49 protein-coding genes and 1 tRNA gene (2 of these 50 only partly in view) are annotated in these 56,190 nt (G+C 74.1%); 30 read left to right on the top strand and 20 right to left on the bottom strand.

Features of this window, described 5'->3' with window-relative positions; all coding sequences use genetic code 11:
• The 6 genes from HWY08_RS01230 to HWY08_RS01205 form a co-directional block, all read left to right on the top strand.
• A protein-coding gene (locus HWY08_RS01230; RefSeq protein ID WP_176062300.1) for an alpha/beta hydrolase crosses the window boundary here: on the top strand, positions 1–817 show its 3' portion. It extends 50 nt beyond the left edge of the window; only the last 817 of its 867 coding nucleotides appear in the window; the start codon falls outside the window, past its left edge; the stop codon is at positions 815–817.
• Positions 818–924: 107 nt separating this feature from the next.
• Positions 925–1,287 (top strand): bactofilin family protein, encoded by a 363-nt coding sequence (locus HWY08_RS01225; protein WP_176062299.1) that lies wholly within the window; start codon positions 925–927, stop codon positions 1,285–1,287.
• A 3-nt stretch (positions 1,288–1,290) separates the two neighbouring features.
• Complete coding sequence (locus HWY08_RS01220) at positions 1,291–1,863, top strand: bactofilin family protein (protein ID WP_176062298.1); 573 nt, start codon at positions 1,291–1,293, stop codon at positions 1,861–1,863.
• Positions 1,864–1,878: 15 nt separating this feature from the next.
• Positions 1,879–2,613 carry a ParB N-terminal domain-containing protein gene (locus HWY08_RS01215; RefSeq protein WP_176062297.1) on the top strand — a complete coding sequence of 245 codons (735 nt, stop codon included), beginning with the start codon at positions 1,879–1,881 and terminating at the stop codon, positions 2,611–2,613.
• The gene (gene pyrE, locus HWY08_RS01210; RefSeq protein WP_176062296.1) at positions 2,610–3,170 is read left to right on the top strand and encodes an orotate phosphoribosyltransferase; all 561 of its coding nucleotides are present in this window, start codon (positions 2,610–2,612) and stop codon (positions 3,168–3,170) included. The genes HWY08_RS01215 and pyrE overlap by 4 nt, the downstream gene beginning before the upstream one ends.
• Complete coding sequence (locus HWY08_RS01205) at positions 3,167–3,778, top strand: hypothetical protein (protein WP_176062295.1); 612 nt, start codon at positions 3,167–3,169, stop codon at positions 3,776–3,778. The genes pyrE and HWY08_RS01205 overlap by 4 nt, the downstream gene beginning before the upstream one ends.
• Positions 3,779–3,790: 12 nt before the next feature.
• Here the strand turns inward: HWY08_RS01205 and nadB are convergent, their stop codons facing one another.
• Entirely contained in the window at positions 3,791–5,395 is a 1,605-nt protein-coding gene (gene nadB, locus HWY08_RS01200) for an L-aspartate oxidase (protein ID WP_176062294.1), read from the bottom strand.
• A gap of 81 nt (positions 5,396–5,476) precedes the next feature.
• On the opposite strand from nadB, the gene HWY08_RS01195 reads away from it, so the two are divergent.
• The 3 genes from HWY08_RS01195 to pgsA are packed head-to-tail and all read left to right on the top strand — an operon-like array spanning position 5,477 to position 7,951.
• On the top strand, positions 5,477–6,109 hold the full coding sequence (locus HWY08_RS01195; RefSeq protein WP_176062293.1) for a lytic transglycosylase domain-containing protein: 633 nt from the start codon (positions 5,477–5,479) through the stop codon (positions 6,107–6,109).
• 1 nt (position 6,110) lies between these two features.
• Entirely contained in the window at positions 6,111–7,295 is a 1,185-nt protein-coding gene (locus tag HWY08_RS01190; protein ID WP_176062292.1) for a tetratricopeptide repeat protein, read from the top strand.
• Positions 7,296–7,309: 14 nt separating this feature from the next.
• A complete protein-coding gene (gene pgsA / locus HWY08_RS01185; RefSeq protein ID WP_176062291.1) occupies positions 7,310–7,951 on the top strand; it encodes a CDP-diacylglycerol--glycerol-3-phosphate 3-phosphatidyltransferase in 642 nt (213 codons plus the stop codon).
• Between the two features lie 14 nt (positions 7,952–7,965).
• Here pgsA and HWY08_RS01180 read toward each other — a convergent pair whose 3' ends face one another.
• The gene (locus tag HWY08_RS01180) at positions 7,966–9,825 is read right to left on the bottom strand and encodes a glycosyltransferase family 9 protein (protein WP_176062290.1); all 1,860 of its coding nucleotides are present in this window, start codon (positions 9,823–9,825) and stop codon (positions 7,966–7,968) included.
• Positions 9,826–9,953: 128 nt separating this feature from the next.
• On the opposite strand from HWY08_RS01180, the gene HWY08_RS01175 reads away from it, so the two are divergent.
• Positions 9,954–10,028 (top strand) — tRNA-Gly (locus HWY08_RS01175).
• Positions 10,029–10,414: 386 nt separating this feature from the next.
• Here the strand turns inward: HWY08_RS01175 and HWY08_RS01170 are convergent.
• Positions 10,415–10,630, bottom strand: coding sequence for a hypothetical protein (locus HWY08_RS01170; RefSeq protein WP_176062289.1), 216 nt, complete (start codon positions 10,628–10,630; stop codon positions 10,415–10,417).
• Positions 10,631–10,897: 267 nt separating this feature from the next.
• On the opposite strand from HWY08_RS01170, the gene HWY08_RS01165 reads away from it, so the two are divergent.
• From HWY08_RS01165 to HWY08_RS01155, 3 genes are read left to right on the top strand one after another with little or no spacing between them, the layout of a single operon-like run.
• Positions 10,898–12,031 carry an ABC transporter substrate-binding protein gene (locus HWY08_RS01165; RefSeq protein ID WP_176062288.1) on the top strand — a complete coding sequence of 378 codons (1,134 nt, stop codon included), beginning with the start codon at positions 10,898–10,900 and terminating at the stop codon, positions 12,029–12,031.
• A 38-nt stretch (positions 12,032–12,069) separates the two neighbouring features.
• Positions 12,070–12,462: a hypothetical protein gene (locus HWY08_RS01160; RefSeq protein WP_176062287.1), complete on the top strand. Its 393-nt coding sequence runs from the start codon at positions 12,070–12,072 to the stop codon at positions 12,460–12,462.
• Entirely contained in the window at positions 12,411–14,237 is a 1,827-nt protein-coding gene (locus tag HWY08_RS01155) for a methyl-accepting chemotaxis protein (protein WP_235969390.1), read from the top strand. Before HWY08_RS01160 ends, HWY08_RS01155 begins: the two co-directional genes overlap by 52 nt.
• Positions 14,238–14,323: 86 nt before the next feature.
• Here the strand turns inward: HWY08_RS01155 and HWY08_RS01150 are convergent, their stop codons facing one another.
• Positions 14,324–16,051, bottom strand: a complete 1,728-nt coding sequence (locus tag HWY08_RS01150; RefSeq protein WP_176062286.1) for a hybrid sensor histidine kinase/response regulator — start codon at positions 16,049–16,051, stop codon at positions 14,324–14,326.
• Positions 16,052–16,289: 238 nt separating this feature from the next.
• Between HWY08_RS01150 and HWY08_RS01145 the strand changes: the two genes are divergently transcribed.
• The 3 genes from HWY08_RS01145 to HWY08_RS01135 all read left to right on the top strand — a co-directional run bounded on the left by HWY08_RS01145 (position 16,290) and on the right by HWY08_RS01135 (position 22,307).
• A complete protein-coding gene (locus HWY08_RS01145) occupies positions 16,290–17,306 on the top strand; it encodes a chemotaxis protein CheB (protein WP_176062285.1) in 1,017 nt (338 codons plus the stop codon).
• 241 nt (positions 17,307–17,547) lie between these two features.
• A complete protein-coding gene (locus HWY08_RS01140; protein WP_176062284.1) occupies positions 17,548–20,568 on the top strand; it encodes a chemotaxis protein CheB in 3,021 nt (1,006 codons plus the stop codon).
• Entirely contained in the window at positions 20,565–22,307 is a 1,743-nt protein-coding gene (locus tag HWY08_RS01135; protein ID WP_176062283.1) for a hybrid sensor histidine kinase/response regulator, read from the top strand. Before HWY08_RS01140 ends, HWY08_RS01135 begins: the two co-directional genes overlap by 4 nt.
• A 46-nt stretch (positions 22,308–22,353) precedes the next feature.
• Here HWY08_RS01135 and HWY08_RS01130 read toward each other — a convergent pair whose 3' ends face one another.
• The 4 genes from HWY08_RS01130 to HWY08_RS01115 all read right to left on the bottom strand — a co-directional run bounded on the left by HWY08_RS01130 (position 22,354) and on the right by HWY08_RS01115 (position 27,363).
• On the bottom strand, positions 22,354–23,031 hold the full coding sequence (locus HWY08_RS01130; protein WP_176062282.1) for a trimeric intracellular cation channel family protein: 678 nt from the start codon (positions 23,029–23,031) through the stop codon (positions 22,354–22,356).
• Positions 23,028–24,290 carry an amidohydrolase gene (locus tag HWY08_RS01125; RefSeq protein WP_176062281.1) on the bottom strand — a complete coding sequence of 421 codons (1,263 nt, stop codon included), beginning with the start codon at positions 24,288–24,290 and terminating at the stop codon, positions 23,028–23,030. The genes HWY08_RS01130 and HWY08_RS01125 overlap by 4 nt, the downstream gene beginning before the upstream one ends.
• 47 nt (positions 24,291–24,337) lie before the next feature.
• Positions 24,338–24,544: a hypothetical protein gene (locus tag HWY08_RS01120; protein WP_176062280.1), complete on the bottom strand. Its 207-nt coding sequence runs from the start codon at positions 24,542–24,544 to the stop codon at positions 24,338–24,340.
• Between the two features lie 119 nt (positions 24,545–24,663).
• Entirely contained in the window at positions 24,664–27,363 is a 2,700-nt protein-coding gene (locus tag HWY08_RS01115; RefSeq protein ID WP_176062279.1) for a beta-glucosidase H, read from the bottom strand.
• 400 nt (positions 27,364–27,763) lie between these two features.
• Between HWY08_RS01115 and HWY08_RS01110 the strand changes: the two genes are divergently transcribed.
• Positions 27,764–28,384, top strand: coding sequence for a hypothetical protein (locus HWY08_RS01110; protein WP_176062278.1), 621 nt, complete (start codon positions 27,764–27,766; stop codon positions 28,382–28,384).
• Between the two features lie 13 nt (positions 28,385–28,397).
• Here HWY08_RS01110 and HWY08_RS01105 read toward each other — a convergent pair whose 3' ends face one another.
• From HWY08_RS01105 to HWY08_RS01085, 5 genes are read right to left on the bottom strand one after another with little or no spacing between them, the layout of a single operon-like run.
• A complete protein-coding gene (locus HWY08_RS01105) occupies positions 28,398–29,384 on the bottom strand; it encodes a glycoside hydrolase family 16 protein (protein WP_176062277.1) in 987 nt (328 codons plus the stop codon).
• 10 nt (positions 29,385–29,394) lie between these two features.
• Complete coding sequence (locus HWY08_RS01100; RefSeq protein ID WP_176062276.1) at positions 29,395–31,392, bottom strand: DUF3131 domain-containing protein; 1,998 nt, start codon at positions 31,390–31,392, stop codon at positions 29,395–29,397.
• Positions 31,393–32,742, bottom strand: coding sequence for a DUF3131 domain-containing protein (locus HWY08_RS01095; protein ID WP_176062275.1), 1,350 nt, complete (start codon positions 32,740–32,742; stop codon positions 31,393–31,395).
• Complete coding sequence (locus tag HWY08_RS01090) at positions 32,739–34,550, bottom strand: glycosyltransferase family 2 protein (protein WP_176062274.1); 1,812 nt, start codon at positions 34,548–34,550, stop codon at positions 32,739–32,741. Before HWY08_RS01090 ends, HWY08_RS01095 begins: the two co-directional genes overlap by 4 nt.
• Before the next feature lie 20 nt (positions 34,551–34,570).
• A complete protein-coding gene (locus HWY08_RS01085) occupies positions 34,571–34,948 on the bottom strand; it encodes an STAS domain-containing protein (RefSeq protein ID WP_176062273.1) in 378 nt (125 codons plus the stop codon).
• A 157-nt stretch (positions 34,949–35,105) separates the two neighbouring features.
• Between HWY08_RS01085 and HWY08_RS01080 the strand changes: the two genes are divergently transcribed.
• On the top strand, positions 35,106–36,275 hold the full coding sequence (locus tag HWY08_RS01080) for an NAD(P)/FAD-dependent oxidoreductase (protein WP_176062272.1): 1,170 nt from the start codon (positions 35,106–35,108) through the stop codon (positions 36,273–36,275).
• A gap of 48 nt (positions 36,276–36,323) precedes the next feature.
• On the opposite strand, the gene HWY08_RS01075 is transcribed toward HWY08_RS01080, so the two are convergent.
• A complete protein-coding gene (locus HWY08_RS01075; RefSeq protein WP_176062271.1) occupies positions 36,324–36,629 on the bottom strand; it encodes a hypothetical protein in 306 nt (101 codons plus the stop codon).
• Between the two features lie 355 nt (positions 36,630–36,984).
• Between HWY08_RS01075 and kdpF the strand changes: the two genes are divergently transcribed.
• The 6 genes from kdpF to HWY08_RS01045 all read left to right on the top strand — a co-directional run bounded on the left by kdpF (position 36,985) and on the right by HWY08_RS01045 (position 44,622).
• Positions 36,985–37,074 (top strand): K(+)-transporting ATPase subunit F, encoded by a 90-nt coding sequence (kdpF, locus tag HWY08_RS01070; RefSeq protein WP_176062270.1) that lies wholly within the window; start codon positions 36,985–36,987, stop codon positions 37,072–37,074.
• A gap of 8 nt (positions 37,075–37,082) precedes the next feature.
• On the top strand, positions 37,083–38,804 hold the full coding sequence (gene kdpA, locus HWY08_RS01065) for a potassium-transporting ATPase subunit KdpA (RefSeq protein WP_176062269.1): 1,722 nt from the start codon (positions 37,083–37,085) through the stop codon (positions 38,802–38,804).
• A 2-nt stretch (positions 38,805–38,806) separates the two neighbouring features.
• A complete protein-coding gene (gene kdpB, locus HWY08_RS01060) occupies positions 38,807–40,858 on the top strand; it encodes a potassium-transporting ATPase subunit KdpB (protein ID WP_176062268.1) in 2,052 nt (683 codons plus the stop codon).
• Positions 40,859–40,952: 94 nt separating this feature from the next.
• Positions 40,953–41,570, top strand: a complete 618-nt coding sequence (gene kdpC, locus HWY08_RS01055) for a potassium-transporting ATPase subunit KdpC (protein WP_371869290.1) — start codon at positions 40,953–40,955, stop codon at positions 41,568–41,570.
• Between the two features lie 32 nt (positions 41,571–41,602).
• Positions 41,603–42,766: a universal stress protein gene (locus HWY08_RS01050; RefSeq protein WP_176062266.1), complete on the top strand. Its 1,164-nt coding sequence runs from the start codon at positions 41,603–41,605 to the stop codon at positions 42,764–42,766.
• Positions 42,763–44,622, top strand: a complete 1,860-nt coding sequence (locus HWY08_RS01045) for a HAMP domain-containing sensor histidine kinase (RefSeq protein WP_176062265.1) — start codon at positions 42,763–42,765, stop codon at positions 44,620–44,622. Before HWY08_RS01050 ends, HWY08_RS01045 begins: the two co-directional genes overlap by 4 nt.
• A gap of 93 nt (positions 44,623–44,715) precedes the next feature.
• Here HWY08_RS01045 and HWY08_RS01040 read toward each other — a convergent pair whose 3' ends face one another.
• The 4 genes from HWY08_RS01040 to HWY08_RS01025 all read right to left on the bottom strand — a co-directional run bounded on the left by HWY08_RS01040 (position 44,716) and on the right by HWY08_RS01025 (position 49,520).
• A complete protein-coding gene (locus HWY08_RS01040; RefSeq protein ID WP_176062264.1) occupies positions 44,716–46,065 on the bottom strand; it encodes a sigma-54-dependent transcriptional regulator in 1,350 nt (449 codons plus the stop codon).
• Positions 46,066–46,148: 83 nt separating this feature from the next.
• Positions 46,149–46,553, bottom strand: a complete 405-nt coding sequence (locus HWY08_RS01035) for a response regulator (RefSeq protein WP_235969389.1) — start codon at positions 46,551–46,553, stop codon at positions 46,149–46,151.
• A gap of 136 nt (positions 46,554–46,689) precedes the next feature.
• On the bottom strand, positions 46,690–49,134 hold the full coding sequence (locus HWY08_RS01030) for a protein kinase domain-containing protein (RefSeq protein ID WP_176062263.1): 2,445 nt from the start codon (positions 49,132–49,134) through the stop codon (positions 46,690–46,692).
• 86 nt (positions 49,135–49,220) lie between these two features.
• Positions 49,221–49,520 carry an arginase family protein gene (locus tag HWY08_RS01025; protein ID WP_235969388.1) on the bottom strand — a complete coding sequence of 100 codons (300 nt, stop codon included), beginning with the start codon at positions 49,518–49,520 and terminating at the stop codon, positions 49,221–49,223.
• A gap of 13 nt (positions 49,521–49,533) precedes the next feature.
• Between HWY08_RS01025 and HWY08_RS01020 the strand changes: the two genes are divergently transcribed.
• On the top strand, positions 49,534–51,078 hold the full coding sequence (locus HWY08_RS01020; protein ID WP_176062261.1) for a CHAD domain-containing protein: 1,545 nt from the start codon (positions 49,534–49,536) through the stop codon (positions 51,076–51,078).
• 2 nt (positions 51,079–51,080) lie between these two features.
• On the opposite strand, the gene HWY08_RS01015 is transcribed toward HWY08_RS01020, so the two are convergent.
• Positions 51,081–51,245, bottom strand: a complete 165-nt coding sequence (locus tag HWY08_RS01015) for a hypothetical protein (protein WP_176062260.1) — start codon at positions 51,243–51,245, stop codon at positions 51,081–51,083.
• Positions 51,246–51,579: 334 nt separating this feature from the next.
• Here HWY08_RS01015 and HWY08_RS01010 point away from each other — a divergent pair, with 334 nt between their 5' ends.
• From HWY08_RS01010 to HWY08_RS00990, 5 genes are all read left to right on the top strand, one after another.
• Complete coding sequence (locus HWY08_RS01010) at positions 51,580–52,023, top strand: universal stress protein (RefSeq protein ID WP_176062259.1); 444 nt, start codon at positions 51,580–51,582, stop codon at positions 52,021–52,023.
• Positions 52,024–52,135: 112 nt separating this feature from the next.
• Positions 52,136–53,605, top strand: a complete 1,470-nt coding sequence (locus tag HWY08_RS01005) for an MFS transporter (RefSeq protein WP_176062258.1) — start codon at positions 52,136–52,138, stop codon at positions 53,603–53,605.
• A gap of 184 nt (positions 53,606–53,789) precedes the next feature.
• Positions 53,790–54,302 carry a hypothetical protein gene (locus tag HWY08_RS01000; protein ID WP_176062257.1) on the top strand — a complete coding sequence of 171 codons (513 nt, stop codon included), beginning with the start codon at positions 53,790–53,792 and terminating at the stop codon, positions 54,300–54,302.
• Positions 54,303–54,327: 25 nt separating this feature from the next.
• On the top strand, positions 54,328–54,957 hold the full coding sequence (gene can, locus HWY08_RS00995; protein WP_176062256.1) for a carbonate dehydratase: 630 nt from the start codon (positions 54,328–54,330) through the stop codon (positions 54,955–54,957).
• Between the two features lie 62 nt (positions 54,958–55,019).
• Entirely contained in the window at positions 55,020–55,526 is a 507-nt protein-coding gene (locus HWY08_RS00990; RefSeq protein WP_176062255.1) for a c-type cytochrome, read from the top strand.
• A 9-nt stretch (positions 55,527–55,535) separates the two neighbouring features.
• Here the strand turns inward: HWY08_RS00990 and aceA are convergent, their stop codons facing one another.
• On the bottom strand, positions 55,536–56,190 hold the end of the coding sequence (aceA, locus tag HWY08_RS00985; RefSeq protein WP_176062254.1) for an isocitrate lyase ICL2. Its footprint extends 1,592 nt past the window's final position; the window shows 655 of its 2,247 coding nt (coding positions 1,593–2,247); its start codon lies off the right edge, out of view; the stop codon is at positions 55,536–55,538.

The raw sequence follows: 56,190 nt of genomic DNA, 5'->3' as shown, positions 1-56,190 counted from the left end.
CTTCCTCCACGCCCGCGACAACCTGCGCCTCTACTGGCAGCGCTACACGCCGCCCTCGCCGCGCGCGACGGTGGCGGTCGCGCCCGGTGGCGGCGATCACGCCGGCCGCTATCCGGGGCTCACGGCGGCGCTGGCGCGGGCCGGCTTCGAGGTGGCGCTGCTCGACTTCCGCGGGCACGGCCAGTCCGACGGCCGCCGCTGGCACGTGGACGCCTTCTCGGACTACGTGGGCGACCTCGACGTCTTCATGGCGCACGTGCGGGCCGGGGCGGCCGGACGGAAGGTGTTCCTGGTCGGCCACAGCCAGGGCGGGCTCGTCGCGACGCTCTGGGCGCTGGCGGGCCGGCGCGAGGTCGCGGGGGTGGTGCTCTCCTCGCCCTACTTCAAGCTCGCGCTCGACCCGCCGCGACTCAAGGTGATGGGGGCGCGGCTCGCCGGCGCCCTGGTCCCGTGGCTGCCGGTCGCCACCGGGCTGCGCATGGAGGACCTGACGAGCGACGAGGACATGCGGCGCTGGACCGAGGCCGACCCGCTCTACGGGCGCGCGACCACCCCGCGCTGGTTCGCCGAGTCGCAGCGGGCGCAGCGCTCCGTCCTGCCCCGCGCGCCCACCTTCGCGCACCCGCTGCTCGTCCTGGTGGGCGAGGCCGACCGGGTGGCGGACGCGGGCGCGGCGCGCGCGTTCTTCGACGCGGCCGGCTCGGCGGACAAGGCGTTTCAGCGCTACCCCGGGTTCCGGCACGAGCTCTTCAACGAGCGGGAGGCCGGGCGCCCGATCGGCGACGCCGTCGCCTGGCTCCGGCAGCGGGCCGGCTGAATCCGGGCCGCGCGGCGCGTTGGACGTTGACGCCTCGCCAGGGGCGCCTCTATTCTCGCGTCCCGCGGCGCGGGGACACCTCGCGCCCCTCGGAGGATCTCTCCCGCATGGCTACAGGTATCGAGAAGGCGCCCGCCTCCCGCGCAGGCGCGCACACGCTCATCGGCTCGTCGATCGTGATCGACGGCGAGATCTCGGGCGGCGAGGACCTCGTCGTCCTCGGGACGGTGAAGGGCCGCATCTCACTCAAGGAGAACCTGGTGGTCGAGGGCTCCGGCGTGATCGAGGCCGACATCGAGTCCGCCGCCATCGAGGTGGCCGGGCAGGTGACCGGCAACATCGTCGCGAGCGAGAAGGTCGAGCTCAAGGCCGATTCCAAGGTGGTGGGCGACATCCGCTCGCCCCGCATCCTCATCGCCGACGGCGCCGTGTTCCGCGGCAGCGTCGACATGGACGTGAAGGGGAAGTGACCCGTGGCCATCTCCGACGGCAGCACCATCATCGGTGAGTCGATCGTCATCAACGGCAACCTCAACGGCGACGAGGACCTCACGGTCCGCGGCCGCGTCGAGGGCACCATCACGCTGACGCGCCACCTCCTGGTGGAGGCGAGCGGCGTGGTGAAGGCCGAGGTGCAGGTGAAGAGCTGCGTCGTCTCCGGCGCGCTCGTGGGCAACCTCACCGCCACCGAGAGCATCGAGATCACGAAGGAGGGGCGGATGGTCGGCGACATCGCCGCGCCCCGCGTCGTGATCCACGACGGCGCCGGCTTCCGCGGCCGCATCGACACGGGCGAGGTGGACGTGGAGGAGGCCGCGGAGCGCCCGGGCCTCGCCCGCGCCGCCTCGCGCCCCGCGCTGCGCTCGCCCCCGCCGCGCCACGCCATCGCCCCGCGCCCCGAGCGCGTCGAGCGGCAGGAGCGGAGCGAGGAGGGCGAGGGCGCCTCGCTCGCCGAGCGCGCCGCCGCGGCCGTGAAGCCCCCCGCGCCGCCGGTGCCGGTGGCGATGGGCGCCGTGAAGCGGAAGGTCATCGTCCGCCGCAAGTAGCGGCTGGCCGCCACCGTGCCGCTCGAGCTCGAGCAGCGCGCGGCGCCCGCCCACGCCACCGGCGCGGTCGAGTTCGTCGCGCTGGAGGACATCGCGCCCGACGACGCCTTCCGGCTCCGGCCGGAGGGCGACGTCTCGGACCTCGCCACGAGCGTGGGCCGGCTGGGGCAGCTCGCCCCGGTCGAGCTGCGGCCGTGGCCCGGCGCGGCGACGGACGGGCCGCGCTTCCAGGTGGTGGCGGGGTTCCGCCGCCTCGCCGCGGTCCGCATGCTCGCGCGCGAGCGGGTGCTGGCGCGCCTGCACCGCGAGCTCTCCGACGACGACGCCTGGGGGCTCGCGCTGTCCGACGCGCTCCTGCGCGAGCCGCTCGCCGCCGGCGAGCTCGACGCGCTCCGCGAGCGGCTCCAGGCGAGCGGGGTCGCCCCCTGGGCGGAGGAGCTCGTGGAGGACGCGCTGGCGAAGGCGCCGGTGGCGCCGGAGGAGCGCGAGCGGTTCCTCGCCTTCCTGGCCGCGTCGCCGGCCCCTCTCCCCGGTCCTCTCCCCGCCAGGGCCCCCGAGAACGCGGCGGACGTCGTCGAGGTCACCCCCGAGGAGCTGGTGGCCGACCTGGGGGCGCGGCTCGCGGCGCTCAACCAGGATCTCGCCACGGCGCTCGAAGCCTGGGAGGATCTCCCCGCGGAGGGGAAGCGGCTCCTCGTGGAGCAGGCGCGCTGGCTGGCGGCCGCCCTCCCTTACATGGAGACGAAATGAGCCTGACGGCGGATCGCGCGCGGTTGCTCCAGCTCCTGCGCGAGCTCTCCTTCGAGCGGCGCCAGGTGACGCTCGCCTCGGGGAAGCAGAGCGACTTCTACATCGACTGCAAGCGCACCGCCCTCACCGCCGAGGGGCACGCGCTCATCGGCCGCTGCCTCTTCGACCGCGTCCGCAAGCTGCGCCCGCTGGTGCGCGGGGTGGGGGGCCTCACCCTCGGGGCCGACCCGCTCGCCTCGGCCATCGCGCTCACCTCGTTCCTCGAGCACGAGCCGGTCGACGCCTTCATCGTGCGCAAGGAGCCGAAGGGCCACGGCACCGGGCAGTGGATCGAGGGGCGCAAGACCATCCCCGACGGGAGCCGGGTGGCGGTGCTGGAGGACGTGGTGACCACCGGCGGGAGCGCGCTCAAGGCCATCGAGCGCTGCCGCGCCGAGCAGCTGGTGGTGGTGGGCTGCTTCGCGCTCGTCGACCGCGGCGAGGGCGGGCGGGAGGCCATCGAGGCGCAGGGCGTCGCGCTGGACGCGCTCTTCGCGCGGGAGGACTTCCTCGCATGAGGCCGCCACTCGCGCTCCTCGCCGCCGCGGCGCTGCTCGCCTGCGTGCGGCTGCCGCTCACCGAGCCCCAGCCCAACCCGACCGCCCGGGAGGGCGCCTGGGGGGCCGAGCGCGCCCGGTTCACGCGCTCCGGCAAGATCTACGACGGGCTCGCCACGAACGCCTTCGTGAGCGCGGTCTACGAGCCCGCCGAGGTGCGGGAGGCGCGGGTGGACCGGCTCGCCACCTGGCGCGCGCTCACCGCCCCCGAGCGCGAGGCGCTGCTCGCGAGCGAGCGCGCCGACGCCGCCCGGTACGAGGAGTTCCTGGTCTCGCTCTTCACCACCGACCGGGCCGACAACGACCTCGACACCCGGCGGAGCATCTGGCACGTGGCGCTGGTCGTCCCCGGCGGCGGCGAGGTGCTCCCGGAGAAGATCGAGCTCCAGCGCATCGACGCGAACGTCCGCGAGCTCTACCCCAACGTCGGCGACTTCGACGCCGTCTACCGCGTGCGCTTCCCCAAGCAGCCCGAGCCGCTGGTGGGCCGGCCCTTCACGCTCCGGCTGGCGGGCGCCCGCGGGCGGGTCGACCTCGACTACGGGGCGCCGCCGCAGGCCACGCGCTGAGCCGGGCCGCCGTCAGTCCAGGTCGCCCCGGGTCAGCACCGTGTCGTGCAGCTGCTGCGCGTCGGCCTTGGGGAAGTCGATGAGGTAGTGCAGGCCGCGCGACTCCTTGCGGCGGCGGGCGCACTCCACGATGAGCAGGGCCACGTCGGCGAGGTTCCGCAGCTCGACCAGGTCGGGCGTCAGCTTGTACTGCCAGTAGTAGTCGCGGATCTCGGTGCGCAGGAGCTGCAGCCGGGTGCGGGCGCGGTCGAGCCGCTTCATGCTGCGGACGATCCCGACGTAGTTCCACATCAGGCGCCGCACCTCGTCCCAGTTGTGCGTCACCACCACGCCCTCGTCCGGATCGAGCGCGTGGCCCGGGTTCCAGTCCGGCACCGCCGGCGCCGGCCCGCGCAGGCCGCCGATGAGCTCCTTGGCGTGCAGCGCCGCGCGGCGGCCGAAGACGAGCCCCTCGAGCAGCGAGTTGGACGCCAGCCGGTTCGCGCCGTGCAGCCCGGTGCAGGAGACCTCGCCCACGGCCAGGAGCTGCGGCACGGTGGTGGCGCCGGCGAGGTCGGTCACCACCCCGCCGCACTGGTAGTGCGCCGCCGGGACCACCGGCAGGGGCTGCACCGCCATGTCGATTCCGAACTCCTTGCAGGTCGCGTAGATGTTGGGGAAGTGCTCGATGAGGAACGCCTTCGGCAGGTGCGTCATGTCGAGGTAGGCGCAGTCGTCGCCGCGGCGCTTGATCTCGGCGTCGATGGAGCGGGCCACGATGTCGCGCGGCGCCAGCTCCTTGCGCGCGTCGTAGCGCGACATGAACGCCTCGCCGGCCCGGTTGCGGAGGATGCCGCCCTCGCCGCGCAGCGCCTCGGAGATGAGGAAGCTCTTCGCCGCCGGGTGGAAGAGGCAAGTGGGGTGGAACTGGAAGAACTCCATGTTGGCCACCGCGGCGCCGGCGCGGAACGCCATGGCCACCCCGTCGCCGGTCGCGACGTCGGGGTTCGAGGTGTAGAGGTACACCTTGCCCGCGCCGCCGGTGGCGAGCACGGTCACCCCCGCGGTGAGGGTCGCGATCTCGCCCGTGTCGCGGTCGAGCACGTAGGCCCCGAGCGCCCGGTTCGGCCCGCCCAGCCCCAGGCGGCCGGAGGAGAGCAGGTCCACCGCCACCGCGTCCTCGACGATGCGGATGCCGCGCGCGTCGCAGGCGGCGAGGAGCGCGCGCTCGACCTCCCGGCCGGTGGTGTCCTTGGCGTGCGCCACGCGCCGCCGGGAGTGCCCGCCCTCCCGGGTGAGGTGCAGGCGCTCCCCCTCCCGGTCGAGCTCGATCCCGAGCGACTGCAGCCAGCGGATGCGGTCGGGGCCCTCGCGCACCGTCACCTCGACCGCGTCCTGGTGGCAGAGGCCGGCGCCGGCCACCAGGGTGTCCTGGATGTGCTGGGAGAAGTCGTCGTCCGGGCCCAGCACCGAGGCGATGCCGCCCTGCGCGTACTGGGTGGAGCCCTCCGAGCGCTGGCGCTTGGCGAGGACCAGCACCGAGCCGGCCGAGGCGGCCTCGAGCGCGAAGGAGAGGCCGGCCACGCCCCCTCCGAGGACCAGGAAGTCGACGTGCTCTCGCCGTGGAAGAGGGCTCATGTCGGTACCTCTACCACCGACGCCGCGGCCGGGAAGGAAGTTGTGGGGACGCGAGGGTCCCTGTTACCGTTCTCCTCTGGAATGGCCCGTCTGCTCGCCGGCTTGGCGCTCGCCGCCGCACTCCTCGCGCGCCCGGCGGCTGCGGACGAGTTCTACTCGTTCGTCGACGCCGACGGGGTCATCCACGTCACCAACGTCCCGCAGGACGCGCGCTACCATCGCCTGCGCGAGAAGCCCGCCGCGCCGGGCGGCGTGCACCGCATCTCGATCCAGGGCCGCCCCGTCCGCGCGCGCACCGCGCCCGCGCCGCTCCGCCGCGCCTCGCCCTGGGAGGAGCACATCCAGGCCGCCGCGGAGAAGTACGGGCTCGCGCCGCCGCTGCTCAAGGCGGTCATGGCGGCCGAGTCGAACTTCAACCCCACCGCGGTCTCGGAGAAGGGCGCCACCGGCCTCATGCAGCTCATGCCCGCCACCGCGCGCGACATGTACGTGGACGACCTGTACGACCCGCGCCAGAACATCGACGGGGGGGCGCGCTACCTGCGCCACCTGCAGGATCGGTTCGGCAACGACCTCGAGAAGGTGCTGGCCGCCTACAACGCCGGCCCGGAGGCGGTGCGCCGCTCCGGCGGCGCGGTGCCGCCCATCCCGGAGACGCAGGCCTACGTGAAGAAGGTGCTGGCGCTGTACCAGGCCTACCTGGGGGGCCGCTAGCTTGGCGCGCGCCACGGGCGAGGTCGAGGGCGTGGACGACGAGGTCGTCTTCCGCGTGAACCGCGGCGCGGAGCAGCTGGCCCGCGGCGAGCTCGAGCCGGCGCGCGAGTCGCTCTCCCGCGCCCGCGAGCTGCGCCCGAAGGATCCTCAGGTCTTGGGCTTGCTCGGGCAGGCGCTCTACAAGCTCGCCCGCTACCCGGAGGCGGTGGAGGTCTACGCGCGGCTCGTGGACGAGAGCCCGGTGGAGGCCGCGGCCCGGGTGAACCTGGGGCTCGCGAGCCTCAAGGCCAAGCGGCACGCCGACGCCGTGCGCCAGCTCGAGATCGCGCTCGACCTGAACCCCGAGCACCGCAAGGCCATGGGCTACCTCGGGCTCGCCTGGCTGGAGCAGGGCGACTTCGGCCAGGCGCGGGCCTGGTTCGAGCGGGCCGGCAGCGAGCAGATGGTGGCGAAGTGCGACGAGCTCCTGGCGCTCGCCACCGCCGCGCCCGAGCCGGCCGCCGCCGCGCACGCGGCCGACGACGCGCTCCCGCCCCCGAGCCCCGTCCCGGCGGCGCCGCCCGCGCTGCGCGACCTCGCCGCCGCGCGGCGCGCCCCCGAGCCCGGCGCGGACGTCTTCGCGGTCCGCGACGGGCTGCTCGCCGTCTCGACCGCGCGCGAGGTGCTGGTCCGGGGGCAGGGGCTGCTCGCCGTCCGCGGCGCGGCCCGCCTCGCGCCCGAGCTGAAGCGCTTCCGCGGCCGCGCCACCGACCGGCCGTTCGGGGAGGGCGCCCTCCAGATGCTGCGCGCCACGGGGGAGGGCTCGCTCCTGCTCCGGCCCGGCGCGGCGCTCCTGACCGTGCTCCGGCTGGCCGACGACGCCGCCTACCTCCGCGAGGAGACGCTCTTCGCCTTCGAGGCGGGCCTCGGGTTCGAGAACGGGCGGGTGGCCGGCACCTCGGTGCCCGACCTGGACCTCGTGCACCTGCGCGGCTCGGGCGACCTCCTCGTCGCCTCGCGCGGCCCGCTGCGCGGCCTCGAGGTGCGGACCGGGGCGCCGGTGCGGATCCCGCCGGCGGCGCTGGTCGGCTTCGCCGGCGCGCTCACGCCGCGCCTCGTCGCGCTCCACGAGGACGCCGGCGCGCCCCGGGTGGTGGAGCTCATCGGGCAGGGGCGCGTGCTCGTGGACGAAGGGGCGGCGGCCTAGCGCCGCCGAGGCTCGTGGCACGATCGCTGCGCAAGGAGCTCTGGAGCTCCCCCAACCTCATCACGCTGGTCCGCATCGCGGCCATCCCGGTCTTCCTCGTCTTCACGTACTACGAGTCGCGCGCGAACTCGTTCATCGCCGCGCTCGTCTACTCGGCCACCGCCGCCACCGACTTCCTCGACGGCTGGCTGGCGCGCCGCAAGAACCTCGTCACCGTCATCGGGAAGTTCCTCGACCCGCTCGCCGACAAGCTCATCGCCATGGCGGCGCTGGTGATGCTGGTGCACCTCGGCCGGGTGACGGCCTGGGTGGTCATCGTGGTGATGGCGCGCGAGTTCGCCGTCACCGGCCTGCGCACCATCGCCATGAGCGAGGGGATCGTCATCGCGGCCGGGCAGGAGGGGAAGTACAAGACGGCGCTCCAGCTCGTGGCGATCGTCTTCCTGCTGCTGCACTACCCGTACCCCATCGACTTCGTGGTGGCGACCGGGGTGGTGGACGCGAACCGCGTCGGGACGACGCTGCTCTACCTGAGCGTCTTCTTCTCGGTGTGGTCGGCCTGGAAGTACTTCGCCGGCTTCATCGACGCGGTGTACCGGAAGGACGCGCAGGCCGCGCGCGACGAGGATGAGGCGCGGCGGCGCGCGGCGCGCTGACCGCCGCGCTCCCTTCAGCCCCGCAGGGCGGGGGCTCGTCCCCCGCCGGCGCCCAGCAGGAGGTCGCACGCGTCCAGCACCGCCCGCGCGTCGTCCTCCCCCCGCGGCTCGGCCGCCTCGAACCCCGGCAGCTCGTGCCGCCACCTCCGCGCGTCGCCCGAGAGGAACACCCCCACCACGGCCGGCGTGCCCACCGCCACCGCCAGGTGCATCGGCCCGCTGTTGTTCGAGACGCAGAGCCGCGCCTCGCGCAGGAGCGCCGCCAGCTCCCGCAGCCCGGTCGCGGGCGCGAGCCGCGCGCCGCCGCCCTCGGCCACCGCGCGCGCGATGGGCTCCTCGCCCGGCCCCCACACCACCAGCACCGCGAGGCCGCGCTCGGCGAGGCCGCGCGCCACCGCCGCGTGCGCCGCCGGCGGCCAGCGCCGGTCGGCCATGCGCGCGCCCGGGTTGAGCACCGCGAACGGCCCCGCCACGCCGGCCTGGGCGAGGAGCGCGCGGGCCAGCTCCGGCTCGCGCCCGAGCTCCGTCTCCGGGGCGAGGCCGCGCGGGAGGAGGCCGAGGGGCCGCAGCAGCTCGAGCTTCGCCCGCACCTCGTTCTCGTTGGCCGGGTCGTGCGGGACGGGGTGCGAGAGGAAGCGCCCGCTCTCGCCCCGCAGGTGGCCCACCACCGGCGCGCTCCCGGCCGCGACGCGCGCGAGGAGCGAGGCGGTGAGCGAGAAGCCGGACCAGTGGCCCGCCTCCACCACCAGGTCGTAGCGCTCGCGCCGGAGCGCGCGGAGGAGCGCCAGGAGGCGCCACGGGCGCCGGAAGGCGAGCCGCTTCTCGAAGGGGATGAGCCGGTCGACGTGGCGGCTCTCGATCACGCCCGCCTGCCGCGCCGCCGCGAGGAGGTGCAGCTCCGCCTGCGGCAGCCCCTCCTTGAGCGCCCGCAGGAGCGGGGTGGTGAGGAGCTGGTTCCCGACCCGCTCGTCGGTCCGGATGACGAGCAGCTTGCGCAGCGCGGGCGCCGGCGGGAGCGGCCGCCGCGAGCGGGGGAGGAGCATCGACGCCAGGCCCAGCGCCGCCCGGCGGCCGAGCTCGCGCACCCCGGAGGCGAGCGCCCCGCGGCCGCGGGCGCCGCCCACCTCGCGCTCGAGCCGGCGCAGCCAGCGCGCCTTGTCCGCGTCGTAGCGGGCGTAGAGCCGCGCCAGGGTGAAGCCCGCCGCACCGTCCAGGAACCCCAGCCACAGCACGTAGCGGCGGAGGAAGGCGAGCGGCCAGCGGAGCCGGTCCCAGGGCCTGGCCCGGCGCCCCTCGCGGAAGCGCTCGCGCGCCACCTGCTCGGCGTAGCGGGTGAGCTTGCGCTCGGCCTCCGCGCGGTCGCGGTAGCCCAGGTGCTCGCATCGGCCCGGCAGGTCGGCGACCGGGCCCGGGACGCGCAGCTTGGGGTGCACCGCGGAGCCGGTCCAGGCGGCGCCCTCGCGCCGGACGAGGCGCACGCGCCGGTCGCGCCACATCTGCCCGAACCGGATCGGCTCGCCCGCGAAGCGGTGGCGGAAGTGGATGCGGAAGGCGCCCGCCCGCGGGCCTTCCGGCCGGTCCAGCTCCGCCCGCAGCGCCCGGGCCAGGTCGGGGGCGAGCCACTCGTCCGCGTCGAGGTTGAGGACGTAGTCGCCCGACGCCTGCGCCAGGGCGAAGGCCTTCTGCTCCCGGAACCCCGGCCAGGGGTTCGAGAAGACGCGCGCCCCCGCCGCCCGCGCCAGCTCGACCGTGCGGTCCTTCGAGCCCGAGTCGACGACCACCACCTCGTCGGCCACCCCGCGGACGGACTCGAGGAGCCGCGGCAGGTTCGCCTCCTCGTCCTGCGTGATGACGGTGACCGTGAGCCGGGCCATGAAGGGGCGGGAGGATACCACCCGCCCGCGCCCCTCCAGCCGGCGCGCGCGGCCGCCGAGGCCCGTCGAAACCCCCTTGACACCCCCCTCCGGCGACCTCTATAAACTGCCGCCTTGCGAGCGGTTTCGCGGGAATAGCTCAGTGGTAGAGCATCGCCTTGCCAAGGCGAGGGTCGAGGGTTCAAATCCCTTTTCCCGCTCCATCTAGGCCCCGGTAACCACCTCGGTTACCGGGGCTTTTTCGTGCCCGTCCCCAGCGGGCCGGCTCCGTTGCCGTCAGGTTGCCGTTGGGACCCGACGACGGCGCGTCGGGCTCCTTGCTGGTCCGCCACGTCAGGAAGCGCGAAGGCTGACGTCCCGGGCCGCTCGGCCCACCCGCAGCAGCGACAACGCGAGCGCCCCGGTGCGGAACTCACGCCGCGCCGGGGCGCTCGCGCGTCATGGCGCGATCTCTCCACGCCGGCTCGGGTTCGCTCGTCACGCCTTCTTCGACGATTCGGCCGTCCGCTGCTTGGGAGCGGAGCCCCGCGGGCAGCGCCCACCAGCGGGTCATGGAGTGACGTTTCGAGGAGATGCTCCCGGTGGCGCGCTATTCGGTCCGGACGTCGAACAGGAGCGACTCGATGCGCGCGACGGCTGCGCGGGCGTCGGCGAGGAACTCCTGCGCGAGCTCCGCGACGTCCACCTCCGAATCGCGCGATCGGCGCGGCGACGAGTCCGGCGACAGTGCGCGGCACAGGTCGGCTGCGCGCTGCCCTGCCGTAGCGAGGAGATCGGCCGTCGGACGCGCAGAGATGTCTTTCATGGCGCCGAAGGTACCGAATACTGCGATCAGCGAGATTCCCGCAGTCGCGGGATGTTCCGAACGACCACGTACACCGATGCGGCCGCACGCGCGCCGCCAAGGTGACTGGGGTCCTGCTCCTCCGCGAGGCGTCCGGCCGGGCGATGCACCGCCGCGGCCGGACCCGCGAGGCCCTTGCGACCCGTTCCGCGTATCGACGCGCGGAGCCATCGCGTTTGCCTTATCGTCGCGCGGCCCCCTGGCACGTCCCATGCCTGTGGCGGGCGCATGTTCGCGACCTCCCTCTGTGCCCTGGTGCTCGCCGCCGCCTCGGCGGAGCCGATTCGGGTCGGTGTGTACGCCTCGTTCACCGGCATGACCGCGCCGTCGGGGACGTCGCTGCGGAACGGCCTGCGACTGGCCGCCGAAGAGATCAACGCCGCGGGCGGCGTGCTCGGCCGGAAGATCGAGCTGGTGGAGCGCGACGACGGCGGGGTGCCGGACCGCGGCGTGGCGGCCGTCACCGAGCTCATCGAGCGCGAGCACGTCGGCTTCCTGTTCGGCCCGTCCTACACCGCGGTCGCGGATGCCACCACGCACATCGCGAACGAGCGGGAGATCCCGCTCATCGTCGCGGCCGCCACCGGTTCGACGGTCGATGGGCTGTTCGTCCGGTCGCCCGAGAACTACGTGTTCCGCCTCGCGCTACCGGACGCGGCGCAGGCGGCCTCCGTGGTCCGCGAGGTGGTCGACGTGCTGCGCGCGCGCCGCCCCGCCGTGTTCTACGCCGACGATCCGTTTGGCCGGTCGGGCCAGGCGAAGCTCGCGACCGGCTTCGAGCGCCGCGGCGTGGCCCCCGTCTACGTCCGCGCGTTCAAGGGCAAGTCGCCCGAGCTGCCCTCCTGGATCGCGGAAGCCCGCAAGGCCAAGCCGGATGCCGTCGTGATCTACGCAGTCAGCGCCGACCAGGCCGCCTTCGTGCTCGCCGCGGCCGCGGCCGGCTGGAAGCCGCCCGCCGTCGTGGGGCCGTGGGGCATCTCGCAGTCGGCGTTCCTGAAGCAGGCCGGCGCGGCCGGCGAGGGCGCCATCACCGTCACCTGCTTCATCGAGGAGGAGGCCGGCACGCCCGCCGCCCAGCGCTTCGTCGACCTGTACCGGCGCACGTTCAACGAGCGCCCGATGTCAGCCGCCTCGGCTGCGGCGCAGGGCTACGACGCGCTCCACCTGCTGGCCCTCGCCATCCAGCAGGCCAGGACGACCGACGCATCGCGCGTGAAGACCGCGCTCGAGAACCTGAGGACCCGCTACGTGGGCGCACTCGGGGAGTTCGAGAAGCCGTGGAGCCCGACGGAGCACGAGGCCATCCGCACCGGCCGGGTCGGCGTGGTGCGCGACGGCAAGATCGTGGCCGCCTCGCGCTGAGCGGGCGCACCCTCTCACCTCTCCCGGACGGAACGCTCATGCTCTCTCGCGTCACCATCGGCCAGAAGCTGGTCTTCTCCTACGCCGTCGCGCTCGCCGCCGCGGCCGCCATCGGCGCGGCCGCCTGGCTCGGCCTGCAGCGCCTCCAGGGCGCCACCGACGTCATCCTGTCGCAGTACGCTCCGTCGAACGTCGCCCTCCTGCGCTTCGAGAATGGAACGCTCGCGATCGGCGCCGCGCTGGAGCGGCTCGCGAACCGGCAGGCGACCGACGAGGAGCGCGCCCGTGCGTACGCCGACATCGACGACGGTGCGCGGCTCGTGGCGGACGCGCGCGAGGCGTGGGAGGCGCTCCCTCACACCGACTCCGGGTGGCGCGAGTGGAAGGCGATGGACCCGCCTGGCGGGCCTGGAAGCACGACATCATGGTGATCGTCGGCAACGAGCGCGACCGGGACGTGCTGGTCGCCGACGGGCTCGGCCAGAGCCCGGCGGCGGCGGAGATCGACCGCACCGTCCAGGCGGCGCTGCGCGCGGCCAAGACCTCGCAGAACAAGCTCGCGGCGGCGCTCTCTCAGAAGGTCGATGCCATCGCCGCGCGGACCACGGAGTCGTACGGCGAGGCCGGGAGCGCCGCCAGGGGCGCGCGGGCGATCACGCTCGGCGCGGGCCTCGCCACCGCGGCGCTCCTCGCCCTCATGGGCGGGCTCATCACGCGGAGCGTCCGGCGCCAGATCCAGGCGGTCGGGGACGAGGCGCGCCGGCTCCGCGAGGCGGTCGCCGACGGCCGGCTCGACGTCCGCGGCGACGCCGCCGCGATCCACCCGGAGTTCCGTCCCATCGTCGACGGCCTGAACGCGACGATGGACGCGTTCGTGGCGCCCATCCAGATCACGGCGGCGCGGCTCGACGGCATCGCCGCGGGCAAGATCCCGGCGCCCACAGCGGAGGACTTCCGCGGCGACTTCAACCGCATCAAGGAGGCCGTCAACACCTGCATCACGACCGTCCAGGCGCTGGTCGCCGACACCGACGCGCTGTCGCGCGCCGCGACCGCAGGCCAGCTCGGGGCGCGCGCCGACGCGACCCGGCACCAGGGCGACTTCCGGCGCGTGCTGGAGGGCGTCAACCGGACGCTCGACTCGATGCTCGCGCCCGTGCACGACGCGACCCAGGTGCTGCGGCGACTCGCGGACCGCGACCTGCGGGCGCGCGCCGACGGCCAGTACCAGGGCGAGCACGCGCGAATCGCCGCCGCCGTGAACGCCACCGCCGAGGCCCTGCACGGTGCGCTCGCGCAGGTCGCGCGCGCCGTGGGGCAGGTATCTTCGGCTGCTGGGCAGATCGCCGCCTCGAGCCAGACCGTCGCCTCCGGCGCGTCGGAGCAGGCGAGCTCGCTCGAGGAGACATCGTCGAGCCTCGAGTCCATGACGACGATGACGAAGCAGTCGGCCGACAACGCCCAGCAGGCGAACGGGCTCGCCCAGCGTGCCAAGACCTCGGCGGCCGAGGGCGGCGCCGCGGTCGAGCAGATGGTTGGCGCCATGGGGAAGATCAAGGCGTCGGCCGAGGGCACCTCGCAGATCATCAAGGACATCAACGAGATCGCGTTCCAGACGAACCTCCTCGCCCTCAACGCCGCGGTCGAGGCGGCGCGCGCGGGCGAGGCGGGTCGGGGCTTCGCCGTGGTGGCGGAGGAGGTGCGGTCGCTCGCGCTCCGGGCGAAGGAGGCGGCCAACAAGACCGAGGGGCTCATCCGCGACTCCGTGACGCAGGCCGGCGAGGGGGAGGTCACGGCCAAGCACGTGACGCGGGTCCTGGGGGACATCGCGACCTCGGTCTCGAAGGTGACCGACATCGTGGCGGAGATCGCGGCCGCCGCGAAGGAGCAGGCGGCCGGGATCGACCAGGTCACCCGTGCCGTCGCACAGATGAGCCAGGTGACTCAGCAGAACGCCGCGAACTCAGAGGAGTCGTCGTCGGCGGCCACGGAGCTGTCCGGGCAGGCGCAGGAACTCGGCGCGATGGTCGCCATGTTCCAGTTGGACGGCGCGGCGACTGCACGGCACCGCCCGAAGGTCGCAGCTGCCCAGCTACAACAAGCGAAGCTCCAGAAGAACACGCCCGCGCCCGCCTCGCAGGCGATCCCGCTCCGGCCGGAGGAGACCTTCCCCATGGAAGGCGACACGAAGTTCAGCGACTTCTGACGGACCTTCCGGCCCGAGCCGGCCGAGCATCAGGTCTTGCCGGAGCGGGGCGCCGCGGGCCGCCGCCAGCACCTCGTACCCCTTCATCAACCGTGGCCTCGCGTGAAGCCGCGAGACGCCCACGACGGCTTCTCGCCCAGGAGTTGCTGGATGCTCTCGAGCGTCGCCGGCTTCGCGACGTGGCAGTCGAACCCGGCGCGGAGCGAACGCTCGACGTCCTCCGGCAGCGCGTAGCCGCTCAGCGCGACGAGGTAGACGCCCCGGAGCGCCTCGTCGGCCCGGGCGAGCTGGGCGACCTCGTAGCCGTTCAGGGTCGGCAGGCCGAGGTCGCAGATGATGACCTCGGGCGGCGCCTTTCGGGCGAGCTCGAGCCCCGCCGCGCCGTCGTACGCCACCTCGACCGAGTGCCCGATCAGCTCCAGCGCGATCCGGAGGCTCTCGGCGGCGTCCGTGTTGTCCTCGATCACGAGGACCCGTTGAGCCCGGACGGCGGAGGGCTGCGGAGGAGGCGCCGCGACCGCGGGGCCGGGCTCGGCGAGCGGCAGGCGCACCGTGAACTGGGCGCCCTGGCCGATACCCGCGCTCGCGAGGCTCACCGTCCCGCCGTGGAGCTCGACGAGCCCCTTGACCATCGCCAGCCCGAGGCCCAGCCCGCCCTGCCTGCGATCGAGCGACTGCGGCCCCTGGCGGAAGGGCTTGAAGAGCTGCTCGCGGACCTCGGGCGCGATCCCCATGCCGGTGTCGGCGACGGTCAGCTGGGCCGCGGCGCCCTCGCGCCGCAGGACGAGCTGGACGCTGGCTCCGGCCGACGTGAACTTCAGCGCGTTCCCGAGGAGGTTGAAGACCACCTGGGCGAGGCGGATGGGATCGCCGTCGACCCAGAGCGGTTCGCCGCTCGCGTGCACCGCGAGCTGGACCTGGCGCGTCTCGAACAGCGGCCGGTGGTCCTCGGCCGCGTGCCGCGCCAGCTCGTTCAGCTCGAGCCGCTCGCGCTCCAGGCGGATCGTCCCGCGCGCGAGCCGCGCGGTGTCGACGAGGTCGTCCACGATGCGGGTGAGGTGATGCGCCTGGCGCCGGATGATGCTCGCCGCGTCGCGGGCGCGCTGGCTGCCGGGCTCGGCGCGCTCGAGCACGAAGAGGCCGTTGCGGAGCGGCGCCAGCGGGTTGCGGAGCTCGTGCGAGAGCGCCGCCAGGAACTCGTCCTTGCGGCGGCCCTCCTGGCGCAGCGCCTCCTCGGCCTGCTTGCGGCGGGTGACGTCCTCGCAGGCGAGCAGCACGCCGGGCGCCGGCTCTTCGAGGACCGTGGCGGTGACGCGGACCTCGAGCGGCTCCGCCTGCCGAGGGGTCATCGTGAGCTCGCGCGACTCGAGGGCTGGCCCAGGCTCGCCGGAGAGCACCCGCCGGATCAGCTCGTCGAGCTCGCGGCGGTGGCGCGGGACCACGAACAGCGCGAAGGGGCGGCCGATCGCGGCGCGGCGCTCCAGCCCCAGCATCCGGGCGCCGGCGAGGTTGGCCTCGCGGATGGCTCCGGCGCGGTCGATGACGAAGTAGCTGACGGGGGCGAAGTCGAAGAGCTCCCGGTACCGCTGGAGCGCGGACTCGAGCCCGCTCCGGGCCGAGCGCAGCTCGTCGTTCTGCTTCTCCAGCTCGAGCTGGTGGAGCTCCAGCTCGCCCACGACGCGCTCCAGATCCGGGCGGGCGGGCCGCCGCTTCACGGGCGGGCCCTGCTGCGCCCGCTGCGTCCGCTGCCCGGCGCGCGCGTGCACCGCGCCGCTCGCCGCTCGGCTCCCCGGCCGCTTCCTCGCCCGTGCCATCCCCGCAGCAGCCTTCCTGGAGCCGTGCAGCTCCGGCGCGCGGTGCTGGAGCGCGCGACACCACCATCGTCGCGTGAGCTCCATGCACTCTAGGTCAGGAAGGTCCTCGGACCGCATCCCCCCAAGGGGTCTAGCCAGGGTGCACCTCGGGCCTCCCTCTCCCTCCATGCCGCCCTGCGCCTGAGATCTCCCGCGAAAGCTCGCTGCACCGGGGCGCCCGCCGACGGATCGTTTCCACATGGCGACGGCTGCGAAGGTCCAGACGCATGACATCGTCGTGGTGGGAGCGTCGGCGGGGGGAGTCGAGGCGCTCTCCACCCTGGTCTCCCAGCTCCCTCGCGATCTACCCGCGGCGGTGTTCGTCGTCCAGCACCTCGCGCCCGCCTTCCCGAGCGCGCTGCCCGAGCTGCTCTCCCGCCGCGGAGGCCCCCGCGCCGTACACCCGGTCCACGGCGAGGAGATCGTCCCCGGGCGGATCTACGTCGCCCCTCCGGACAACCACCTGCTCGTGCGCCCCGGCTACGTCCACGTCGTGCGCGGCCCGAAGGAGAATGGCCACCGGCCCTCCGTGGACGCGCTGTTCCGGAGCGCCTCGGCCGCCTACGGCCCGCGCGTCGTGGGGGTCGTGCTCACGGGGCACCTCGACTGCGGGACCGCAGGCCTGCTCTCGGTGAAGGCGCGGGGCGGGATCGCCGTCGTCCAGGACCCGGACGACGCCGCCGCCCCGGAGATGCCCGCGAGCGCGATCCAGTACGTCGCGGTGGACCACGTGGCGCGGCTCCCCGAGCTGCCGAGCCTCCTCGAGCGCCTCGTGGCCGAGCCCGTCACCAGCTCCCGCCCGGCGCGTCAGCCAGTCGCGCTCGGCGAGCTCGAGGGGGAAGAGCCAGGGCTCCCGGCGGAGATCGTCTGCCCGCAGTGCCAGGGATCGCTCACGCTGGGCGAGGTCGGCGGCTTCCAGGTGTTCCGCTGCCACGTCGGGCACGCGTTCTCGTTCGAGAGCCTCGCCATCGAGCAGTCCGAGGAGGTCGAGCGCGCGCTCTGGGCAGCGGTGCGATCCCTGGAAGAGAGCGCCGCCATCACCCGGCGGGCGCGCGCGCGCGCGACGGGGGATCTCCAGGGTCGCCTGGGCGAGAAGGAGGACGTGCAGCTGCAGCAGGCCGACCTCATCCGCGGCATGCTCCTGCACGGGCGCGCGAAGGAGCGGAGCGACGTCGCGGAGGGCGACGCCCCCGCCGCGCCTGGCCACCCGGGGTGAGCGCGAGGGGCCGGACGGAGCGTCCACGAAGGCCGCCGATCCACGGTTGGGTAGCGTATGGTCCGGCGGTCCGGGAGGGCAGGGGGGCGTGCCTGGCCCCGGGCCTCCACCCGGCGCCGGCGTATACGGACGGAGGAGCGTCGCGATGAGGAAGCCACCGAAGCGGGAGCGTCCGCAGCACGAAGCCGGGAAGCGAGCTCGACGGAAGCGCGCGCGCCTTCCGGCGGAGGCGCGCGGCGTCGTGCGCCCGCCGCGATCCCCCCCCGCGGCGGACCTCGAGGCGCCGGCGACGGAGGGCCACCGCGCGCGCGACGGCGGCTTCCCCATCGTCGGCATCGGCGCGTCGGCCGGCGGCCTCGAGGCGCTGGAGGCGTTCCTGGCTCACGTCCCGGAGCGGAGCGGGATCGGGTTCGTGGTGGTGCAGCACCTCGACCCGACGCACAAGGGCGTGATGGTGGAGCTGCTCCAGCGCGTCTCGAACATGCCGGTCGTGCAGGTCAAGGAGAACGTCAAGGTCGAGCCCGACCGCGTCTACGTCATCCCGCCCAACAAGGATCTGTCGATCCTGCGCGGCGCGCTCCACCTGATGCCGCCGGTCGCGCCGCGCGGCATGAACCTGCCCATCGACGGCTTCTTCCGGTCGCTCGCGAACGATCAGCAGGAGCGCGGCATCGGCGTCATCCTGTCGGGGATGGGGTCGGACGGCACGCTCGGCCTGCGGTCCATCAAGGAGAAGGCCGGGGCGGGGTTCGTGCAGGCGCCGGCCTCCGCCAAGTTCGACGGGATGCCGAGCAGCGCGATCGAGGCGGGCCTGGCCGACGTGGTGGCGCCGGTGGAGGAGCTCCCCGGCCGGATCCTCGCCTACCTCTCGCACGCGCCGCACCTCAGGCAGCCGGCGCCCGCGCCGCCGGTCGAGAAGGGGCAGAGCGCGATCGACAAGGTGATCGTCCTGCTCCGGATGCACACCGGGAACGACTTCTCCCTCTACAAGCGAAGCACCGTCTACCGGCGGGTCGAGCGGCGGATGGGCCTCCACCAGATCGACCGGATCTCGAACTACGTCCGGTACCTGCGCGAGAACCCGAGGGAGGTCGAGCTGCTCTTCAAGGAGCTGCTCATCGGGGTGACGAGCTTCTTCCGCGACGGGCCGGCCTGGGAGCACCTCGCGCGCGAGGTCATGCCCGAGCTCCTGGCCCAGCGCCGGAGCGGCTCGGTGATCCGGGCCTGGGTTCCGGCCTGCTCCACCGGCGAGGAGGCCTACTCGCTCGCCATCGTGTTCAAGGAGGCGATGGCCCGGCTCAAGAACCCGAAGAACCTCATCCTCCAGATCTTCGCCACCGACCTCGATCGCGACGCCATCGACAAGGCGCGCCAGGGCCTCTACCCCGCGAACATCGCGGCGGACGTCTCCCCCGAGCGCCTGCGCCGCCACTTCGTGCAGGAGGAGCGCGGCTACCGGGTGAGCAAGGACGTCCGCGAGATGGTGATCTTCGCGCCGCAGAACGTGATCATGGATCCGCCGTTCACCAAGCTCGACCTCCTCTCCTGCCGGAACCTCCTCATCTACCTCGCGCCGGAGATGCAGCGCCGGCTCGTGCCGCTCTTCCACTACAGCCTGAACCCCGGGGGGATCCTGTTCCTCGGGAGCGCCGAGACGGTCGGCGCGTTCTCGAGCCACTTCGCCGCGCTCGACGGCAAGACCCGGCTCTACCGGCGGCTCGACGCGGCCGTGGCCATGCCGGTCGACTTCCCGGCGTCGTTCCCGGGCACCCAGCCGGAGGCGCGAGGCGCGCCGCACGCCGAGTCGCCCGCCGGCGCGAAGCCCTCGCCCAGCTTCCAGGCGCTGGCGGATCGCGTCCTGCTCCAGCGCTTCTCCCCGGCCGGCGTCCTCGTCAACGAGCGGGGCGACATCATCTACATCAGCGGGCGCACGGGGAAGTACCTCGAGCCGGCCATGGGCAAGGCCAACTGGAACGTCTTCGCCATGGCCCGCGACGGGCTGCGCGTGGATCTCGGCAACGCCTTCTCGCGCGCGCTGCGGGAGGAGCGCGCGGTCACCGTGCGCGGCGCGCGGTTCGAGTCCGACGACGGGGCCCACGCCGTCGACCTCACCGTCCAGCGCCTCGACGAGCCGCGGGAGCTGCGCGGCACGGTCCTGATCGTGTTCACGGACGCGCACCCCGCGCCGGCGGAGGCGAAGGGGAAGAACCGGCCGCTCACGGCGCGCCAGGGCGCGCGCCTGGCCGAGCTGGAGCGCGAGCTGCAGCGGGCGCGTGAGGAGGTGCAGACCACGCGCGAGGAGATGCAGACCTCGCAGGAGGAGCTCAAGTCCACCAACGAGGAGCTGCAGAGCACCAACGAGGAGCTGCAGAGCACGAACGAGGAGCTGACCACCTCGAAGGAGGAGATGCAGTCGTTGAACGAGGAGCTGCAGACCGTGAACCACGAGCTGCAGGCCAAGGTGGACGAGCTGTCGCGCGCCAACAACGACATGAAGAACCTCCTCAACAGCACCGACATCGCGACCCTCTTCCTGGACGGCGAGCTCCACGTCCGGCGCTTCACCACCCAGACCGCCAAGATCATCAAGCTCATCCCCGGCGACGCCGGACGGCCCATCACCGACCTCGTGACCGAGCTCCAGTACCCGGCGCTCCCGGACGACGCGCGGGAGGTGCTGCGGACGCTCATCTACAAGGAGACCGTCGTCGCCTCGCGCGGCGGCCGCTGGTTCACGGTGCGCATCATGCCGTACCGCACCATCGAGAACGTCATCGACGGCGTCGTCATCACCTTCACCGACGCCAGCGCCACGAAGGCGCTCGAGACGGCGTTCCGCGAGCAGGCGAGCCAGCTCCGGCAGATGGCCGAGTCGCTGCCGACGCTGGTCTGGGGCGCCCGACCGGACGGCGCCTGCGACTACCTGAGCCGGCAGTGGGTCGAGTACACGGGGGTCGCGGAGGCGGACCAGCTCGGCTCCGGGTGGCTGGAGCAAGTGCACCCGGACGACCGCGAGCGGGTGCGGGACGCCTGGCGGGCGGCGGTGAAGGCGGGCGTGGGCCTGGACACCGAGCTCCGCCTGCGCGATCGGCAGGGCAGGTACCGCTGGCACAAGACGCGCGCCGTGCCCATCCGCAACGAGCAGGCCCTGGTCGTGAAGTGGTACGGGACACACACTGAGGTGGACGACCTGAAGCGGGCCGAGGAGGCTGCGCAGCGGCAGGCGGGCGCGCGGTCGGCGGGGGAGGAGCCGGTGGCGTGAGAGAGACGGGCATGGCCGGCCAGGACGACGGTGCCCCGCTGCGGCGCCGCGCCGAGGAGCGGCTCGAGCGGCAGAAGCCCGCTCGGACCCCGCCGCCCCGCGCGGCGGCGCGGCGGCTCGTCCACGAGCTCGAGGTGCACCAGGTCGAGCTGGAGCTGCAGAACGAGGAGCTCCGCGCGACGCGGCTCGAAGCCGAGGCGGCCGCGAAGCGCTACGCCGAGCTCTACGAGTTCGCGCCGCTCGGGTACGCCACGCTCTCGGGCGACGGCAGGCTCCGCGCCCTCAACCTCGCCGGCGCCCGCCTGCTGGGGGCCGAGCGCTCCCGCCTGGTAGGGAAGCCGCTCGAGTGGTTCGTGGCGCCGGCGGACCAGGCGGCGCTGCGGGAGCTCCTGGCCGAGGCGCTCCAGGGCGGAGAGGACGGGCGATCGTGCCGCGAGCTCGCGCTCGTCCAGGGCGGGGTCCGGCGCGCCCGCCTCACGACCTCCCTGCTGTGGCACGGGGACCCGGAGATCCTGCTCACGATCGAGGACGTCACCGAGCGCTGGCGGCTCCTGCAGGAGCGGACGGAGCTGCTCCAGGTCGCGCAGGACGCGCGCGCCCGCGCCGAGGAGGCGAGCCGGGCGAAGGACGCGTTCCTCGCCACGCTCTCGCACGAGCTCCGGAACCCGCTCGCCCCCATCAGCAACAGCCTGTCCGTCCTGGAGCAGGCGGAGGCGGGCAGCGACCAGGCGAGGCGCGCCGGCGAGGTGATGCACCGGCAGATCGGCCACCTGGTCCACCTCGTCGACGACCTGCTCGACGTCACGCGGATCACGCAGGGCAAGATCCACCTGCGCCGCCAGCGCCTCGACCTCTACGAGCTCGCGGGCTGCATGGTCGAGGACCACCGCTCGCTCTTCGAGCGCAGCGGCGTGCGGCTCGAGCTCGCGCCGCCGCCGGCCCCGGTGGTGGTGGAGGGCGACTGGGATCGGCTGGCGCAGGTGATCGGGAACCTCCTGCAAAACGCGGCCAAGTTCTGCCGGCGCGGCGGGAAGACCCGGGTCACCGTCGCCGCGAGCCGGCGGGAGCGGTGCGCCGTCGTCCGCGTGTCGGACGACGGCGTCGGCATGGCGCCCGAGATGCTGGCGCGGCTGTTCCAGCCCTTCATGCAGGCGGACACCACCCTCGACCGGAGCAAGGGCGGCCTCGGCCTCGGGATGGCGCTCTCCAAGGGGCTGGTCGAGCTCCACGGCGGCCGGATCGCCGCGCGGAGCGAAGGGCTCGGCGCGGGTTCGGAGTTCGAGGTGCGACTTCCGCTCGCGGGCCCGCCGGCCGAGCCGGCTCACCCGGCGCCGCCCGACCGGGCCCGCGCGCACCGGCGCGTGCTCATCATCGAGGACAACGTCGACGCGGCGGAGGCGCTGCGGGAGCTCCTGGAGCTGCACCGGCACCAGGTCGGGGTCGCGTTCAGCGGCCCGGAGGGGCTCGCCAAGGCGCACGAGCTCCGCCCCGAGATCGTGATCTGCGACATCGGCTTGCCGGGGATGGACGGGTGCGAGGTCGCGCGCGCGATCCGCGCCGACGAGGACGAGGCGCTCCGGGGGGCCTACCTCATCGCCCTCAGCGGCTACGCCCAGCCCGACGACCTGCGCCGCGCCCGGGAGAGCGGATTCCAGCGCCACCTCGTCAAGCCGGCCGATCCCGAGCAGCTGGAGCGGCTCTTCACCGAGGCGCCGCCTGCGGAGGCGCCGCAGGCCTGAGGCGGCGCCGGCGAGTAGCGGCGGGAGCGCGCCGGCGCGTGACCCGTCACGCTCCTCGTCGCCGCTTCGCTTCGCCGGCGGGGAGCGCGGCCTCGCCGGCGATGGGCAGGCGCCAGCGGCGCCGGAGCGCCAGGAAGCGGAGCCCGAAGCAGAGGAGCGCGCCCACCGTCGTGGCCACCGGGGAGGGGATCCCGAGGCGGCTCCCGACGACCACCACCGTCGCGCCGGCGAGGGCGGCGACGGCGTAGATCTCGGCGTGGAGCACGGCGGGGACCTCCGTCACCAGCAGGTCGCGCACGATGCCGCCGCCGATCCCGCTCACCATGCCGAGCAGCGCGGCCGAGAGGGGGCCGAGGTGGAAGACGAGCGCCTTGTGTGCGCCGGCGACCGCGAAGAGCGCCAGGCCGGCGGCGTCGAAGAGCTGCACCGGGTTCCGGAGGCGCTCCACCGCGGAGTGCCGCAGGAGCACGACCAGGCCGGCGAGGAGCGAGATCGCGACGTACCGCCAGTCGTCGAGGGCCGCGGGGGGCACGGCGCCGATGAGCACGTCGCGCACGATCCCGCCCGAGCTGGCGGCCACCAGGGACAGCACCAGGGCGCCGAAGACGTCGAGCCGGTGCTTCACGGCTGCCGCCGCGCCGCTGAGCGCGAACACGAACGTGCCGCCGAGGTCGAGCGCCACGGGCAGCACGCCCAGGTCGACGGCGAAGCGGGTGACGGTCACGGCGAGAGCCACGCCTGCGCGGCGGCGACGGCCGCCTCCACCCCGGCGCGGAGGGTGGGGTGCAGCACCGGCGCGAAGCGCGGGTTGTGGTTGGTGGGGAGCTCGCCCAGGCGGCCGGCCTCCCGCGCCTTCCGGTACGTCTCGGGATCGGTCCCGCCCACGAACCAGAACACCGACGGCACGTGCCACCCGGCGCCGAAGCACCCGAAGTCCTCGCTCGCCGACGTCGGCTCCACCTCGCGCACGCGCTCGGGGGGAAAGCGCCGCTGGAAGGCGGCGACCACGCGGTGGGTCGCCTCCGGGTCGTTCCGGACGGAGCCGTAGCGGTCGAGCGGCGTGATCTCCGGCGGCCTGGGGGCGCCGGACGCCGCGGCCTCCGCCTTCGCGATCCGCTCGATGGCTGCGAGCACGCGGGCGCGGACCCCCTCGTCGAAGGTGCGGACGTTGAGCTTGATGAGGGCCTCGTCGGGGATGACGTTCTCCTTCGTGCCCGCCTGCAGCGCGCCGACGGTCACCACGGCGGCCTCCGTCGCCGCCACCTCGCGGGAGACGATGGTCTGCAGGCGGAGCACCGTCGCCGCCGCCATGACGACCGGGTCGATGCTCGCCTGAGGCATCGACCCGTGCGCGCCCCGGCCGAAGAGCCGGAGCTGCAGGCTGTCGCCGGCGGAGGTCATGACGCCGGCGCGCCAGCCGAGGACGCCCGCGGCGCCGACCATGACGTGCTGCCCGAGCACGACGTCGGGCTTCGGGAACCGGGTGAAGAGCCCGTCGTCGATCATCGCCTGGGCCCCGGCGGCCATCTCCTCCGCCGGCTGGAAGACGGCGAGCAGCGTCCCCCGCCACCCGCCGCGGGTGCGTCCGAACAGCGCCGCCGCGCCCGCCAGCCAGGTGACGTGGAGGTCGTGGCCGCAGGCGTGCATCACCGGCACGACCTTGCCTTCGCGGTCGGTGGACGTGGCCGCGCTGGCGTAGGGCAGGCCCGTCAGCTCCTTCACCGGCAGCGCGTCCATGTCGGCGCGCAGCATGACGGTGGGACCGTCGCCGTTGCGCAGCACGCCCACCACGCCGGTCTTCCCGACGCCCGCCGTCACCTCGTAGCCGGCCGCCCGCAGCCGCTCCGCCGCCAGCGCCGCGGTCCGGGTCTCCTGCATCGAGAGCTCGGGGTGCGCGTGGAGATCGGTGTAGAGCCGCTCCAGGTCGGGGAGCAGCCCGTCGAGCGGCGCGAGCAGCTCGGGTGCTGCGGGTTCGTGCGCCACCTGGCCTCCCTTCGCGGTGAGCAGCGCGAGCTACGCGGTCGCCCGCCTCAATCCCAGCACACCTTCCTGATCGGCAGGCTCCGGCCCTCGGGCTCGCCGCCCGCGCCGCCCACCTCGTGCCGGCACGGCCCCTCGCTGGGCGCCCAGAGCTCGCGATCGACGCTCCCGTCCGGGTGGACGGAGGCGGGCGCGGGCGGACGCTGCTCGGGCGCCGCGTCGCGGCTGGCTGCGGGGCTCCAGGAACGATGGGGCATGCGTACCTCCTCCCATGACTTTAGTCACTTCGCCGCGTGCTCCGCTCGGCCGGGGAGGGTCGGCCGGCGCTAGGCCCGGCGAACGGTGGCGCCGGGGCGCGCGCCGCGCGATCGCTGCTTCAGCGCCTCCGCCTGCGGCTGAAGAGGGCCCAGAGCGCGAGCCCCACGCCGAGCCCGCCGTCGCCGCTCTGTCCGCAGCCGCCCCGCGATCCACCGGCGGGGCCTCCGCCGCCGGGCGACGTCCCGGTGGGCGACGTCCCGGTGGGTGGCGCCTGGCCGGGCGCCCCGCCGGAGCTCGCAGCCGCTCCGGCCGTGAGCCGCAGGTCGCGCGAGGAGCTCCCGACGTACACCGTGGGGGTGCACGATGCCGGCTGCCAGGCGTGAGCCGTCGCGCTCCAGGACGACCTGGAGCGCGGGTCGACGTCGACCGAGACGCGCCTCGACTCGCCTGCTCGGAGTGAGACCTTCGCGAAGCCGGCGAGCTGCTTCGGGGCCGCCTCCGGGTCGCCGCCGCACGCCTCCGCGTACACCTGCGCCACCTCGGTCCCGTCGCGCGGGCCTGCGTTCGTGATCGTGAACCCGACGCGCCACGCGTCGGCGGGGGACGCCGGCGACGTCAGCTCCGCCCCGTCGTAACGGAACGAGGTGTACGAGAGCCCGTGCCCGAAGGGGAAGAGCGGGCCGAGGCCCCTGGCGTCGTACCAGCGGTAGCCGAGGAGCCCACCTTCCGAGAAGGTCAGCACGGGGCCGACGGCGTCCGACGCGACCCCTTGCGAGGCGGCCGGGGTGTCGGCCAGGGTGCGCGGAAAGGTGATGGGGAGCTTGCCCGAAGGGTTCACGTCCCCGAAGAGCACGCGGGCGATGGCGCGGCCCTGTTCCTGGCCGGGATACCAGGCCTCGACGACGGCGGCGACGCTCCCCAGCCACGGCATGTCCACCGGCTGTCCCGTCATGAGGACCACGATCGTGCGCGGGTTCGCCGCGGCCACCTCGCGCACGAGCTGGTCCTGATCGCCCGGCAGCGCCAGGCTCGGACGGTCGCGCTCCTCGGTGCCGTAATCGCGCACCACCACGATCGCGAGGTCGTCCGCGGCGGCGAGGCGCGCGGCCTCCCGGACCGATGGGAACACGGTGCCCGCCGGGACCTCCCAGCCGAGCATCACGTCGCCCCCGACGTCGGTCTTGGTGCCGATGGCGTCCGCGTCCGCTGCGTAGTCGATGCGGATTGCGTGCCGTTCACCTGCGACGAGCTGGACCGTCGCCGTCTTCGAGCCGAGATCGTGCGAGACCGAGTCGTCGATCACGAGGCTGCCGTCGATCCAGAGCCAGCCTCGTCCCCGGGTGGTCAGGGAGAACTGGAACGGACCGGTGGCGGGCGCGGTCAGCGTCCCCGTCCAGCGCGCGGAGAACCTGGACAGCGTGTACTGGACGAGCGACTGCGGCACCGACGAGGCGTTGACGCTCTGGTAGCTGAAGAACCCGAGCGACACCGCGACCTGGCCGTCCACGCGCCGGATGTCCGGGTCGCCATCGAAGCGCGTGTTCGACCAGTACTCCGCCTCGAGCCCATGCGCGCTGGCGCCGGGGGGCGACAGCACCGAGGACGGGACGGGCGGCAGCCCGGGGAGGAGGTGTGCCGCGGTGATGGGGTCCGTGCCGGCAGCGTAGTCGACGCGGACGCCGCCTCCCGCGCGCTCCCGGACGCCGTCGAGCGGGGTCACGGCGTAGGTGGGCTCCACGCGCGCGGCCCCGCCGCCTTCGGTGCTCGCGTTCGCGGCGTCGGCGCCGATGACGGCGATGGAATGGACAGCGGAGGCGTCGAGGGGCAGGAGGCCCCCGGCGTTCTGGAGGAGCACGATCCCCTGCTCCCCGATCTCGCGCGAGCGCTGCCCGTGCTCGGCGTCCGGCAGCGGCCCCTCCTGGACGGGCTGATCGAACAGCCCGTGCCCGAGCATCGACCTCACGATGCGCCGCGCCTTGGCGTCCACCATCGGCGCCGCCACCGCGCCGCCCTGCACGGCGTCGAACAGCGCCCACCCGAAGTACTTGCCGAACGCGAGCTCCTGGTCGAGCCCGGCCGCGGCCGCGCCGAGGGTCGTGTGGGTGCCGCCCCAGTCGCTCATGACGTACCCGTCGAAGCCGAGCTCGCCGTCGAGGACGTCCCTGAGCAGGGCGCGGTCCTCGCAGGCGAAGACCCCGTTGACGCGGTTGAAGCCGCACATCACGGCCGCGACGTGCCCGTCGCGGACCGCGGACTCGAACGGCCGGAGGTAGAGCTCGTGCAGCCATCGCTCGTCGACGCGCTCGTCGACCGTGAAGCGATCCCTCTCCTGCGTGTAGGTCGAGTAGTGCTTCGCGGTGGCGAGTACCGGATGTCGCTGGATGCCCTGGATCACCGCGACCGCCATCCGGCTCGCCAGCAGCGGATCCTCGCCGAAGGTCTCGAAGTTCCGCCCGGCGAGCGGCAGGCGCGCCAGGTCGAGCGTCGGCCCGAGGAGGACGTTGTGTCCGGTCGAGAACGCCTCGCTCCCGAGCACGTCCCCCTGCACCGCGGCGAGGTCCGGATCCCACGTCGCCGCGAGCGCGATGGGCGCCGGAAGCAGCGTCGCGCGCCCGTCGTTCACGCGCCGGTAGGGGATGCGGATGCCGGCCGGGCCGTCGGTCATCGTCAGGGCGGGGATGGCGAGCCGTGCGATGGGGGCGTTGTAGAAGCCGTACAGGAGACACGACTCCCCGGTCGCCAGGTCGACCTTCTCCTCCAGCGTCATCGCCGAGAGGAGGAGGTCCGCCCGCGCGTCCGGAGCGAGCGAGGCGTCCATCCAAGGCCGCGCCGACGGGGGTGGAGCACTGGTGGTGAGGGTAGGGCCCGGACAGGCGCTCGGCTGGGCCGGCGCCGGCGCCGCCCACAGCAGCGCGAGCGCCGCGGCCGACGCGCACCGCAGTCCTCTCCGCGCGTGCTCCGGCCTCCGGTCGCCGCTCGCCCCGCCCCGCCCGCGCCGCGCATCCGCGCCCACGCGGACCAAGTTGTGCCTTGCCCCGCGGTGACGTCACCCCTCGCAGGGCCGGTGCGCGCGCACGGCGCGTGCTCGTCGTCGACTACGGCAACCTGGCGCTGGGAGGGGTGGCGCAGGTGCTCTCGCGCCCCATCGCGGGACGAGCACCCTCCTAGGTCGCTACGCTTCCGGGCGGGGACTGGCAAACGTTCTCGAAGGCAACGACGTGATCCGCCCCGGGAACCCTGCGCTGCTCCTCGTGGCGTTGCTCGCCGCCCCGTCGGCGGCGGACGCGCTCGGGCCGGTCTCGCTGACGCTGGAGGGCTTTGGCGGCGCCCAGCGTACGGATCCGCTCCAGCTCGCGGGCGGCACGGCCTCCGTGACCCCCACCGAGCAGGACCGCCTCAGCGGCGACTTCGGCCTCGCGGGAGCGTCGGTCATCGCGAAGGCCTCGTTCCTCGAGGTGGGCCTCTCGTTCGACACCTCCTTCTCGTCGCCGAGGACGAAGGTCTCGACGCTGGCGCCGCTCGCCGGGCTCGCCTTCGACGTCTCCGTGCTGCGCTTCGAGCTCCTGGCCGAGTGGGGCGGCCACCGCTACGGCACGGTGGGCGGCTCCGGCGAGCGGATGACGGTCGGCTTCGTGGGCGCCCGGCCGGGCCTCTCCGTCCGGCTCCCCCTCGCCGGCTCGGTGCGGTGGGTCCTCGGGGTCTGGGGCTTCTCGCGGTGGAACCTCTCGGCGGAGGAGGTCGCGGTGCCGGCGCCCGCGCCCGCGGTCGGCGCCACCATCTACCGCGCGGGCAGGGGCCCGACGTTCGGGGTCGCCGGGCGCCTGGGCCTGGAGCTGTGAGGAGCGCTCGGCTTCAGGGCGCGGGCTGCCACACCCTCACCCAGTCCACCTCCATCCGGTTCGCGCTCGCGTCACGGGTCCCGTAGCCACCCGCCGGGATGTTCCCGGCCCAGTCGTGGTCGTGGACCTCGCACGTGAGGTACAGCGTCTCGCTGCGGCGCGAGACCGGGACATCGGCGGCCGGCGTCCAGATCGGACTGCCGTCCAGGTAGAACGTATATCCCGTGGGCGTCCACAGGACCCCGTAGTCGTGCCAGTTGCCCTGCAGCGACGGTGAGCCCTGGACGGTCCGCTGGCGGTCCTGGTGCTCGACGCCGTAGCCGTTCCAGTTCACGTTCATGGCGTCGATGTCGCTGACGTCGTTCCCGTACTGATCGACGACCCGGTTCTCCAGCAGGTCGATCTCCGTGCCGGCGGCGGACGGGTCGTTCAGCGGCGTGCCGTTGGTCGGCGAATTGAGCCAGAACGCGCACCACGTGCCCGGCGCGCCGTGGAGGCGGATCCTGGCCTCCACGTAGCCGTAGGTGAAGTCGAACTTCCCCTCCGTCGAGAGGAACCCCGTCCGGTGGACGCCGTCCTGGGTGTACGTCGTGAGGGTGAGGGCGCCGTTCGCCACCGCGGCGGCGTCGGGGGTGTTCACCGCGTCGCGCCGCGGGTCGGACGACGCCGACCAGCGCGAGCCGTCGAGGGCCGAGCCGTCGAACTCCTCGCGCCACGCGAGCCGATAGCCGGTGGGCTGGAGCCCGTCGCTCGTCGCGGGCGGGCCCCCGTCGCTCGACGGCGGCGGCGACGCGGGTGGGCCGCTCGCAGGCGGCGCGGCGGGTGTGCTGCCCAGGCTCGACGCCGGTGGGCTGGAGCTTCCGGGCGGCTCCCAGCCACAGGCGCCGGCGATCAGCGCCAGCAGGGCGGCGGCGCGCGCGGCGGTCGCGCCCCGCGCGCGCCGCGCCGCGCCCGCGCCTCGCCGGCGCGCCCCGGCGGCCTGGTGCTCTCTCGCCTCCACGCCCACCTCCTCAGTAGGACCAGTTCATCCCCACGCTGAAGACTCCGTTGCGCCACGAGCGGTCGGGTCCCCAGTTGTAGTACTGGAAGAAGATCGACCCCGGTCGCCAATCCCACTCCCCGACGCCGAACATCGGGCGCCAGCGCGGCGTGCCGGCAGGTCCCGGAAAGACGTTCGGGATCACCCAGCCCATGCCGCCGAAGACGAACCACCGCTCCCAGAACCTGAGGTAGCCACGCGCCCCCACGTAGGGACCTCCCACGTACGGGACGGTCGCGAACGCCATGGTGGAGAGGCAGACCGGGCCCGCGCAGAGGCGCGGCACCTTGTACGAGAGGTCGAGCTGGGCGCCGCGAGGCCCGACGTCCGACGCGTACGGCTGGATCGGCCCCCAGTTGTTCACCTGGATCGAGAAGGTGTTGTCGTGCCAGTCGTCGTAGCCGAAGCCCCACAGCGCCCGGGTGGCGCCCCCCTGCCAGAGCGGCGTGACCGCGCCGCCCAGCCGCAGGAAGAAGTACGAGAACGGCGTCCACTGCGCGACCGCGCCCGCGGCGGGCCCGTCGACCTGCCGGTAAGAGCTGAACAGCGAGCCGCCGAGGTGGAGGCTCGACGAGGGCTGCAGCTCGTGCTTCGTCACGAGGCCGCCGCCCTCGACCGTGCTGGCGACCGGCGGAGCCCCCGTCGCGGCGCGCCCCACCGCGGAGACGCATCGCCCCGACGAGTCCCCGGCGGCGAGCCCCGGCGGCCAGCGCACGCCGCAGGACGCGCACGTACCGTGTAGCGGTCCCAGCAGCTGGTAGAGGACCGCCTCGAGGATGACGCCGTTCGTGTTCGCGTTCAGGGAGCGGTTCAGCCCGCCGCGCTCGTAGACGCCCGCGTACCACCCGCGCTCGGGGTCGCGCGCGTCCGCGATGGCGTCGAGGAGGACGCGCGAGTAGGGGTCGTCCGGGTAGAGCGTCGCGAGGAGGAAGGCCCCCTTCGTCGAGAGGCTGCGCAGGGCGGGGACCTCCTGGCCCTCCGGCGTGATCGTGCGCCAGGCGACGCCGCCCTCGACGATCGCGTCGTAGACGAACCACGGCGCGGTGTCGACGTGGTCCTCGCTCACCGCCGTCGGGATGCCGGTCAGCTCCCACCTGCGTCGCTGGACGTCGTAGATCCGCCGCAGCTGCGTCGCGCCCACGCCCGCGAGGCCGAACTCGATGGCGTGGAGCGCCCACGGCTCGACGAGGACCGGGGTGCGGGCTCCGAACCTGGCGGGATCGCGGCGGTCGCGAGCGATGGGGATCCCCTCGACGGGCTCCTCCACCGCGAGGTGGTCGAACCGCTGGATGTCGTCGAGGGAGAACCCCAGCAGCGCCAGCGACCGCGCCCCGTACTGCTCGTAGCCGAGCCGGCCCTCCTGGTGGTGCTCGACCGCTCCGCTGGCGTCGCGAGACGCGCCGTACAGCTGGCCGTCGCCGACCAGGTTGCAGGTCCGCCAGCGCCTCAGGACGCGCTCGACCTCGGCCAGGTGCTCGGGGTGGAGGCACGTGAGCGCGTGCAGGGACGACACCAGCCGCGCCACGTCCAGCGCCGAGAAGCCGAGGCCGCGCGGCGCGGGCCGGTTCGCGTAGTCGGTCATCGCGCCGCTCGCCGCGTCGTACGACTTGTTCGGCAGCTCGTCCTCGAACAGCGGCATCGTGGCGAGCGTCCGGAGCAGGGTCGAGATCCGGCGCTCGAACTCCTCCGGCTGGATGAGGTCGAGCGCGCGCGCGGAGAGCGTCGCGAACACCGTCGAGCCGAGGTCCCACATCGTGGTGGCGGGATACCCGTCGACCGAGCTCACGAGGCCCGTGCCCGGCTGGTAGTTCCGCTCGAAGTAGCGCCAGGCGAGGCTGGCGGCGTCGCGCTGGGCGCGGGTGGGAGGGCCGGCCGCCAGGTCACACCGCGGCGGCGGCGCCGCGTCGGAGGACGCCGGCGCGGAGGACGCCGCCGAGAGCGCCAGGGCGATCGCGGCCAGGGTGGTCACTCAGCGCCTCGCCTCCGCCGCGGCGAAGCCGTGCGCGGTGCCGAGGGCCGGGCCGCGGGCGCGGTAGGCGAGCGCCTCCAGGACGACCGCGTTCGTGTTGAGCGAGCGGACGCGGTTCACCGCCCCGGTCGCGTCGTACCGGCCTGCCCAGAACCCGTGCCCGGGGTCGACCAGCTCCGCCGCGGCGGCGTACAGGCGATCGGGGTAGTCGCCGCCGAAGAGGGCCCACCAGCCGATCGCCGCCTTGGTGGAGAACGTGAGGTCGTCGGGCCGCGGTCGCCCGTCCGCCGAGAACGCGGTCCAGCGGGCGGTGCCGCCGAGCACCGCCGAGTACGCGAACCACGGCGGCCGATCGAGGTGGTCCTCGGAGACCGCGGTGAGCTTCCCCGTGGCGGCGAACCTGCGCTGCTGGGCCGCCAGGACGGCGCGCGCGTGCGGGAGGGTGAGCGCGTCCAGGCCGTGCTCGAGGCCGTCCAGCACCCAGGGCTCGGAGAGCACCGGGGCCGGGGTCCCCCCGTGCGCCTCCGGGACGCGGTCGTCGGAGGCCACGGTGTCACCGTCGACGTCCGCGTAGACGGCGTGGGCGCCGTAGTCGAGCGCGAGCCCGACGGGCACGCCGAAGGCGAGGAGACCCTTCGCCGCGTATTGCTCGTAGCCGAAGCGGCCCTCCTGGAGCTTCTCCAGGGTGCCGTCGGCGCGGCGCGCGGCGCCGAACATCGCGGTGCCGTCGCTCGCGGCGGACAGATCCCACCGCGCGACCGCCCGGCGGACGCGCGACGCGAGCTCGGCGTGCCGGTGCTCGACCGCGGTGAGCGCCACCGCCAGGCGGCCGAGGTCCAGCGCGGACCATCCCACGCCGCCGCTCACGGGGACGTTGTCGTAGCTCACCATCTGGAGGGTCTGCGTGTGATACGCCTTGTTCGGGAGGAGCCCTCCCACGAGCTCGAGCGCCGAGAGGCTGACGAGCGCCGAGCTCAGGCGCCGGGCCGAGTCCTCGGGCGAGATGAGCCGCAGATCCTCCGCCGCCAGCGTCGCCAGGAGCTGGGAGCCCAGGTCCCAGAGCGTGGTGGAGGGGTACCCTTCGACCGTCGAGGTGAGCCCCGTGCGCGCGTCGGTGTTGTGCGTGAAGTAGCTCCACGCCTCGCGCGCCTGCGCGAGCTCGGCGCTCGTCGGCGGCCGCGGCGGGCGGAGCGGAAACTGTCGCTCCCAGGCCGCGGCCGACGGGTAGTGCGCCGGGGTGCCGAGGCGGACGACGCGTGTCGCGAGCCGGATCGTGACGAGCGCGGCGACGATGCCGGCGAGGACGGCGAGGTGCGAGCGGGCGGCGAGCAGTCCCCGGAGGAACGTCATGCGAGCGCGGCTCCGGGACGGCGCCCGAGTCCCGCCGCGATCATCGGCAGCAGGCACAGGGTGCCGTACAGGCTCCAGAAGACGTTCACCAGGTACGCGGTGGTGTCGGCCGGCGCGCGCCCGGAGGCGATGAGGCTGCCGCGGTACACGAGCCCCGCCGCCATCGCCGCGACCAGGAGCACGTGCGGCGCGACGAGGCGCAGGAAGCGGCGCTCGGCGCGCGTCTTCGGGGTCACCGGGAACCGGAGGGGCTTGCCCGCGAGGACGTGGAGCAGCGCCTTCAGGTGGAGCCAGGCCGAGGCCAGGTGGTACTGCTCCGCGCGCCAGGTGCGGAAGCCCCAGGTCCCGACCATGAAGGCGAGCCGCTTGGCGACCAGGAAGGGCACGATCTGCGCGAAGAACTCCGGGTCGAAGGCGACCACCGGCGTGACGCCCGCGAAGAAGAAGACGACCGGCGCGAGCAGCAGCGGGACGAGCCAGAGCGGCGACAGGTAGGAGTAGATGGTGGCGAGGTACATCAGCTTCTGCCAGGCGGTGAGCCCCGGCCGCTTGAGCGGGTTGTCGTGCCACCCGATGTCGAGCGTGCCGCTCGCGTACTTGAACCGCTGGATGGTCCAGGCGAGCAGGTCCTGCGGCGAGAGCATGCGCGTGAGCGGGCGGGGGTGGTGAACCGAGCGCCAGCGCCGCCGGGGATCCGCGTGGACGATGATGCTGGTGTAGATGTCCTCGGAGACGTGGAAGCGGTAAGGCATGAGCTCCGTGCGACGCGCCGCCGCCCCGGCGACGGCGGCGGCGAGCGGCCGCCGGAGCGCTCGATCCGGCACCCGGTCGGCGAAGCGACGCGTCGCCGCGGTCACCTCCTGCGCGAACTGCTTCAGGGCCGACTCCATCACGGCCTCGCGGCGGTGGATGCTCCCGGCTCCGCAGCAGAACGCGGCGTTGCACCAGTTCCGGCTCGCCTGGATCACGCCGTAGAACGTGCTGGCGTCGTTGCCGAGGGGGTCCCCGCCGACCGTGATCGGCCCGAGCAGGAGCTCGATGCCGCGCCCGAGCGCGCCGCCGGCCGGCCCGAGCCGCAGGCGGCTCGCCAGCCACTCCGGCAGCGGCGTCCCCGGGCTGACGTCGTAGAACCACTGCGGTGTCTGCACCCAGGCGACGCGCGGATCGCGAAAGTAGCCGAGCGTCTCCTCCAGCAGCCCCGGGAGCGGGCGCGTGTCCGCGTCGCAGATGACGACGAGGTCGCCGTCGGTGTGCTGGAGGCCGTTCCGGAGGTTTCCCGCCTTGTAGCCGGCGTTGTCGGGGCGGGTGAGGTAGCCCACCCCCTCCTCCCTGGCCATGTCCCGCATGGCGCCCCGCCGCCCGTCGTCGAGCACGTGGATCCGGAGCGTGAGGGGGTGCGGATAGCGCAGGCGCTTCGCGTCCCGCACCGAGAGCGCGACCAGCTCGACCGGCTCGTCGTACGTCGCGATGAAGACGTCGACGCGGAGCTCGCGATCCGGCGTCGCGGGCGAGGCGCCGATCTCGCGGAGCGTCGCGGGAGGCGGCGGGGAGGCGACGGGCGTGATGCGCCAGATCGAGAGGAAGAACAGGACGTCGCCCAGGAAGGCGAGCGACTCGGCCGCGGCGATCATCACCGCGAACGCGAGCGCCGACGGGTTCAAGGAGGACGTCCACCGCCAGGTCAGGTAGCGGAGCCCGAGGAGGAACGCGAAGACCGCCAGCGCCTGGAACGTGAGGTCGCGCGCGGAGCTCGGAGCGACGGGCTCGCCAGGGAGCCGATCCTCGCAGCGAGCGCACGTCGCGTCCACGGTCGGCCCCCCGGCTCCGGTCACGGCACCAGGGCGTCATCCGGGAGCGGCGTCGTCGTCCAGCCGGAGTCGCCCCCCGGCGCTGCGGCGGCCGCGTCGACCACGGGGAAGAGGGCGCCGAGGCCGGTCGCCTCGAGGAGCTCGTGCGCGGAGGGGCGGACGCCCGCGAGCCGCAGCACGCCTCCCGGCGGCATCTTCTGCAGGATCACCACAAGCGCGGCGAGCCCCGAGCAGTCGATCGCCTCCACCTCCGAGAGCGAGACGGTCACGAGCGAGCGCCCCTGCACCTGGCCGGCCACCTGGCGGCTGAACTCCGAGGCCACCTCGGCGTCGAGCCGCCGGCAAGTCGGGTAGACGAGCACGGAGGCGCCCCGATGTTCGAACCTGGCCAGCGACATGGAGTGGCTCCAGGAACAAAAGTCGTTCCTCTCGCGCCGCGGGCAAGTCCTCGGTCAGCCGGCCTGGCGCCCGGGCACCGGACGTCCGCGGGCCGCCGCCGGCGTGTCACCTGACGCCGGGCCCGCGCATCTCCATGGATCGTCCAAGGAGGGCGGGATGGCCGAGTTCAAGTACGTGGTGATCGGCGGTGGGATGACGGGCCACGCGGCGGCCCAGGGGATCCGGTCGGTGGACGCGGCCGGGTCGATCGCGATCGTGGGCGACGAGCCGGCGCGCCCGTACGCTCGCCCGCCGCTCACGAAGGGGCTGTGGACGGGGCAGGAGGAGGGCTCCATCTGGCTGCCGGCGGTGGAGGGCGTCTCGCTGCGCGCGGGGGAGCGCGCGATCGCGATCGACCGCGGCGCGCGTCGGGTCACGCTGGAGGGGGGCGAGAGCCTCGGCTACGAGCGGCTCCTCCTCGCGACCGGCGGCACGCCCCGGCGCTTGCCCTTCGCCGACGCGGGGGTCGTCTACTACCGGACCGTCGCGGACTACCGGCGCGTCCGGGCGCTCCCGGTCGGCAAGCACGTGGCGGTCGTCGGCGGAGGCTTCATCGGCTCCGAGCTGGCCGCCTCGCTCACGACGGCGGGCCACCGCGTCACGCTGCTCTTCCCGGAGCGCGGGATCGGCGCGCGCCTGTTCCCGCCGGACCTCTCGGAGCACCTGAACGCCTACTACGCCGAGCGCGAGGTGGAGGTCCGCCCGCAGGAGCGCCTCACCGGGGTCGAGGCGCGAGGCGGCGGGTTCGTGCTCCGGACCGATCGGGGCGAGCTCCGGGCCGATCTCGTGGTGGCGGGGCTCGGGATCGTCCCGGACGACGGCCTCGCCGCCCGGGCGGGGCTGGCGGTGGACGACGGCATCCTCGTCGACGAGGGGCTGCGCACCTCGGATCCGGCCGTGTTCGCCGCCGGCGACGTGGCGCGGTTCCCGAACCCGGCGCTCGGCCAGCGGATCCGCGTCGAGCACGAGGACAACGCCAACCGCATGGGCCGCGAGGCCGGTCGCGCGATGGCGGGCGCCGCCGTCGCCTATCGCCACCTGCCGTTCTTCTACTCGGATCTGTTCGACCTGGGCTACGAGGCGGTGGGGGTGCTCGACCCGCGGCTCGAGGTCGTGGCCGACTGGACGGAGCGGTTCCGCAAGGGCGTCGTCCATTACCTGTCGGGCGGCCGGGTGCGCGGCGTCCTGACGTGGGGGATCTTCGGGAAGATGGACGCGGCGCGCGCGCTCATCTCCGAGCCTGGTCCGCACGACGCCGCGACGCTGCGCGGGAGGATCTCGGGGTGACGGACGGCCGAGAAGAAGTGGCCGCCCGGAGCTGCCTCGCCTTCCAGCTTACCGGGTCGGGATGGGGGCCAGCTGGCGGTGCACGAGCGCCTCGCACTCGCCGCGGCACTCCTCGAACTGCGCGGCGAAGGAGGCCAGCTCGCGGCAATGGCCCCTGAGCGCCTCGGGGCGCTGCTCGGTGCAGGACTGACGCAGCTCGGCGACCGTGCGAGCGACCAGCGAGCTGCGCTCTTCCAGGGGGAGGGCGCGAAGCGCTCGCCGCTCGGAGGACAGGGTGGACGCAAGGACGGACAGCGCGGCGACCGCGACGAGCGCCGCGATCCTGGGCAGTAGCGACCGCTCGCCCCAGGCCAACGTGGCACGAGCTGGAGCGCCGCCTCGGAGGAGCCGGAGCGTAGGAGGGACCGCGGCGCGCATGGCCGATCCAGCAGCACGTCGCGTGCCAGGCCGGCCCCCGGACTCCGGTGGAGCGAGAAGCGCACGCTCGACCCGGCGAGGAACCGCAAGTTGCACGAACGGTCCCTGGCGCGACTTGCGAAATGCACGGCGAGGCCGCGCGCCGCCGCGATCCCGCACGGAAAAGGGGATGGCACCTCCCGTGCACTTCGTCGCTGGGCACCATGGACCTGCTCCTCGTCGCCGGCGTCGTCGTGTTCTTTGCCGTGAGCCTCGCGTATCTGCGCGGGTGCGACGGCTTGTGAAGGTGACCATGAGCCTCGAGTACGCCATCGGCGTCATCCTGTCGGTGCTCCTCACCGGTTACCTCGGGTACGCGCTGATCCGTCCCGAGCGCTTCTAGGGAGCGTCATGACGACCAACGGCTGGCTCCAGATCGCGCTCTTCGCGCTCGTGATCCTCGCGACCACGAGGCCGCTCGGCGGCTACATGTACCGCGTGTTCGAGGGCGAGCGGCCGCCTCTGCCGCGCGTCTTCGGTCCGCTCGAGCGCGCGCTGTACCGGCTCTGCGGCGTCGATCCGAGGAGGGAGCAGGGCTGGAAGGGCTACGCGACCGCCCTGTTGCTCTTCAGCGCCTGCGGCGTCCTCGTCACCTACGCGCTCCAGCGGCTGCAGCACCTGCTCCCCTTCAACCCCGAGCGGTTCGGCCCCGTCGCCTCGGACCTCGCCCTCGACACCGCCGCCAGCTTCGCCACCAACACCAACTGGCAGAACTACGGCGGCGAGAGCACGATGAGCTACCTGACGCAGATGGCGGGGCTGGCGTGGCACAACTTCACCTCCGCCGCGGCCGGCATCGGCGTCGCGCTGGCGCTCGCGCGCGGGCTCACCCGCCAGCCGGGCCCCGGCGGCCCGAAGACCCTGGGGAGCTTCTGGGTCGACCTCGTCCGGTCCATCGTCTACCTGCTGCTGCCGGTCTCCGTCGCCGTCGGGCTCGCGCTCGTGGCCATGGGGGTGCCGCAGACGCTCTCGGCGTACCGCGAGATCTCCACCGTCGAGGGCGCGAAGCAGGTGATCGCGCTCGGGCCGGTCGCGTCGCAGGAGGTCATCAAGATGTTCGGGACGAACGGCGGCGGCTTCTTCAACGCCAACAGCGCCCATCCGTTCGAGAACCCGACGCCGCTCGTGAACTTCGTGCAGCTGGTGCTCATCTTCGCCATCCCGGCCGGCCTCACCTACACGTATGGAAAGATGGCGCGCAGCACGCGCCAGGGATGGGCCATCTTCGGCGCGATGGCGATCCTGTGGCTCGCGGGTGTCCTCGCGACCTATCACGCAGAGTCGCACCCGAACCCGGCGCTGGCGAGCCTCGCCGTCGACCACGGCCCGGGGAACCTGGAGGGGAAGGAGCTCCGCTTCGGGGTGGCGAACAGCGCGCTGTTCGCCACCGTCACCACCGACGCGTCGTGCGGCGCCGTGAACGCGATGCACGACAGCTTCACCCCCCTGGGCGGCCTCGTGCCGATGGTGAACATGCAGCTCGGCGAGGTGATCTTCGGCGGGGTGGGCGCCGGGCTCTACGGCATCCTCGTGATGGTGGTGCTCACCGTCTTCATCGCCGGCCTCATGGTGGGCCGCACGCCCGAGTACCTCGGCAAGAAGATCGAGGGGCGCGAGCTGAAGCTCGCCATGCTCTATCTCCTCGTCTTCCCGGCGATCGTGCTCACGCTGACCGCGTGGTCCTCGGTGGTCGGCCTCGGGACGTCGTCGCTCGGCAACGCTGGACCGCACGGCCTGTCCGAGCTGCTCTACGCGTACTCCAGCGGCGCTGCCAACAACGGCTCGGCCTTCGCAGGCCTGAACGGCAACACGAGATTCTGGAATCTCACGCTCGCGGTAGACATGCTCGTCGGGCGCTTCTGGATGATCATCCCGGCCCTCGGCATCGCCGGCTCGATGGTCGGCAAGAAGGTCGTGGCGCCCGGGCTGGGGACCTTCCCGACCACCGGCTTGACGTTCACCGTCCTCCTCGTCGCCGTCGTCCTCATCGTGGGCGCGCTGACCTACTTCCCGGCGCTGTCGCTCGGCCCCGTCCTCGAGCACTTCGCGGCGGTCTCCGGGAAGGTGTTCTAGCCATGGCCATCGAGCGCGCGAGGCAGCTCTCCCTGTTCGATCCCGCCATCGTTCGCCAGGCAGCGCTCGAGAGCCTGAAGAAGCTCGATCCACGCCTGGTGGCGAGGAACCCGGTCATGTTCGTGGTGGAGGTCGGGAGCCTGCTCACCACGCTCCTGTGGCTCCGCGATCGCCTCGCGCCCCCCGCCGGCGCGGCGCCAGGGTGGTTCACCCTCACGGTGAGCGTATGGCTGTGGTTCACGGTGCTCTTCGCGAACTTCGCCGAGGCCGTGGCAGAAGGGCGCGGCAAGGCGCAGGCCGACACGCTGCGGCGCATGCGCCGCGAGATCAGGGCCCGGAAGCTCGTCTCCGGACGCGAGGTGACCGTGGACGCGTCGTCCCTGCGCAAGGGCGACGTCGTGGTCGTCGAGGCCGGGCAGCTCATCCCCGGCGACGGGGAGATCGTGGAGGGCATCGCCTCGGTGGACGAGTCGGCGATCACCGGCGAGTCGGCGCCGGTCATCCGCGAGGCCGGCGGCGACCGCTCCGCGGTGACCGGCGGCACCAAGGTGCTCTCCGATCGCCTGGTGGTGCGCGTCGGGGTGGACCCAGGCGAGTCCTTCCTGGACCGCATGATCGCGCTCGTCGAGGGCGCCGCCCGCCAGAAGACCCCCAACGAGATCGCGCTGCACATCCTGCTGGTGGGCCTCACCCTCGTGTTCCTCTTCGCGTGCGTGACGCTCGTCCCCATCGCGCGCTACTCCGCCATCGATCTCGGCGCGACGGCCATCGTCGCCCTGCTGGTGTGCCTCATCCCGACCACCATCGGGGGGCTCCTGTCCGCCATCGGCATCGCCGGGATGGATCGGCTGCTGCGGAAGAACGTGCTCGCCATGAGCGGCCGCGCCGTGGAGGCCGCGGGTGATGTCGACACGCTGCTCCTCGACAAGACCGGCACCATCACCCTCGGCAACCGGATGGCGACGGAGCTCCTGCCCGCGCCGGGCGTGAAGGTGGAAGAGGTCGCGGACGCCGCGCAGCTGGCGAGCCTCGCCGACGAGACCCCCGAGGGCCGCTCCATCGTCGTGCTGGCGAAGGAGCGCTACGGGCTGCGCGGCCGCGAGGTGCGCGGCGCGGAGCACGCGTTCATCCCCTTCACGGCGCAGACGCGGATGAGCGGGGTGGACGTCCAGGGGCGGATCCTGCGGAAGGGCGCCGTCGAGGCCATCGCGAGGCACGTGGTCGCCCTCGGCGGCGCGATGCCTCACCGGCTCGAGGTCGAGGCGGCGCGCATCTCCGACTCGGGAGGGACGCCCCTCGCGGTGTCCGACGGCGCGCGCGTGCTGGGGGTCATCCACCTCAAGGACGTCGTGAAGGGCGGCATCCAGGAGCGCTTCGATCGCTTCCGCGCCATGGGCATCCGCACCGTCATGATCACGGGCGACAACCCGCGCACCGCGGCCGCCATCGCGCGCGAGGCGGGCGTGGACGACTTCCTCGCCGAGGCGACGCCCGAGGCCAAGATGAAGCTCATCCAGGCGGAGCAGGCGAAGGGGAAGCTGGTGGCGATGACCGGGGACGGCACCAACGACGCGCCGGCGCTCGCGCAGGCCGACGTGGGCGTCGCCATGAACACCGGCACGCAGGCGGCGAAGGAGGCCGGCAACATGGTCGACCTCGACTCCAACCCCACGAAGCTGCTCGAGGTGGTCGAGGTCGGGAAGCAGCTCCTCATGACGCGGGGAACGCTGACGACGTTCTCGATCGCGAACGACGTCGCGAAGTACTTCGCCATCCTGCCGGCGCTCTTCGTCGCGGCCTACCCGGAGCTGGCCCCGCTCGACGTCATGCACCTCGCGTCGCCGTACAGCGCCATCCTCTCGGCGGTCATCTTCAACGCCGTCATCATCGTGCTCCTCATCCCCCTCGCGCTGAAGGGCGTGAGGTACCGGCCGCTCGGCGCCGCGGCGGTGCTGCGGCGGTCGCTGCTCGTCTACGGGGTGGGCGGCGTGGTCGCACCGTTTGCCGGCATCAAGCTCATCGACCTGGCCTTGTCGGCGGCCGGCGTCGTCTGATCGCAGATCGCAGGAGGCCGCCATGATCAGGAATGTCGCCCACGCGCTTCCCCCCCCGCCCGGGCCCGAACCGGCCTCGCCGCGCGAGGCGCGGCTGCGCGACGAGCTCGCGCCGGCGGTGCGCGCCACCGCCGTGACCCTCGTCCTGACCGGGCTCCTCTACCCGCTCGCCATGACCGGCGTCGCGCGGGTCCTGTTCCCCCGGCAGGCGCAGGGCAGCCTCGTCAGCGACGCGAGCGGGAAGATCGTCGGCTCCGAGCTCCTCGCGCAGGGCTTCGCCGCCCCGGGCTACTTCCAGCCGCGCCCGTCCGCGGCCGGCGAGAAGGGATACGATCCCCTGGCTTCGGGCGGCTCGAACCTCGCCCCGACCTCGAAGAAGCTGCGCGAACGGGCTGCCGCGGCGCTGGACCGGCTCCGAAAGGAGAACCCGGACGCACCCGGCGCCGTTCCGGTCGAGCTCGTCACCGCCTCCGGCAGCGGGCTCGACCCGCACCTCTCGCCCGCGGCGGCGCGCTGGCAGGCGCCGCGCGTCGCGCGGGCGCGCGGCGTCGCGCTCGACCGCGTGCGCGCGCTCGTGGACGAGTACACGGAGGGGCGCGATCTGGGCGTGCTCGGGGAGCCGCGCGTGAACGTGCTCGAGCTGAACCTCGCGGTCGACCGCCGCTTCGGCGCGTCCGGGGCGCCGCCGGGGGCGCAGGAACCCGGGCGATGACGTGACCCGACCGCGGGGGTAGAACATCGGCCATGGCGACGAGCGTGTCCACGACGCAGCGCCCGACCGCGCAGGACTTCCTGGAGCTCGTCGAGCGCGGGAAGCGCGGCCGCCTGAAGCTGTACGTGGGGTTCGCGGCCGGGGTCGGGAAGACGTGGCGCATGCTGGAGGAGGCGCACGCGCTCGCCCGGCGCGGGGTCGACGTCGTCGGCGCGCTCATCGAGACGCACGGGCGCGCCGAGACGGCCGCCCTCATCGGCGACCTCGAGGTGGTCCCGAGGCGCAAGATCGAGTACCGGGGGGTCGCGGTGGAGGAGCTGGACCTCGAGGCCGTGCTGGCGCGAGCGCCGGCCGTGGCGATCGTGGACGAGATCCCCCATACCAACGTGCCGGGATCGAGGAACCGCAAGCGTTACCAGGACGTGCTCGACCTGCTCGGCGCAGGGGTGAACGTCATCGGCGCGCTCAACATCCAGCACCTCGAGTCCTTGAACGACCTCATCGCGCGGAACACGGGGGTCACGGTGCGCGAGACGGTCCCGGACAGCTTCGTCGAGCAGGCGGACCAGATCGTGAACCTCGACCTCGCCGTCGAAGACCTCGTCGAGCGGCTCAGGACGGGCAAGATCTACCCGCCCGACAAGATCCCGTGGGCGCTCGAGCACTTCTTCCGGGACGCGAACCTCGCGACGCTCCGGGAGCTCTCGCTGCGAGAGGTCGCGGAGAGCCTCGACCGTTCGGCGGCCCAGCGGGTCCCCCTCGGCGCGCCGGCGCAGCGCGCCTCCGGTCGCGTCATGGTGTGCCTCTCCTCGAATCCGCCGCACGCGCTGGCGCTGCTCCGGCGCGGCTCCCGGATGGCGGGACGCCTCAACACCGACTGGTACGTCGTGTACGTCGAGACGCCGCGCGAGGCGCCCGCACGAATCGACGCCGAGGCGCAGCGGCACCTCCTCGCCAACGTCGACAAGGCGCGCGAGCTCGGGGCCGAGGTGGTCCGCCTGAAGTCCTCCGACCCCGCGGCGGCGCTCATCGACTTCGCGCGCGCGCATCGGGTGAGCGACGTCATCGTCGGCCGAACGAACCTGCCCTGGTGGCGCCGGCTCGGGCGGGGCACGGTGCTGGAGCGGCTCGTGCGCGAGGGCGAGGGGCTCGACCTGCACGTGGTCTCCTTCTTCGAGGAGGAGCCGCGGGCATGACCCTCCGGGCGAAGCTCCTCCTCGCGCAGGCGCCGCTCGCGCTGGCGCTGGCGCTGGTGGGCGCCGCGTCGGTGAGCGCGATCGCCTCGCTCGGCCTGAGCCCGGCGCTCATCCTGCGCGACAACTATCGCAGCGTGCTCGCCGCGGAGCGCATGCTCCGGGCAGAGAAGGACCTCGACGACTTCGCGCTCGCCCGCGCCGCGGGGCGGGCCGGGGCCGACGCAGAGCGGGCGCGCGCGACCGCCAGCTTCGAGGCGGAGCTGCACGCCCAGGAGAGCAACATCACGGAGCGTGGCGAGGCCGAGGCCACGCGCGACATGCGGGGACGCTGGGCGAAGTACCTCCGCGCGCTGGACGCCGTCGTGGCGGCTTCGCCCCGGGCGCGCCTGGACGTCTACTTCGACGCCTTCATGCCCGCCGCGCGCGAGCTTCAGCACGCCGCCCAGGACATCCTCGCCATCAACCAGGACGCGATGCAGCGGAAGAGCGATCAGGCGCGGCGAGCGGCGGAGCACACGACCGCGGAGGTCATCGGCGTCATCGTCGCCGCCGTGGCCGCCGGGCTCGCGGCGTCGGTGTGGCTCATGGCGCGCCTGCTTCGGCCGCTCGCGGCGCTCTCGCACACCGTTCGGCGTATCGGCGAGGGCGACCTCGATGTGCGCGCGCCCGTCGCCGGCCGGGACGAGATCGCGGCGCTCGGCGTGGAGTTCAACACCATGGCGGAGCGGCTGCGCCAGTACCGGTCGAGCTCGCTCGGGGAGCTCCTGCAGGCGCAGCAGGCGTCGCAGGCCGCCATCGACAGCCTGCCGGATCCGGTGGTGGTGGTCGACGCCAGCGGCGCGATCCTGAACCTGAACGGCGCGGCGGAGGCGCTGTTCCGGCGCGGCGGCGGGGTCGCGCCGTCCGTGACCGCGCTCGAGCCGGAGCTCCGCGCGACCGTGGAGCGCGTGCGCGCGCACGTGCTCGCCGGCAAGGGCGCTTACGTGCCGCGCGGCTTCGACGAGGCGGTCCGGGTCGAAGGTGCCGACGGGGCGCGCAGCCTCCTCCCGCGCGCGTCGCCGCTGTACTCGGAGCAAGGCTCCATCACCGGGGCCACCATCGTCCTGCAGGACGTGACCCGCCTCATGCGCTTCGACGAGCTGAAGAACGACCTCGTCGCGACCGTCGCGCACGAGTTCCGCACGCCGCTCACGTCGCTGCGCATGGCGATCCACCTCTGCGCCGACGAGCTCGTCGGGCCGCTCACGGACAAGCAGGGGGACCTCATGCTCGCGGCGAGGCAGGACTGCGAGCGGCTCCAGTCGATCGTGGACGACCTGCTCGACCTGTCGCGCATTCAGTCGGGAAGGCTCGAGCTCGCGTGGGGCTCCGCGGCGCCGTCCGAGCTCGTCGGCGTGGTCCTGGAGGCGCACCGCGCGGAGGCCGCCGCGAAGGGGATCCAGCTCACCGGGATCGCCGGCAGGCACCTCCCGAAGGTCCGCGTCGACCGCGAGCGCGTCGAGCTGGTGATCTCGAACCTGCTGGCGAACGCGGTCCGGCACTCGCCGCGCGGCGGCACCGTCGAGGTCACGGCCGTGGAGGGTGAAGGCTCGGTCCGCTTCGAGGTCAAAGACTCGGGCCCGGGCATCGCGGCCGAGCACCAGGATCGGATCTTCGAGAAGTTCTACCGGATCCCGGGCGCGCCTGCCGGCGGGGTCGGGCTCGGGCTCTACCTCGCGCGCGAGATCGTCGAGGCGCACGGGGGCAGGATCGGCGTCGAGAGCGCGCCCGGGGTGGGGAGCAGGTTCTGGTTCACGGTGCCGCGCGCGGACGCCGCCAGCTCGCCGCCGGCGGACGAGCCGCGCCCCGCCGCCTGATGGCGCAGCGCAGTCGAAGTGACGCCTGGTCTCACGGCGGGGCGGCGCCGCAGCCGCGTTCAACTCGACCGAGCGCCGCCAGGGGACGGCGGGTCAGCGCCCCCACTTCTTGCGCTTCCGCCACAGGGTCGAGGCGTCGATGCCCAGGATCCGCGCCGCCTCCTCCATGGTGGCGGTGTGCGCCATGACGCGGAGCGCGTGCTCCCGCTCGATCTCGTCCGCCGTGAAGTTCCCACCCAGCACCGGCGCCTCGCTCGCGCTCGCCGCGATCCGCTCCGGGAAGCTCTCCGGCTCGAGCACTTGCCCGCGGGCCAGGATGAGGGCGCGCTCGATGGCGTTCCGGAGTTCGCGGACGTTCCCGGGCCACGCGTGGCCGACGAGGAGCTTCTCGGTCGCGGCCGAGAGATCCGGCGGCGGGCGCCCCGCTTGACGCGCGAAGAACTCCACGAAGGCGCGCGCCAAGGGGAGGATGTCCTCCGTGCGCTCGCGCAGCGGCGGGACGACGATCTCCATGACGTTGAGCCGATAGAGGAGATCCTCGCGGAAGCGGCCGGCCTTCACCTCGGCGTCGAGCTCGCGGTTGGTGGCGGCGACGATGCGGACGTCGGCGGTCCGCGTCCGGGGCTCGCCCACGCGCTCGAACCGCTTCTCCTGCAGGAACCGGAGCAGCTTCGCCTGGACGCCGGGCGAGATCTCGCCGATCTCGTCGAGGAAGACGGTGCCTCCCTCGGCAGCCTCCATCCGGCCCTCCTGGTCGCGCACCGCCCCCGTGAACGCGCCACGCGCGTGGCCGAACAGCTCGCTCGCGAGGAGCTCCTCCGAGAGGGTGGGGCAGTTCACGACGACGAACGGCCGGTCGCGCCGCCGGCTTTGCGCGTGCAGCGCGCGCGCCAGGACCCCCTTGCCGGTGCCGTTCTCGCCACGGAGGAGCACGGCCACGTCGTGGCTCGCCGCGCGCGCGACGACGTCGAGGACCGCCTGCATCTTGGGCGACGCGGTCTCGAGCCGCGCCTCGGGCGCGGCTTCCTCCAGGCGCGCCTCCAGCTCTCCGAGCCGGCGCGACAGCGTGCGCCGGTCCCGGGCGCGATCCACCAGGTGTCGGATCTGCGGCGGCGTGAACGGCTTCGGGAGGTAATCCTTCGCGCCGCGCCGCATCGCCTCGACGGCGGTGTCCACCGTCGCGTAGGCGGTGATGATGACGACGTCGAGGCCGGGGCGCTCTCCCAGGAGCTGGGGCAGGAGGTCGAGCCCGCTCTCGCCGCCGAGCTTGAGGTCGCAGAACGCGAGATCGAACGGCTCTCGCCGCAGGGCGTCGAGGGCGGCCGCGCCCGTCGCCGCCTGCTCGACCTTGCACCCGAAGCCCTCCAGGCAGATCCCCAGCGTCTGGCGGATGTTCCGCTCGTCGTCGATAACCAGCACGCGGAGCGGCAGCGTCTCGCTCATCGGAGGACACTCTAACCGGCGCGCGGCGCCGAGACCTCACCCACGGCGGCCCGCGGCCAACCCCCGGACGGTCGCGGCGCGCGCTAGCCGAGCGCGCCGCGGATGGCGCGGAACAGCTCGTCGAGCAGGAACGGCTTCTTGACGTGCGCCACGACGCGGTCGAGCGGCCGGCCCACCACGCTGGCGTCCTCCGGCGGGACGGCCGAGACGAAGATCACCGGCGGGCAGCGCTCGCCCAGATCCTCCTGCATGCGCCCCACGAGCTCGAGCCCGTCCATCCCCGGCATGGTGACGTCCACCAGCGCGAGGTCGGGGCGCCTCGACTGCAGGCACGTCAGCGCGACGCTGCCCGACGAGGCGCTCTCCGGCTCATGCCCCATGCGCGCGACGGCGAGCTCGAGGGCCCGTCTCACGAGGTCGTCGTCGTCGACGATGAGGATGTGCGCCATGGTGAGAGCGAGGCCGGCCCCCGCCGGTCCGTCTCTCATGCGTGGGTCATGCCGCAGCCGCGCCCCCGCAAAACGGGCGGTTCGGCCGCGAAAGCCATGAGTAAGGGATACCCAGGGTCGGTGACGCGGCGCGGACCCGGATGGGACCGCCCGCGCCGCCGGCGCGGCCGCTCCCTCACTCCACCGGGAGGTTCATCCGCCGCAGCAGCGCGGCGAAGCGCGGGTCGGCGCGCACGGCGGGGGCGAAGGCGACGTGCTCCTGGAGTCCGACGAGCTCGGGGTCGTGCTGGGCGTAGGCGCGGTCGAGCCACTCGAACGCGCGGTCCACCTCGCCCCAGTACGAGTAGAGGCTGCCGATCGTCACCGGGTGCCGCTCCCCGTGGCGCGCGATCAACGCGTCGAGCGCGCGCTGCGCCTCCGCCGGGTGCCCGAGCGCGTGCTGGGCCAGGGTCACGCCCGTGAGACGGGAGAGCTCATCGGGGAGCCGCTCGAAGATGGGCAGGGCCGCCGCGGGGTGCCCCTCGAGCAGCGAGACGATCCCCAGGTTGAAGTCGACGTCGGCGATCTGGGGCGCCATCTCCCGCGCGCGCTCGTAGGCGCCGCGGGCTTCCACGAGCTGGTGGTCGTTCAGGTAGTAGCCGCCGAGGGCGATCCAGTTCGCCGCGAAGAGGGGGTCGATCTCGACCGCCTTCCGGGCGGCCGCGATCGCGTCCCCGTTCCGGCCCAGGGCCGCGAGCAGGATGGCCGAGCGCCGCTGGGTGGCGGCGTCCCCGGCCGCGAGCGAGAGCGCGCGGTCCATGTCGGCCTGCGCGCCGCGCCAGTCCCACTGGACGAGCGCCCGCAACAGGGAGCGCGCCGCGTACCCCTCGGCCAGCTCGGGATCGAGCGCGATGGCCCGCTCGGCGGCCGCCAGCGAGCGCCGCCCCAGGTCGGCCACCTCGGCCGGCGTGGAGGCGCGCTCCATGGTGTTGGAGAGCTGGATGGCGAGCCCGGACCAGGCCGGCGCGTAGCCGGGGTCGAGGGCGATGGCCTTCTGGTACGCCGCCGCCGCCCGGCGGAAGCCCTCCTGCGTGAACTGCGCGTAGGACTGGCGCGCCAGGAGGTACTGCTCGTAGACCGCCGGCGAGGTGGCGTGGAGCGCCCGGGCCGGCGGCGCGCGCCCGGGCAGGAGCTTCACCTCGAGCGCGCGCACCACCGCCCGCGCGATGTCGTCCTGCACGGCGAAGACGTCCGCCAGGTCGCGGTCGAACGTCTCGGACCAGAGGTGATAGCCGTTCGAGACGTCGATGATCTGCGCCGTGATCCGGACGCGATCGCCGGCCTTGCGGACGCTGCCCTCGAGCACGGTGCCGACGTTGAGCTTCTGCCCGATGACGCGGAGGTCGCCGTCGCGCCCCTTGAAGGCGAAGGCGGAGGAGCGGCCCGCGACGTGCAACCCGTCGACGTGCGCGAGCGCGTTCAGGATCTCCTCGGAGAGCCCGTCCGAGAAGTACTCCTGGTCGCGATGGGGGCTGAGGTCCACGAAGGGCAGCACGGCGATGGAGGGCGCGGCCGACCTCCCGGTGGCCGCCGGGCGCCGGTGGGCGACGAGCGCGGCGCTCGCGACGAGGCCCGCGGCGAGGAGCAGGCCCGCGGCCGCGAGGAGCGCCCGGCGCGAGGGGGCCCGGCGGCGCCGGCGCACGGGGAGCGTGGCGCCGGAGGTCGGGGCGCGCGCCAGCTCGGCCTGGAACAGGCCGAGCGCGGTCAGCACCTCCGCGGCGTCGCGCGGGCGCTCCACCGGATCGCGCTCCAGCATCCGGCCCACCAGCTCGCCCAGCGCCGGGAGCTCCGGGACCTCCAGCGCCGGCGCGGCGCGGGGTCCGTGGCTCGCCCCCGCGCCGCCCTCTCCGTACGGGAGCTCCCCCGCCAGCATGCGGTACAGGACGGCGCCGAGCGCGAAGACGTCGGTGCGCTCGTCCTCCGGCGCGCCGCGCCCCTGCTCCGGCGCCATGTAGGCGGGAGTGCCGCCCTCCAGCTTCCTGCAGCCGAAGGCGTGCGCCATCCCCAGGTCGAGGAGCTTCACCTGGCCGTCGTCGCACAGGTAGACGTTCCCCGGGGTGAGATCGCGGTGGACCACCCCGCGCGCGTGCGCGTGGGCGAGCCCCTTCGCCGCCTCCACGCCCACCCGCACAGCCTCGCCCACCGACAGCCGGCCGTGGGCGAGGCGCGCCGCCAGGCTGCGGCCGTGCAAGAGCTCCAGGATGAGGTACGGGCCGTGCTCGGTCCTCCCGACGTCGTGCAGCGTCACGATGTTCGGGTGCGAGAGGCGCGCCGCGGCCTCGGCCTCCTGGAGCAGGCGCCCCTCGCGGACCTCGGGGCTGCCGCTGGTGCAGATCGCCTTGAAGGCGACCGCCCGGCCGAGCTCGCGATCCCGCGCCTCGTAGACGACGCCGAACCCGCCGCGCCCGAGCTCGCGCACGAGCTCGAAGCGGCCGACGACGAGGCCCGGGTGCAGCACGCCCTGCCACGCGGGCTCGGGCGGCGACTCGGGCGTGCGCACCAGCTCCTCGAGCAGCGCCGAGAGCGCGCCCGGCCGAACAGCCCCCGCGGGGCGTTGCTGGTCCACCTCGGTCGATGTCACGCCATGAGCGTAGCGGGGGCCGCCGGCCGGCGCCGGACTCCTCGTCGGGGGACGCGGCCTGCGCGGCATCGCGCTCCGCCTCGCGCTCACGCGGGGCCGCGGATCACCGCGGCCAGCGCCAGGCCCTCGAACAGCACGTGCGCCGCGAGGTGGCTGGTCACATCTGCGTGGTCGAGCGGGGGGCAGACCTCGACGACGTCCATCCCGGCGAGCGCGACCCCGGCCAGCGCACGCACGAGCTGCAGCGCCTCGCGCGAGGTGAGCCCGCCCGGGACCGGCGTGCCGGTCCCGGGGGCGAAGGCGGGGTCGACGGCGTCGACGTCGAAGGCCCTCGAACCCCTCCAGGAGAGGCCCGGCCCCTGCCACCCCCGGCATGATCGCGCCAACCCCGAGGCGCTCATGCAGCTCGACGACGCGGTGATCGATCGATCGGCCGAGGAGGGATCGCGCCAGGTCGCGCTCGCGCTCCTCGGGGAATGCGGCGAGGCCGCCCGGCGGCTCGCGAAGCCGTCGGACGACGAGGCCCTGCACGACTTCCGCGTCGGCCTGCGCCGCCTGAGGACGGTGCTGCGGGCGTTCGCGCCCTGGCTCGAGGCGAGCGTCCAGCCCAGGGACCCGAAGCGGCTGCGCAAGCTCGCCCGGGCGAGCAATGCCGCGCGCGACGCGCAGGTCCACCTCGCCTTCCTGGCGAGCCAGGCGCCGCACGGGAGCGCGCGCCGGCGCGCGGGGCTCGAGTTCCTGCAGGGGCGGCTCGAGGCCCGGCGCCGGGAGGGCGCCGGCGTGGGGCGGCTCGTCGCCCGGTACGAGCGCATCTCCCGCAAGCTCGCGGAGCGCATGCCGCGCTACGAGGTCCGGCTCGACGAGGCGCCGTCCCGCGCCACCTTCGGGGCGGCGCTGGCTGCGGTCCTGGGCGAGGCGCTCGCGTCGGTGCGCGCCCGGATCGCGGGCATCGCCGGGCCGGCGGACGAGCCGCACGTCCACAAGGCGCGCATCGCGGTGAAGAGGCTCCGCTACCTGCTCGAGCCCCTGCGCGGCAACGCGCTCGCCGACGCGCGCGGCGCCGTGGGCGAGCTGAAGCGCCTGCAGGAGGTCCTGGGAGACCTGCACGACGCGCACACGCTGGCCCACGACCTCGAGGCCGCGCTGCTGGAGGCGGCGGCGGAGCGGACGCACCGGCTCTTCGCCGCCGTCTACGGCGCGGGCGCCCGAGGCGCGGCGCTGCGCGACCAGCTCCGGGGCGGGCCGCGCGCGGGGCTGCTCGCGCTGGTGAGGATCGTGCGCGAGCGGCGCGACGGGCTGTTCGCCGAGCTGGAGCGCGCCTGGCGCGCGGACGGCCTCGCCGCGCTCGCGGCGGAGGTCGAGCGCCTCACCACGGCGCTCGAGCAGCGCGCCGGAGGGAGGGTCGAGATCCAGCGTCGCTACCTCCTCACGGCGTTGCCGCCGCGCGCCGAGGGCGGCCCGCAGGTGGAGATCGCGATCGGGTGGCTCCCCGGAGAGCCCGTGCGGGAACGGCTCCGGACCGTGCGCGCGGCCGACGGCGAGCGCTACTGGCGAGGGTTCATCCAGGGCGAGGGCGTGCACCGGCTCCAGGTCGAGGAGGAGACGAGCGGGGAGGTCTTCGAGGCGCTCTGGCCGCTCACGGAGGGGCGCCGGGAGACGAGGCGGCGTCGCGAGGTCTCCGACGGCGGCGTGACCTGGTGGATCGACGAGCTCGCGGAGCGGCACGCGATCGTCGCCGAGACGCAGCTGCTACCCCACGCCGCCGGCGCGCCCATCCCGGACTGGCTGCGGCCGTGGGTCGTGCGGGAGCTGACCGAGGACCCGAGCTCGCTCCCGGCGGAGGCGGCGGGCGCCGAGGCCGGCTCGCGAGCGCCTGCAGCCGAGCCCGCCGCGGCGGCCGGCGAGGGCGCTCTCCCGGCGGACGCGGCGCCGCCGCCGCACTGACGCTAGGCGGGCAGGGCGCCGCTCCGGACCTTCGCGCCGCCGGCGACGTACGGCAGCCAGCGCAGCTCCGCGAAGACCGCGAGGTGTTCGCGGTAGGCGCGGACCATCGCGCGGACGGCGTCCCGGCAGGCGCGATCCTCGTAGCCGGCCTCGCGCCGGGCGACCACGCACCGCCCTGAAGTCGCGCTGCTGCTTGCGCGGGAGCCGCTTGCGCAGCGCTCGCCCCAGGTCCTTGCGCCGGGCGAGCGGCAGCCCGGGTGGCAGCGGCAGCGCGCGTGAAGGCCGAGCGCGAGGTGGACCCCTCGCGGGTCGGCTTCGCGATCGCGTCGCGAGGGCGTCACCCGCACGCGGAGCGAATCGGCGCCTGCTGGTCCAGGGCTCGCGGCGCGGCGAGCGTGAACCGCCCGACCAGCGCCCGCCCGTGAGCGGCAGGGTGACGCGGATGGGGTGCGATCGCCCGGACACGCCTGCCGTGGTTAAGTTCGGCGGGAGGGCCGCGCGATGGCCACCTGGCGAAAGATCTGCTGCGCGCTCGACTTCTCCGCGCCGTCGCGCGCGGCGTTCGAGCAGGCCGCGGAGCTCGCCGTGAACCTCCACGCCGAGTTGCTGCTCGTGCACGTCCGGCCCCCCGCGGGCGCGAAGGCGCTGTTCGCTCCACCCGGCCGCCGGGCCCCGGACGGACGGGCGGACGACGACGAGCTGCGGAGCTGGACGCGGGAGGCGCAGGAGCGCGCGGGCGGGCTCGCGACCTCGCTCGAGCTCGGGGGCGAGCCGGCCGACGAGATCGCGCGCTGCGCCCAGGAGTTCGGCTGCGACCTCGTCGTGGTGGGCACCCACGGCCGGACCGGCCTGCGCCGCGCCGCGCTCGGCTCGGTGGCCGAGGGCGTGGTGCAGCTGGCGCGGTGCCCCGTCCTGGTCGTGCCGGCGCCCGCCGCCGCGCCGTGACGGCCGCCGCCTGGGCGCCGGTCAGGGCAGGGTGCGCGCGAGCGCCGTGAGCGGCGCGCCACCCCTGACGCGTGCGTGAACACCTCGGCGCGGCGGCCTTACATGATCCCGCATGCCGCGCCCCCGCGAGCTCCCGCCGCCCGGCCAGGTCCGCTACGGCGCGCCCGCCGGGCGCTGGGTGCTCCTCGCCGCCGTGCTCGGCTCCGCGCTCGCCTTCGTCGATGCCACGGTGGTGAACATCGCGCTGCCGCGCCTCGGCGCGGACCTCGGCGCCGGCGCCGCCGGCCTGCAGTGGACCGTCAACGGCTACGCGCTCAGCCTGGCCTCGCTCGTCCTGCTCGGAGGCTCCCTCGGCGACCGCTACGGCCGGCGGCGCGTCTTCGTCACCGGGGTGACCTGGTTCGCGCTGGCCTCGCTCGCCTGCGGGCTCGCGCCCAGCCTCGCGGCGCTCGTCGCCGCCCGCGTCCTCCAGGGCGTGGGGGGCGCGCTGCTCACGCCGGGCGCCCTCGCGCTCCTCGAGACGTCCTTCCACCCGGACGACCGCGCCCGCGCCATCGGCGCCTGGTCGGGGCTGGGCGGCCTCGCCGGCGCGCTGGGCCCGTTCCTCGGCGGGTGGCTGGTGCAGGTCGCGAGCTGGCGCCTCGTCTTCCTCGTCAACGCGCCGCTGGCGGCGGTGGTCGTCGCGGTCGCGCTCCGCCACGTGCCCGAGTCGCGTGACCCGGGCGCCGCGCGCCGCCTGGACGTCCCCGGGGCGCTCGCCGCGGCCGCGGGCCTGGCCGGGCTCACCTACGGGTTCACCGCCTGGCCGGCGCTCGGCGCGGGCGCGCCGGCCGTCCAGGCGGCGCTCGCCGCCGGCGCGGCGGGCCTGCTCGCCTTCCTGGCCGTCGAGCGCGCCACGGATCACCCCATGCTGCCGCTGGAGGTGTTCCGCTCCCGCGTCTTCAGCGCAGCGAACCTGGTCACCTTCGCCGTCTACGCGGCGCTCGGCGGCGTGTTCTTCCTGCTCGTCCTCGAGCTGCAGGTGGTCGCCCGGTTCACGCCGCTCGCCGCCGGGACCGCCCTCTTGCCCGTCACCGTGCTGATGCTCCTCCTCTCGGCGCGCGCCGGCGCGCTCGCCCAGCGCATCGGCCCACGGCTCCCCATGACCGCCGGTCCGCTCCTCTGCGCCGGGGCCCTGCTCCTGCTGGCGCGAGTCGGCGCGGGCGCCACCTACCTGCGCACGGTGCTCCCCGGGGTGGTGGTGCTCGGGCTGGGCCTCTCCCTGACGGTCGCGCCGCTCACCGCCGCCGCCCTCGGCGCGGTCGACGAGCGCCACGCCGGCGTCGCGAGCGGCGTGAACAACGCGGTGGCGCGCGCCGCGGGCCTGCTGGCGGTGGCGGTGCTCCCGCTCGCGGCGGGGCTCGGCGCGGGGAGCCTCACCGATCCCGCCGCCCTGGCGCCCGCCTACCGCGCGGCCATGCTGCTCTGCGCGGCCCTCCTCGCGCTGGCCGCCGTCGTCGCCTTCCTCGGGATCCCCCCGCGGAGCCGGGGCGAGCGCTCACGCGTTCGGGGGATGCTCCGCGCGCGGCTGTACCTCCGGTGAAGGACGCGGCGCCGCGCCGAGGCGGCGCAGGTCAACTCCGCGCGCGCCACCGCCGGCGCGCTGTCCCTGGCGAGCGGGAATTGACGACCGGGACGGTCCGCTGAGACACTCACCGTGATCGGTACACGACGATCGAGGCGACCGGGAGCCCGCGGCGGCGGCCCGGCTCGCGGAGGAGCTCGCCATGAGGAACTACCTGGGGTGGATGCTGGTCCTCGGAGCGCTCGCCTGCGGCGGGGGCGGCAACACTGCCTCCACGTGCCCCGCGACGGCGCCGCTCGACTGCAACGACGGGAAGTGCTGCCCGTCCGGCTACCCCTACCACTGCGCCAGCACCGGGCACTGCTGGCAGACCGCCGCTGCGGCGCAGGGCGACTGCGGGAGCTCCTACAACTCCTGCTCGGGCTCGACGGCCGGCACCACGGGCGGGACGACCGGCGGCACCACCGGCGGGACGAGCGGCACCGGCAGCATGGGCGCCTGCGGCACCTGCTCCGGCAACCTGCAGTGCTCGCAGTGGATCTCCGGGTCGTCGTGCAACTGGCAGTCCTGCGCCTGCTACTTCCAGCTGAACGGCAGCGACACCTGGAAGGAGTTCTACCACTCGAGCGACAACCAGTGCTTCCAGTGCTCGACCACCGGGACCACCTGTCAGAGCGCGGCGCAGGCCCTCGTGAATCACTGCTACGGCCTGTAGCCGGCGCCCGGTTAAGAAGGAGGGCATGAAGGCTCTCCAGTCCTGCTTCGAGGCGAATCGCGCCTGGTCCGCTCGCATGCGCGAGCGCGACCCAGGCTTCTTCGAGCGGCTCGTGCACGCCCAGCGGCCCGAGCTGCTCTGGATCGGCTGCTCCGACAGCCGGCTCCCGCCGGATCAGGTGGTGGGCCGGCTGCCGGGCGAGATCTTCGTCCACCGCAACGTCGGCAACGTGGTGGTGCACACCGACCTGAACTGCCTCTCGGTGCTCCAGTACGGTATCGAGGTGCTGGGGGTGAAGCACGTCATCGTCTGCGGGCACTACGGCTGCGGCGGGGTAGCGGCCGCCATGAGCCCGGACCCGCGCGGGCTCATCGACAACTGGCTGCGCCACGTGCGCGACGTCTACATGGCGCACCGCGACGAGCTGGAGCGCCTCGACGACCCGGTGGCGCGCCAGGACCGGCTGTGCGAGCTCAACGTGGCGGCCCAGGTCGCGAACGTCTGCCACACCACCATCGTCCAGGACGCCTGGCGGCGCGGCCAGCCGCTCGCGGTCCACGGCTGGATCTACACGCTCGCGGACGGGCTCCTGCACGACCTCGACCTGGTGGTGCAGTCGGCGGAGCAGGTCCCGGCGGCGTACCGGATGCGCTGAGGCGGCCGGGCCCCCACGAAGGGGTGCGGAACGGACGCTCCCGCGCGGTCGTTGGAACGGGCATGAGGAACCTGCTCGCCGGGATCGCCCTCGGGGTCGCGCTCGTGCTCGCCGCCGCGCTCCTCTTCTTGACGCAGGGTGGCATGCCGGTCGCGACCCGGGGCGGACCCCTGCCCCTGGAGCGGTTCCTCGCGAGCCGCGCGCTGCACCACGCGATGGGGAGGGACGCGCGGCGCCCGGCCCCCATCCCCGCCGACGGGCCGAACCTCGTCGCGGGGGCGAAGGTCTACAGCGCGAACTGCCAGGTGTGCCACGGCGCGCCCGGCGAGGCGCAGCCCTCGCCCATCGCGCGCGGCATGTTCCCGCGGCCGCCCAGCCTCCTCGCGCCGGGCCACGGCGTCGCCGACGACCCGGTGGGCGAGACCTACTGGAAGGTGAAGCACGGCATCCGCCTCACCGGGATGCCCGGCTTCGAGGAGACGCTGAGCGAGGAGGAGCTGTGGCAGGTGAGCCTGCTCCTCCGCGAGGCCGAGCACCTGCCCGGCCCGGTGAGGGCGGCGCTCCGCTGACCGCGCCCGCTAGCCGATGAGCGCCGCGAGCGCCTTCCGGTCCGGCGCCACGAGCTCCTTCACGCGCGCCTTCTGGACGTCGGCGACGATGATCTCGCCCACCTCCTGGGTGACCGTCCCGAAGAGCCCGAGCGCCTTCATGCCCTCGGCCTGGCGCTCGTTGTCCTCGGTCGGCGTGACGTAGTGCACCGAGTCCACCTTGTAGCGGTGGAAGAGGAAGAGCTGCGCCACCGTCATGAGGCGCTTGCGGCGGAGCGCGAGGTCGAAGGTGTTCTGGTCGCGCACCGACAGGATGCTGCGCCCGCGCCGGTCGTGGATGCTCGCGAACGTCACGTCGAGCTTCTTCTCCCCGTCGGCGGAGAGCACCTGGAGCTGGAGCAGGTCGGAGCCGGCGGTGATGGGCTTCAGCGCCACCCGCAGCTTGGCCGAGACCCCGTGCTGCTTCCTCCAGAGGTCGAGCCACTCCTCGAGCAGCTTGGGCGGCACCTCGGTCTGGACGAGGTGCTGGTGCTGGGTCGAGCCCTGGCCCATGGCCTTGGTGGTGGAGGTGCGCCCCGAGATCGACATGAGCCCCGCGTCGGCGCGCGGGCCGCCCACCAGCGTCTGCGGCGTGCGGTAGCCCGACTCGAGCAGGCGGAACTTCCGCTGCAGCCGCGCCAGCGCC

The sequence above is a fragment of the Anaeromyxobacter diazotrophicus genome (assembly GCF_013340205.1).
GTDB classification, from domain to species: domain Bacteria; phylum Myxococcota; class Myxococcia; order Myxococcales; family Anaeromyxobacteraceae; genus Anaeromyxobacter_A; species Anaeromyxobacter_A diazotrophicus.
The sequence above is the reverse complement of the archived record's forward strand: the minus strand, read 5'-3'. Positions and strand labels throughout refer to the sequence as shown.

What these genes read in the sequence shown, in the direction of transcription:
- pyrE (WP_176062296.1), top strand. Translation starts at nt 2,610, where the DNA reads ATGAGCCTGACGGCGGATCGCGCGCGGTTGCTCCAGCTCCTGCGCGAG.
- HWY08_RS01005 (WP_176062258.1), top strand. Translation starts at nt 52,136, where the DNA reads ATGCCGCGCCCCCGCGAGCTCCCGCCGCCCGGCCAGGTCCGCTACGGC.
- HWY08_RS01045 (WP_176062265.1), top strand. Translation starts at nt 42,763, where the DNA reads ATGACCCTCCGGGCGAAGCTCCTCCTCGCGCAGGCGCCGCTCGCGCTG.
- HWY08_RS01035 (WP_235969389.1), bottom strand. Translation starts at nt 46,553, where the DNA reads ATGAGAGACGGACCGGCGGGGGCCGGCCTCGCTCTCACCATGGCGCAC.
- HWY08_RS01085 (WP_176062273.1), bottom strand. Translation starts at nt 34,948, where the DNA reads ATGTCGCTGGCCAGGTTCGAACATCGGGGCGCCTCCGTGCTCGTCTAC.
- HWY08_RS01095 (WP_176062275.1), bottom strand. Translation starts at nt 32,742, where the DNA reads ATGACGTTCCTCCGGGGACTGCTCGCCGCCCGCTCGCACCTCGCCGTC.
- HWY08_RS01115 (WP_176062279.1), bottom strand. Translation starts at nt 27,363, where the DNA reads ATGGACGCCTCGCTCGCTCCGGACGCGCGGGCGGACCTCCTCCTCTCG.
- nadB (WP_176062294.1), bottom strand. Translation starts at nt 5,395, where the DNA reads ATGAGCCCTCTTCCACGGCGAGAGCACGTCGACTTCCTGGTCCTCGGA.
- HWY08_RS01120 (WP_176062280.1), bottom strand. Translation starts at nt 24,544, where the DNA reads ATGCCCCATCGTTCCTGGAGCCCCGCAGCCAGCCGCGACGCGGCGCCC.
- can (WP_176062256.1), top strand. Translation starts at nt 54,328, where the DNA reads ATGAAGGCTCTCCAGTCCTGCTTCGAGGCGAATCGCGCCTGGTCCGCT.
- HWY08_RS01000 (WP_176062257.1), top strand. Translation starts at nt 53,790, where the DNA reads ATGAGGAACTACCTGGGGTGGATGCTGGTCCTCGGAGCGCTCGCCTGC.
- HWY08_RS01205 (WP_176062295.1), top strand. Translation starts at nt 3,167, where the DNA reads ATGAGGCCGCCACTCGCGCTCCTCGCCGCCGCGGCGCTGCTCGCCTGC.
- kdpB (WP_176062268.1), top strand. Translation starts at nt 38,807, where the DNA reads ATGGCCATCGAGCGCGCGAGGCAGCTCTCCCTGTTCGATCCCGCCATC.
- HWY08_RS01040 (WP_176062264.1), bottom strand. Translation starts at nt 46,065, where the DNA reads ATGAGCGAGACGCTGCCGCTCCGCGTGCTGGTTATCGACGACGAGCGG.
- HWY08_RS01020 (WP_176062261.1), top strand. Translation starts at nt 49,534, where the DNA reads ATGCAGCTCGACGACGCGGTGATCGATCGATCGGCCGAGGAGGGATCG.
- HWY08_RS01010 (WP_176062259.1), top strand. Translation starts at nt 51,580, where the DNA reads ATGGCCACCTGGCGAAAGATCTGCTGCGCGCTCGACTTCTCCGCGCCG.
- HWY08_RS01180 (WP_176062290.1), bottom strand. Translation starts at nt 9,825, where the DNA reads ATGGCCCGGCTCACGGTCACCGTCATCACGCAGGACGAGGAGGCGAAC.
- HWY08_RS01195 (WP_176062293.1), top strand. Translation starts at nt 5,477, where the DNA reads ATGGCCCGTCTGCTCGCCGGCTTGGCGCTCGCCGCCGCACTCCTCGCG.
- kdpA (WP_176062269.1), top strand. Translation starts at nt 37,083, where the DNA reads ATGACGACCAACGGCTGGCTCCAGATCGCGCTCTTCGCGCTCGTGATC.
- HWY08_RS01165 (WP_176062288.1), top strand. Translation starts at nt 10,898, where the DNA reads ATGTTCGCGACCTCCCTCTGTGCCCTGGTGCTCGCCGCCGCCTCGGCG.
- HWY08_RS01170 (WP_176062289.1), bottom strand. Translation starts at nt 10,630, where the DNA reads ATGAAAGACATCTCTGCGCGTCCGACGGCCGATCTCCTCGCTACGGCA.
- HWY08_RS01145 (WP_176062285.1), top strand. Translation starts at nt 16,290, where the DNA reads ATGGCGACGGCTGCGAAGGTCCAGACGCATGACATCGTCGTGGTGGGA.
- HWY08_RS01080 (WP_176062272.1), top strand. Translation starts at nt 35,106, where the DNA reads ATGGCCGAGTTCAAGTACGTGGTGATCGGCGGTGGGATGACGGGCCAC.
- HWY08_RS01225 (WP_176062299.1), top strand. Translation starts at nt 925, where the DNA reads ATGGCTACAGGTATCGAGAAGGCGCCCGCCTCCCGCGCAGGCGCGCAC.
- HWY08_RS01150 (WP_176062286.1), bottom strand. Translation starts at nt 16,051, where the DNA reads ATGGCACGGGCGAGGAAGCGGCCGGGGAGCCGAGCGGCGAGCGGCGCG.
- HWY08_RS01160 (WP_176062287.1), top strand. Translation starts at nt 12,070, where the DNA reads ATGCTCTCTCGCGTCACCATCGGCCAGAAGCTGGTCTTCTCCTACGCC.
- kdpF (WP_176062270.1), top strand. Translation starts at nt 36,985, where the DNA reads ATGAGCCTCGAGTACGCCATCGGCGTCATCCTGTCGGTGCTCCTCACC.
- HWY08_RS01050 (WP_176062266.1), top strand. Translation starts at nt 41,603, where the DNA reads ATGGCGACGAGCGTGTCCACGACGCAGCGCCCGACCGCGCAGGACTTC.
- HWY08_RS00990 (WP_176062255.1), top strand. Translation starts at nt 55,020, where the DNA reads ATGAGGAACCTGCTCGCCGGGATCGCCCTCGGGGTCGCGCTCGTGCTC.